A 56,484-nucleotide genomic window follows, 5' to 3' on the forward strand; every position below is an offset into this window, starting at 1 on the left:
GTGGTGGCAGACCAGGCCGTGCTCAGCTCGTGGCGCTCCGTCGTGGGCTCCCTCGAGGACGACGCGCGGGTCAGCGCCCGCCTCATGGGCTTCGTCTACCTGGCCCAGCCGCAGGGCCTCATCGGCAACACGCTCCTGCTGGCCGTGCCGAACGAGACCACCCGCGAGACCCTCCAGGGCACCCAGGTGGCCGACGCCCTCACGGACGCCCTGACCAAGGAGTTCCGCGAGGAGATCCTGCTGGCCATCTCGATCGATGCGAACCTGCAGCCGCCGCGGACCCCCTCCTCCGAGGCCCGCCGCTCCTCCCTCGCCGGCGGGCCGTCCGACGCCGCGGCGCCGGACGTCGAGCTGCCCCCGGCCGCGACCGCCGCCACCTCCCGCCGCGCCGTCGCCGAGGAGCTGCCGGGCTTCCGCATCGAGCCGCCGGCCGACGTCGCGCCCGCCGCGAACGCGGCCTCGAACGGGAACGGCAAGCCGACCCCCGCGCCGCCGTCGACGTCCGCGGAGACCAGCCGCCTCAACGACCGCTACCACTTCGAGACGTTCGTGATCGGCTCGTCCAACCGGTTCGCGCACGCCGCCGCGAACGCGGTGGCCGAGGCGCCGGCGAAGGCGTACAACCCGCTGTTCATCTACGGCGAGTCCGGCCTGGGCAAGACGCACCTGCTGCACGCGATCGGGCACTACGCCCGCCGCCTCTACCCGGGCCTGCGGGTGCGGTACGTGAACTCGGAGGAGTTCACCAACGACTTCATCAACTCCATCCGCCACGACGAGGGCGCCTCGTTCAAGCAGGTCTACCGCAACGTGGACATCCTGCTGATCGACGACATCCAGTTCCTGGCGGACAAGGAGGCGACGGTCGAGGAGTTCTTCCACACCTTCAACACGCTCTACAACAACAACAAGCAGGTGGTCATCACCTCGGACCTGCCGCCCAAGCAGCTCTCCGGGTTCGAGGACCGGCTGCGCTCCCGCTTCGAGTGGGGGCTGATCACGGACATCCAGCCGCCGGACCTCGAGACGCGCATCGCGATCCTCCGGAAGAAGGCGGAGGCCGAGGGGCTCGTGGCCCCGCCGGAGGCGCTGGAGTACATCGCCTCGCGCATCTCCACGAACATCCGCGAGCTCGAGGGCGCGCTGATCCGCGTGACCGCGTTCGCCTCGCTCAACCGGCAGACCGTGGACATCGAGCTGGCCGAGCATGTGCTCAAGGACCTGATCACGGACGAGACGGCGCACGAGATCACGCCGGAGCTGATCCTGCACGCCACGGGGGAGTACTTCAATCTCACCCTCGAGGAGCTGACCAGCAAGTCCCGCACCCGCACGCTGGTGACGGCGCGGCAGATCGCCATGTACCTGCTGCGCGAGCTGACCGAGATGTCCCTGCCCAAGATCGGCCAGGTCCTGGGCGGTCGCGACCACACCACCGTCATCCACGCGGACCGCAAGATCCGCGAGCTGATGGCCGAGCGGCGGACGATCTACAACCAGGTCACCGAGCTCACCAACGAGATCAAGCGGAAACAGCGCGGCGCCTGAGCCACCCGCCGTCCCACCCTCGAGTCCCGGTTCGAACCTTCGACCGGGACTCGAGTCTTCTTCCACATTGTCCACCGGTGTGGACAACTCTGTGGAGAACCCCCGCCGCTGTGGACAACCTCCGCCCCTGTGGATGGCGGAATCAGGCCGCTCACGCCGCGTCCACACCCCTGGGGACGGCGACGGCGCACAGGCTGATGAATCACACGGATGTCATTCGGTGGCCCACACGTATCCACAGGTCTCCACAGCCGAAAACCGCATGATCTCGCGGGTTTCGACGGGTGTGGATATGCCCTGTGGACAGGAATGTGGACAACTGGGGGGTGGATCCGGGGACGAGTCTGGACAACTCCGGTCGAACCTGTGCAGAGCGGGGGGAGGGCCTCCAGGGCTCGTCCACACCGGACGCACACCCCGAACGAGCGGGCGTCCACACGGTTCCCCCAACCGGATCCGCATGGTGACGCGGCAGAACGGCGTTCTCCACAGGATCCACACCCGCTACCACTCCTTCTGATCCCTCTGGAGAGATCCCGCCAAGCAACATCATCTCCACCGCCCCGCACCGAGCTGAGCGCCTCGACGGCCCGGGCTCCGCCCGGGCGCCCGAGATCCGTGGAATCACACCGCTGTCATTCGTCGGCGACCTGACACCCGCCGCGCGGACCGCCTATGCTGAGGCCCGCGTGTCGCCGTTCCCCCCGGGCCCGCAACCCCCGTCATCACCCCAGAGAGGCAGTGCAGCTCGTGAAGTTCACCGTCGAACGCGACATCCTCACCGACGCCGTCTCCTGGGCCGCCCGCTCCCTGTCCCCGCGCCCACCGGTGCCGGTGCTCTCGGGCCTGCTGATCACGGCCGAGGCCGGCGTCGTGTCCATCGCGAGCTTCGACTACGAGACCTCCGCGCGCCTGGAGATCGAGGCGGACGTCGAGACCGCGGGCCAGGTCCTCGTCTCCGGCCGCCTGCTGAACGACATCGTCCGCTCCCTGCCGCAGGCCCAGGTCACGGTGGAGCTCGACGGCGGCAAGGTGCTCGTCACCTGCCGCTCCTCCCGCTTCGCCCTGGCCACGATGCCCGTGGGCGACTACCCGGCCCTGCCCGAGCTGCCGGCCCCCGCGGGCACCGTGGACGGCGCCGCGTTCGCCCACGCCGTCGCCCAGGTCACCGTCGCCGCCTCCAAGGACGACACCCTGCCGATCCTCACCGCCGTGAAGGTGGAGATCGAGGGCGACACCATGACCTTCCTGGCCACGGACCGCTACCGGCTGGCCATGAAGGAGATCCGCTGGACCCCGGCGGACCCGTCCCTCTCGACGTCGCTGCTCATCAAGGCGCGCACGCTCACCGAGGTCGCCAAGTCCCTCGGCTCCGGCGGCGACCTGGAGATCCTGCTCGGTCAGACCGCCGACCTCGTGGGCTTCGCCTCCGGCGGCCGCCGCACCACCTCCGTGCTCGTGGACGGCGAGTACCCCAAGATCCGCTCGCTCTTCCCCGAGTCCAGCCCCATCCAGGCCGTGGTGGACACCGCCGCCCTGGTCGAGGCGTCCCGCCGCGTGGCCCTCGTCGCCGAGCGCAACACCGCCCTGCGCATGGTGTTCACGGACGGCCAGGTCACCCTGGACGCCGGCACCGGCGACGACGCGAGCGCCAACGAGTCCGTGCCGTGCACGCTCGAGGGCGAGGACATCACCGTGGCGTTCAACCCGTCCTACCTCTCCGAGGGCCTGGCCGTGGTGGACCAGCCGCAGGTGCGCTTCGCGTTCACGTCCGCGCCCAAGCCCGCCCTGCTCACCGGCGTGAACCAGGAGGACGGCGTCGTCTCCGACTACCGCTACCTCGTGATGCCGGTGCGCATCGCCTGACGCAGGGGGCTGGACGCTCCCGTGTACCTGTCCCACCTCACCGTCGCGGACTTCCGGTCCTACCGCTGGGCCGACCTGGAGCTGACGCCGGGGTCCACGGTGCTGCTCGGGGCCAACGGGGTGGGCAAGACCAACCTCGTGGAGGCGATCGGCTACCTCGGCGCCCAGCAGTCCCACCGGGTCAGCTCGGACGCTCAGCTCGTGCGCTTCGGCCGGGACCGGGCCCGGATCGCCGGACGCGTGCACCGCGGGTCGCGCGCCGTCGCCCTCGAGCTGGAGATCCTGCCGGGCCGGTCCAACCGGGTGGCCATCAACCGCGGCGCCCCCGTGCGGGCGAAGGAGGGCCTCGGGATCCTGCGCACCGTGGTCTTCGCCCCGGAGGACCTGAGCCTCGTGACGGGGGAGCCCGGTGGCCGCCGTCGTCTCCTCGACCAGCTCATGGTGCAGCTGCGTCCGGCCCTCGGCGAGGCCGCCGCCGACTACGAACGCGTGCTGCGCCAGCGCAACGCCCTGCTCAAGTCGAGCCGCGGCTCTCGCCGCTGGGGCCCCGAGGAGGACGCGACCCTCGCCGTCTGGGACGAGCACCTCTGCGCCGCCGGCGCCCGCCTGCTCCACGGCCGCCTGCACGTGCTGCGCCTGCTGGCCCGCCCCCTCCAGGAGATGTACGCGGCGCTGACCAACGGCTCCAAGGCCGCGGCCTACGCCTACGAGTCCACCGTCCCGCTGGCCCGCGGCACCCACGCGGAGGTCCCGGCCGTGGCGGACCTGGCCGCGGACATGCACCGGACGCTCGAGGCCCAACGGGAGGAGGAGCGGGCGCGGGCGCTCACCCTGGTGGGCCCGCACCGGGACGAGCTCGCCCTCTTCCTGGGCCCGGCGCCCGCGCGCGGCTACGCCTCCCACGGGGAGACGTGGTCGCTGGCGCTCGCCCTGCGCATGGCGGCCTACGACGTGCTCGTGGCCGACGACCCGGACCCCGACGCCCGCCCCGTCCTGATCCTGGACGACGTGTTCGCGGAGCTCGACGCCGCCCGTCGCCGCCGCCTCGCCGCGCTCGTCCACCGGGCCGAGCAGGTGATCGTCACGGCCGCCGCGCTCGAGGACGTCCCCGAGGAGCTCACGGCCCACCGCGTGCTCATCCGCCAGGACGCAGAGGGCTCCGAGGCCGTGGCCGCCGCGGCCCCCGTGGAGGGGGACATCCGTGAGCCCCGGCGCGAGGGCGGCGCCGATGGCTGAGACCCCCGCCCCGTTCGAGCCGGACCGGCCGGACCTGGCGCTCGTGCAGCTGCGCCGGGTCCGCGAGGCCGCCCGGGAGCGGGGCGAGGCGCCGCTGCGGGCGCGGGGGACGGGCGCGGGCCTGGCCGGGGCCATGGCGGGCACGACGTCGGCCGGCCGGGAGCGGCAGGACCGTCGACGCCCGTTCGGGGGTGCGGACCGGGACCCGGCCACGGTGTCCACCGTGTTCGGCCGGCTCATCCGCGACCGCGGCTGGTCCACCCCCGTGGCGGTCGGCTCCGTGCTCACTCGCTGGGCCGAGCTGGTGGGGCCGGAGATCGCGCTGCACTGCCGCCCGGAGAGCTTCGAGGACTCCGTGGTGCGGGTCCGGACGAGCTCCACCGCGTGGGCCACGCAGCTGCGCCTGATGAGCCCCGTGCTCCTGCAGCGCTTCGACGAGGCGCTCGGGCCCGGCGTCGTGACCCGCATCGAGGTGGCGGGGCCGCAGGCCCCGAGCTGGCGCAAGGGGCCGCGCACCGTGCGCGGCGGCCGCGGGCCACGCGACACCTACGGCTGAGTCCGGGGCCGCCCCCCGCGGCGCACGACGGCGTCCCGGACGCGGCGAGGCCATGGGTGCCGCTCTGGCGCGCTCACAGGGTCGGTGACGGCCCGGGAGGCATGGGCGGTCTCCTGCGCACGTCCTGAGCCGTGTCCCTGGCCGCTGAGCGGGTGTTCTCCCGCGGCGGACCCCCGTCGATGCGGGCCCTCGGGGTGTCAGGCGGTACACTGGAACCAGTGAAAGGGGGCCGGCCGTCGTCCGTCCCCCGCCCCCGTGGATCTGCGGGAGCGTGTCGCGTGCCGGTCCTGTCCGGGCGGCGTCGCGCGCCTGCGCGCGGGTCGACCCTGTCGCCGACGTCCGAGGAAGTGAGCCACCCGTGGTTGACGCCATGCCCGAGAACCCCGCGGAGGAGCCGACCGCCGCGTCGGCCGCGCCGAACCCGGAGGCCGTGCCGGACGCCGTCGGGCAGCCCGAGGCCCCGGTGAAGGACCGGAAGGTGCCCGGTGAGTACGGCGCCAGCGCCATCACCGTGCTCGAGGGCCTCGAGGCCGTCCGCAAGCGCCCCGGCATGTACATCGGCTCCACCGGCCCGCGGGGCCTGCATCACCTCGTGTACGAGGTCGTGGACAACTCCGTGGACGAGGCGCTGGCCGGCTACGCCACCGGCATCGACGTCACGCTGCAGGCCGACGGCGGCGTGCGCGTGGCGGACGACGGCCGCGGCATCCCCGTGGACCTGCACCCCACCGAGGGGAGGCCGACCGTCGAGGTCGTCATGACGATCCTGCACGCCGGCGGCAAGTTCGGCGGCGGCGGCTACGCCGTCTCGGGCGGCCTGCACGGCGTGGGCATCTCCGTGGTCAACGCGCTCTCGCGCCGCGTGGACACCGAGGTCCGCCGTCAGGGGCACGTGTGGCGCATGTCCTTCGCGGACGGCGGCGTGCCCCAGGGTGAGCTGGTCAAGGGGGAGGCCACGGACGCCACCGGCACCGTGCAGACGTTCTACCCGGACGCGGAGATCTTCGACTCGATCGAGTTCGACTACGAGACCCTGCGTGCCCGCTTCCAGCAGATGGCCTTCCTCAACAGGGGCCTGCGCATCACCCTCACGGACGAGCGCGTCCAGGAGTCCAACGAGGTCGTCGACGACGAGATCGCGGGCGAGGGCGCCGCCGGTGAGGACGTCGCGGAGAACGGCCTGGCGGAGGAGGCGGAGCAGGAGCCCCAGCGCCGCTCCGTCACCTACCTGTACGAGAACGGCCTGCTCGACTACGTCCAGCACCTCAACTCCGCCAAGAAGGTCGAGTACGTCCACGACGACGTCATCGCCTTCGAGGCCGAGGACGTCTCGGACGGCCGCTCCATGGCCGTCGAGGTGGCCATGCAGTGGACCTCCGCCTACTCGGAGTCCGTGCACACCTACGCGAACACGATCAACACCCACGAGGGCGGCACCCACGAGGAGGGCTTCCGCGCCGCGCTGACCTCCCTGGTCAACCGCTACGCGCGGGAGAAGGAGATCCTCAAGCCCAAGGAGGACAACCTCACGGGCGAGGACATCCGCGAGGGCCTGACCGCCGTGATCTCCGTGAAGCTCTCCGAGCCGCAGTTCGAGGGCCAGACCAAGACCAAGCTCGGCAACTCCGAGGCCCGCGGGTTCGTGTCCAAGGCGGTCACGGACCACCTCGGCGACTGGTTCGAGCGCAATCCGGGCCCGGCCAAGGAGATCATCCGCAAGGCCATCATGGCCTCGCACGCCCGCCTGGCCGCCCGCAAGGCCCGGGACAACGCGCGCCGCAAGTCCCCGCTGGAGTCCTTCGGCATGCCCGGCAAGCTGGCCGACTGCTCCTCGAAGGACCCCGAGCGCTGCGAGGTGTACATCGTGGAGGGCGACTCCGCCGGCGGCTCGGCCAAGCAGGGCCGCAACCCGGAGACGCAGGCCATCCTGCCGCTGCGCGGCAAGATCCTGAACGTGGAGCGCGCCCGCCTGGACAAGGCCCTCGGCAACGCCGAGATCCAGTCGATGATCACGGCGTTCGGCACCAACATCGGCGAGGAGTTCGACATCTCCAAGCTGCGGTACCACAAGATCGTGCTCATGGCGGATGCGGACGTGGACGGCCAGCACATCACCACGCTGCTGCTGACCGTCCTGTTCCGGTACATGCGCCCGCTCATCGAGGCCGGCCACGTGTTCCTCGCGCAGCCGCCGCTGTACCGCATCAAGTGGTCCAACGCCCCGCACGACTACGTGTTCTCGGACGAGGAGCGCGACGCCGCCGTCGAGGCCGGCCTTGCCAAGGGCTGGCGCTACCCCAAGGACAACGGCGTGCAGCGCTACAAGGGTCTGGGCGAGATGAACTACCAGGAGCTCTGGGACACCACCATGGATCCGGAGCACCGCACCCTGCTGCAGGTGACCATGGAGGACGCCGCCGCCGCGGACGCCGTCTTCTCCATGCTCATGGGCGAGGACGTGGAGTCCCGCCGCACCTTCATCCAGCAGAACGCCAAGGACATCCGCTTCCTGGACGTCTGAGCCGGACCCGCAGACCTGCCTGAGCCGACCACCCTCCCCGCCGTCGCGGGGAGCACGAGAGGACCCGCGTGAGCGACGAGACCACCCCCCAGACCCCGGACGAGCCCGTCGAGGGCGCCCCGACCCCGCAGCCCCCGCAGACCGGCCTGGACATCGAGGTCGAGCACTACGTGCTCCCCGAGGGCGCCGCCGACAAGGTCGAGCCCGTCGACCTCGAGTCGGAGATGAAGCGCTCGTACCTGGACTACGCGATGGCCGTGATCGTCGGCCGCGCGCTGCCGGACGTGCGCGACGGCCTCAAGCCCGTGCACCGTCGCGTGCTCTACGCGATGTACGACGGCGGCTACCGTCCGGACCGCGCGTTCAACAAGTCCGCCCGCGTGGTGGGCGACGTGATGGGCAACTACCACCCGCACGGCGACACCGCGATCTACGACGCCCTCGTGCGCCTCATCCAGGACTGGGTCCAGCGCTACCCGCTGGCGCTCGGCCAGGGCAACTTCGGCTCCCCGGGCAACGACGGCGCGGCCGCCCAGCGCTACACCGAGACCAAGATGGCCCCGCTGGCCATGGAGATGGTCCGGGACATCGACGAGGACACCGTCGACATGCAGGACAACTACGACGGCAAGCAGCAGGAGCCCGTCGTCCTGCCCGCCCGGTATCCGAACCTGCTGGTCAACGGCTCCTCGGGCATCGCCGTCGGCATGGCCACGAACATCCCGCCGCACAACATGCGCGAGGTGGCCGCGGGCGTGCAGTGGTACCTCGAGCACCCCGAGGCCACCCGCGAGGAGCTGCTCGAGGCGCTCCTGGCCCGCGTGCACGGCCCCGACTTCCCTACGGGCGCCCAGATCCTGGGCCGCAAGGGCATCGAGGAGGTCTACCGGACCGGCCGCGGCCCCATCACCATGCGCGCCGTGGTCAACGTGGAGGAGATCCAGGGCCGCACGTGCCTCGTGGTCACCGAGCTGCCCTACATGACCAACCCCGACAACCTCGCCGCGAAGATCGCGGAGATGGTGCGGGACGGCAAGATCAGCGGCATCGCGGACATGCGCGACGAGACCTCCGGCCGCACCGGCCAGCGCCTGGTGATCGTGCTCAAGCGCGACGCCGTCGCCAAGGTGGTGCTGAACAACCTCTACAAGCACACCGAGCTGCAGTCGAACTTCTCGGCCAACATGCTCGCGCTCGTGGACGGCGTGCCGCGCACCCTGTCCCTGGACGGCTTCGTGCACCACTGGGTGAAGCACCAGATCGACGTGATCGTGCGCCGCACCGCGTTCCGCAAGCGCAAGGCCGAGGAGCGCGCGCACATCCTGCGCGGCCTGCTCAAGGCCCTGGACATGCTGGACGAGGTCATCGCGACCATCCGCCGCTCGGCCTCGGCGGACGTGGCCCGCGAGGCCCTCAAGGAGCTCCTGGACATCGACGACGTCCAGGCCCAGGCCATCCTGCAGATGCAGCTGCGCCAGCTCGCCGCCCTGGAGTCCCGGAAGATCCAGGACGAGTACGACGACCTCATGGCCAAGATCGCCGAGTACAACCGGATCCTGGAGTCCCCGCAGCGTCAGCGCGAGGTCATCTCCGAGGAGCTCGCCGAGATCGTGGCCAAGCACGGCGACGACCGCCGCACCGAGATCATGGCCGGCTTCGACGGGGACATGTCCATCGAGGACCTGATCCCCGAGGAGGAGATGGTCGTCTCCATCACCCGCGGCGGCTACGTCAAGCGCACCCGGATCGACCAGTACCGGTCCCAGGCGCGCGGCGGCAAGGGCGTGCGCGGGGCCACGCTGCGCGGCGACGACGTCGTCGAGCACTTCCTCACCGTGTCCACGCACCACTGGCTGCTGTTCTTCACGAACTTCGGCCGCGTGTACCGCATCAAGACGTACGAGCTGCTCGAGGCCGGCCGCGACGCGAAGGGCCAGCACGTGGCCAACCTGCTCGCGTTCCAGCCGGACGAGCGGATCGCCCAGATCCAGCCGCTCGTGGACTACGGCCGGGCCCCGTACCTCGTGCTCGCCACGCGCGGCGGCCTCGTGAAGAAGACGCCGCTGCTGGACTACGACACGAACCGCACCGCCGGCCTGATCGCCATCAAGCTGCGCGAGGGGGACGAGCTGGTCTCGGCCCGCGTGGTCTCACCCGACGACGACCTCATCCTGATCTCGCACAAGGGCCAGTCCCTGCGGTTCACCGCCACGGACGAGGCGCTGCGTCCCATGGGCCGTGCGACCTCGGGCGTGACGGGCATGAAGTTCCGCGACGACGACTCCCTGCTGACGATGGACGTGGTGGAGGAGGACGGCTACGTCTTCACCGTCACGGACGGCGGCTTCGCCAAGCGCACCCACGTGGACGAGTACCGCCTGCAGAACCGCGGCGGCCTCGGCATCAAGGTCGCCAAGCTCGTGGACGACCGCGGCGAGCTCGCCGGCGGTCTCGTGGTGCGCGAGGACCAGGAGGTCCTCGTGGTGATGGCCTCGGGCAAGGTGGTGCGCTCCGCCGTCGCCGGCGTGCCGGCCAAGGGCCGCGACACGATGGGCGTGATCTTCGCCAAGCCGGACAAGCGGGACCGGATCGTCGCCGTCACCCTGAACAATGAGCAGGAGATGGAGGCGAAGGCGGACGCCGAGGCCGAGGCGGGGCCGGATGTACCCTTGGACGCAGACATCGACCCGACCGACCCCGTAGCCGCACCGGAGGACGCCCTGACGCAGGACGCCGGTGAGGGTGCAGACGGAGGAGAGCAGTGAGCACGTCCGCGTCGTCGCGTCCCGGCCAGGGGCGGAGCACCGGGAAGGCCGCCGAGCCGCGGTCCGGCCGCCCGGTGCGCAAGGCCAGCGGGTCCTCGCAGGAGGACCTGGTCCGCGCCGTCCCGAAGGCCAAGGTGCGCCGCGCCCGCCTGGTCCTGACCCGGGTGGACCCGTGGTCCGTGCTGAAGCTGGCGTTCCTGCTCTCGGTGGCGCTGGGCATCCTCACGGTGGTGGCGGCGGTGGCGCTGTACTCGCTGTCCGACGTCCTCGGGATCTTCGACAGGGTCAACGACGTGATCGGCACCGTGCTCGGCTCCGAGGCCGGGCGCTACACCGTGGCGTCCCTGGCCCCGCTGAGCACCGTGACCTCGCTGGCCACCGTGCTGGCCGTGGTCAACGTCATCCTGCTGACCGCCCTGGCCACCGTGGCCGCGCTGCTCTACAACCTCTGCGCGAGCCTCGTGGGCGGCCTCGGCGTCACGCTGACGGACGACTGAGGAGACCCTCGACGACGCCCCGCGCGGATTTGCGCGGGGCGTCGGCGTTCCTGTACAGTCATCTCCTGTTGTGAACGGCGTCAGCCGTGAGCGACGGTGAGGGCGTATAGCTCAGGCGGTTAGAGCGCTTCGCTGATAACGAAGAGGTCCCAAGTTCAAGTCTTGGTACGCCCACTCCCACCACACAGAGCCCCGGTCCGCTGGGGCTCCGTTCGTCTCCGGAGGTCTTCCCATGGGTCGACTGGCACGCGTGGCCCTCGTGGTCAGCGCCGCGGCAGCCGCCTATGGGGCGCGTCTCTGGCGGGAGAACAGTGCGGGGAAGGACGTCTGGGCCACGGCCACGGACGACCTGCCGGAGGACGCCGACGGCGTCGAGCCGGCACCGGAGGACTGACCGGTCCTCACGGGGGCATGGCGCAATTGGTAGCGCACCTGCTTTGCAAGCAGGGGGTTAGGGGTTCGAGTCCCCTTGCCTCCACCGAAGAAGGGCCCGGGAGTCGTGAGACTCCCGGGCCCTTTCGTATGCCCAGGGTGGCCGCCGGCGCCGGCACCGTGGGCAGAAACCGGCGACCCGGGGGCTCCTGGGGCACAAACCGCAGGACTTCGGGCCCCGTGGGCAGAAGAGAGGGCGTTTCTGCCCACGGAGGGACGGGGATGGCCTGCCCCGAACCCCCGCCGCCGGACCCGCCCACCGCGCCCACCGCCGTCGTGCGTGGTGTTGGATGGTCCGGTGAACACCACCATCGACACCCCGTCCCCCGACCGACCCGCCTCTGGGCAGGGCACTCCGGCCTACGCCCGGGTGCCCGCGAGCTACTACGACATCTTCGTGGGCGTCTTCATCGCCCTCCTGATCCTCTCCGGCGTCACCGCGGCCAAGCTCTTCTACGGCCCCACCGTCCCGGTCATCTCGGACCTCTTCTACGACGGCGGCCCGCTCATCTTCGACGGCGGCGCCTTCCTGTTCCCGTTCGCGTACATCGTCGGCGACATCCTCGCCGAGGTGTACGGCTGGCGCCGGGCCCGCCGCGCCATCGTCCTCGGCTTCGCGATGCTCGTGCTCGCCGCCCTCACCTACACGGTGGTCTCCTGGACCACGCCCGTCGAGGGCTTCGAGGTGTGGGACCAGGCCCTGGCGCCCATGCTGCGGATCACCGTGGCCGGCTTCGTCGCGTTCCTCGTGGGCTCCCTGCTCAACGCGTCCATCGTGGTCCGCCTCAAGGAGCGCATGAGGGAACGGCACGTGGCGTTCCGGCTCATCCTCTCGACCGTGGTCGGCCAGTTCTTCGACACCCTGATCTTCTGCACCATCGCCTACGCCGGCACCATCTCGCTGCTGGAACTGGCGAACTACACGGTGACCGGCTTCGCGTACAAGACTCTCGTGGAGATCCTCATCGTGCCGGTGACCCTGCTCGTCATCCGCGCCCTCAAGCGCCGGGAGCCCACCTACCGGGCACCCGGCTTCGAGATCCACCGCGACGACGATCCCGCCCTCGCCCCGGCCGCGTCCCGCTGACCCGCACGGGCCCCGGCGCGGCCGCGCCGGGGCCCGTCCGTCGCGCGCACCCCGCCCACCGGCTACCGTCGGTGCCATGGGCAAGGACCTCTTCGAGCACGAGCAGCAGCAGACCCTCAGCCGTGAGCAGGCCGCCGCACGCCTACGCGACCTCGCCGACCAGCTCTCCCGGCAGAACGAGGTGCGGGTCGAGCACGGCGGCCGCGACGTCGTCGTCACCGTCCCGGACCGCGTGGGCCTCGAGGTGGAGCTCGAGGTCGAGGACGGCGGCGACGCCGAGCTGGAGATCACCCTCAGCTGGTGACCGGCCCCGGGCCGGCCGCTGCCTCCCCGTGCCTCAGAACGTCCAGGGCTCCCCGGGGGCCAGGCGCCGGTAGTCGGTCACGCCCTCGGCGAGACCCGAGAGCACCCGATCCACCACGCCCTTGCCGTCCTCGCTGAGGATGCCGTCGTGGATGGGGCGGGTGTGCGTCGCCGCGATGGCCCGCATCTGGTCCACCACGTCCGCGATGCGCAGCCACGGCGCCGCGGCGGGCAGCAGGAGCACCTCGACGTCGGCGTCCGGCACCGTGAACGAGTCGCCGGGGTGCAGCACGGCCCCGTCCACGAGGTAGGACACGTTGACCGGGCGCGGCACCTCGGCGTGGATCACCGCGTGCTCCCCGCCGAGCACCTCCACCCGGAAGCCGGCGGCCTCGAACGTCTCCCCGGGGACGGCCGTGTGCACGCGCCCGGCGGCGAGCCCCGCCTCCGCCAGCGGCCCCGTGAGGTCCCGTGGCGCCCACACGTGCGTCTCCGTGCCGGCCAACGCCCGGGCCAGCTGCTCGGGGACCACGTGGTCCGGGTGGCCGTGCGTCACGAGGACGGCGTCCGCGCCGTCCAGGACCGCCGCGTCGCTGAACGCGCCGGGGTCGAACGCGAGGCACCGGCCGGCCTTCTCGAGGCGGACGGCCGAGTGGCCGAAGAGGGTCAGGGTCGTGCTCATGCAGATCACTCCTCCGCCCGGCGTCGGGATCCCGGGCGCTCCCAGCCTCCCGCGCGCTCCCGGCGGCGGACAAGGCCCGCGCCCCGTTCGACGGCGGCCCACCGGCTCCCGCCCCGACCTGCGCCCGGACGCGCGCCGGCCCGCGCCCCCTCGGTCCTGCCGAGGATGCGCGGGCCGGTCGCCGTCCGCTGCGCGCTCAGGGCGCGGGGGAGCGGGTCAGCGCTGCTGCCCGGGCTGGACGCCCAGCACCTTCGCGTTGGCGGCGGCCACCGGGTCCGGCGTGGCGGTGTCCACCCGCACGCCCTGACCCGCCGCGGCCGAGCCGGCCTCGGCCACGACCTTCTGCTGCTGGGCGTAGGGGTTGTTGGCCTCCACCACCGGGATGTTCGCGGTGATCGGGCCCGGCACCGGGGCGGTCCACGGATCCTGCACCGGCTTGGTCAGGCGCCACAGGGCGAAGCCGGCGCCGGCGGCGGCGGCCGCCATGCCCGCGACGATCCAGGCGCGGCCGCCCGAGCGGGAGGCCCGGCGACCGGCGGCACGGTTCAGGTCCTTCTCGGCGGCGCCGGCGTACTGCTCGGCGCCCTGGCGCAGGCGCTTCACGATCGCCTTGTCCCCGGTGAGCTTGATCAGGGCCTGCTCCAGGGCGTCCGGGACCTCGACGTCGTGGGCGGTCTTGCGGGCGTGCGCGGCACCGTCGGCCAGGCGGGCGGCGGCCACGGGGAGGACCTCCTCCTTGCGGCGCTGGGCGTAGTCGCCGGCGTCGGCCAGGCGGGCCTGCACCTGCGGGCCCACCTTCCCGCCCTGCTCCTGCAGCGCGGACAGACCCGTGGCGAGGAGGCCGGCGAGGGTCAGGCCGCCCGCGGCGGCGGCGTCCTTGGCCTGGCCGGCACGGTCGCTGAACAGGGCGGCGGACCGCTGCGCGTCCTTGCGGGCGCCCTTGGCGGCCTTCTTCGCGTCCTTGCGCAGGCCCTTGGCGGTCTGGCGGCCGTCCCGGCGCAGCTGCTTGGCCTTGCGGCCCCCACGACGGCGGCCCTTCTTCGCGGCCCTCTCGGCGTCCTTGCGCGCCGCGGCGAACTGCTGCTGCACCTCGTGGCCGGCGTCCTGCGCCTGGGCCTGCAGGTGCTCGAGGAAGTCCTGGACGGTGTCCACGCCCTTGGCGACGGCGGGGGCCAGCAGCCCGTACTGGTGCGCGACGGCCTCGCCGGCCTTCCGCGCCCCGCGCTCGACCACGGGGCCGTACTCCTTCTTGGCGTCCTGGGCCTTGCGGCGGCCCTCCTCGGCCGCGGCGGAGCCGCCGATCAGCCCGTAGGCCGCGGCCACCTCGCTCCAGGCGCGGGTGGACTCCACCTTCGGGGCGGCCCAGTGGCGCAGGTTCTCCGCCTGGCGTGCGACGAACGCGTTCGCGCCGCCGTCGTGCTGGATCTCGTCGTGCAGGGTCGTGCGAGCCATGTGATGCCTCCCGTGAGTTCTGGATGGTCGTTGAACGCGGTGGTCCTCGAGGCCCAGCCTAGTGGCCGACCCCCGCCGTGGCACGGGTCCCGGCACGCCGGGAGTGCGTACGCCGATCGCGGAAGATCCCGAGCCCGGACGGCGGGATCCGGACGGCCCGCCGCCGCGGATGGAACAATGGGGCGCATGGCGAACAAGACGCACACCGCGACCATCCACACGAACCACGGCGACATCGTCGTCGAGCTGTTCGGCAACCACGCCCCGAAGACCGTGAAGAACTTCGTGGGTCTCGCCACCGGCGAGCAGGAGTGGACCCACCCGCAGACCGGTGAGAAGAACAACGGCGCCCCGCTGTACTCCGGCACCGTGTTCCACCGCATCATCAAGGACTTCATGATCCAGGGCGGCGACCCGCTCGGCATGGGCATCGGCGGCCCCGGCTACCAGTTCGGCGACGAGATCCACCCCGAGCTGCAGTTCGACCGTCCCTACCTGCTGGCCATGGCCAACGCCGGCCCCGGCACCAACGGCTCGCAGTTCTTCATCACCTCCGTGCCCACCGGCTGGCTCAACGGCAAGCACACCATCTTCGGCGAGGTGAAGGACGAGGCCTCCCAGAAGGTCGTGGACGAGCTCAACGCCGTCGCCACCGATCCCCGTGACCGCCCGCTCGAGGACGTCGTCATCGAGTCCATCGACATCGACGAGGCCTGAGCAGCCCCTCGGTGAGCACCACCCCCTCTGACCCGCACGGCCCGGACTCCGCGGACGGCACACCCCCGGTGTGCCCGCGGCATCCGGGCCGTGCCGCGTATGTGCGCTGCGCCGTCTGCCGGCGCCCCGCGTGCCTCGACTGCCAGCGTCCCGGCTCCGCGGCCGGACCGGTCTGCGTGGACTGTGCGTCCGGCGTCGTGGCCGGCCCTGCTCCGACGGTGGCTCCCGCCGGCGCCGCCGCGTCGGTCCCGGTCCGACGGCGGACGGGCTTCGCCGCCTCGCCCGTCACCTGGATCCTGCTGGCGGTCACGGCGGTGGTCTACGCGGCGCAGTGGATGACCCGGGACCAGGCGTCCGGCGTGACCGAGGCGCTCTGGTACGCCGGGCTCTACACGTCCCCGTACGGCATGGAGCCGTGGCGGATGGCCTCCTACGCGCTCGTGCACGACGTCTCCGGTCCCACGCACCTGCTGCTGAACATGCTCGCGCTGTGGGTGATCGGGCGCGTGCTCGAGCCCGCGCTGGGCTGGTGGCGGTTCCTCGCCCTCTACGTGCTCTCCGCCGTGGGCGGCGCGGTGTTCGCGCTGTGGGTCTCGGACCCGCTGCAGCCCGTCGTCGGGGCGTCCGGCGCCGTGTACGGCATGTTCGCGGCCCTGTTCCTGCTCACCCGGGTGCGGGGCGGCCAGGTGCGCTCGATCGCCGTGCTGATCGGCCTGAACCTCGTGTTCTCGTTCCTGTTGCCCGGGGTGGCCTGGCAGGTGCACGTGGGCGGGCTGCTGACGGGCGCCGTCGTCGCCGTCGTGTTCTCCCTGGCCGGCGGGCTGCGGCCCGGCCGCGCGCGCGTGCCGTCCGTGGGCGCCCAGGCAGCCGGCCTCGTGGTCGTGGCGGCGGCGCTGGCGGCGCTCACGGTGCTCGGCGCCGCACGGGTCACGGTGGCCGGCCTGCTCGGCTAGATGTATGAGGCCAGGAGGTTGTTGACGCGAATTGGCACGAGCGTGGCCGGCGGCTGACCGTCCGCGGCACCGTGCGGGCGGTGGTAGTTGTAGTGCAGGTTCCAGCGCTCGAGGGCGTTGGCGCGTTCGTCTTCTGAGGTCCATGTCCGTGCATAGAGGAACTCTTCGGCAAGGATCCGGTTGTACCGCTCGATCTTTCCGTTGTGGCGGGGCGTGTAGGGCGTGATCCGTTGGTGCCGCGACCCGGCCAGTGCATCGGCGAACGCTGAGGCGCGGTAACAGGATCCGTTGTCGGTCACGATCCGTTCGATGTGCGTGATGCCATGAGCCGCGAACCATGCCCGCGCTCGCGCGAGGAACGCAACGGCCGTCGCGGCCTGCTCGTTCGGCAAAGCCTCGGTGTACGCGAGGCGTGAGTAGCCGTCAATCGCTGAGTGGAGGTAGACGTAGCCGGCTCGCGTGCCGCGGGTTTTCGTCCGCGCGACGGCGCGAGCTTCCGGGCTGTCCTTGCCATGAGCCCGCCATCCGCCGCCATCGGGGATTCGGCCGACCTTCTTGACGTCCAGGTGAACCATGTGGCCGGGGCACCGAGCGACAATCTTCCTCGCTTCGCGGTTACTTTCCCCGGTCGGGTCGATGAAGCGGCGCCGGTTGAGCTGCAGGTCGGTGAGGATGCGACTCACCGTGCGCCGACTGATCTGAATGCCGACCTGTTCGAGCTCGAACGTGATCCGAGCCGCTGACCACTTGTGCTCGCGCCGCATGCGTTCGACTTCGCGAACAACGACGTTGGGGGTGGCTGTCGGGGATTGCTTAGGCGTCGATGAGCGGTCGAGCAGACCGACCTCACCGAACTCACGATGGCGATGGACCCACTTTGACGCGGTAGCGCGGGAGATTCCCATCTCAGCTGCCACGTGAGCGATCGGCCGGGTCTTGCAACGCTCGACCAGCCGCCGACGTCCCTCGACTGACAGTGGCGAGTTGCGGTGAGTCATGCACGTCCTTCGAAGAATGTTCCAGTCGAGTCGCTGAGTCCCGGACCAAGCCCCCCATTCAGCCGTCGGCTACTGACCCTCGTGGTCGCCGCCTGACACGCCGAGGCCGACGTTCGTGGTGTCGCAGCAGGCCTCCGGCGATTCGGAACTGGCTCGACGCCGCCTATGGGCGGCGCCAAGGGCGAGTACTACGAGGAGGGAGATGACCGCGAGCGCCGCGATCGGCGCCGTGTGAGCCTGAACCCAGCCGGACAGGGTCGTTGAGAGCCTGGCGACACCGCCGGCACGGCCGGTCGCGACGAGGTTGTTGTCGGCGGTGGCGGCGGGCCACCAGTACCACGCGAGGTAGACGCCGGTGAGCAGCAAGACGGCGCCGGTGATCCGGGGGCCATAACTCCCGAGGCGTGCGACGTGGCGGGTTAGGCCGGTACCCGCGGCGGTGGTCGCGAGTGCGAGCAGCAGCAGGATGCTGGCTGAGCCGGCGGCGTAGACACCGAAGACCAGCAGCAGCCCCGCGTAGCTGGCGGTGGCCTGTGCCTGGGCGATGACAGCAAGGATCACTCCGAAGGTGCACGACAGGGAGGCGAGGGCGTAGCCGATCCCGAAGACCAGCATCCGGGCGGTTGGCGGGAGGCCTTCGGTTGCTCGGCCGGTGATCCGGGGCAACCGCACGGAGATCGAACGGCCGGCCAGCATCCACAGGCCGAGGAGCACCAGTAGGACGCCTACGGCGAGACCGAGTTTGGGCGCTGCCTGGATCAGGCCCCGAGCCCCGGCGCTCACCAGCAGGCCCGCAGCTGCGAGGGTGCCGGCGAACCCGATCGCCAGTGCGATTCCGGACCGCAGGGCCCTCAGCAGCCGCACCGGGACGGGCGAGGCGTCAGCGTCGCCGAGGGTCTGGCTGATCCAGGCCGGCAGCAGCGCGAACCCGCATGGGTTGACCGGCGCCACCATGCCGGCGGCGAAGGCGAGGCTGAGCAATCCGCCCATGGATCAGGCTCCGGCCTTGACGAGTTCGGCGGTGATCGTCTTCGCGTCGGGCTCGGTGGCACGGAAGGTCACCTTGCCGTCGCCGTCGATGACGATGAGGGTGGACAGGGCGGCAACGTCGAATCGCTGGGACAAGGCGGCACCCTCGTCTATGGCGGCCGGGACGTGTTCGGCGTCGACGTACTCCATGAATCCCTCGATGGTCTCCTTGGACTCGCCGGGGTCCATGTCGACGGCGAGGAAGCTCGCCCCAGCACCCGACTTCTCGGCAGCGGTGGCGGCCTCGCCGAGGGAGCGGACGCCTTCAACGCATTCGCCGCAGCCGACGGAGAAGAAGAACACCGCGGTCGGCTTCCCGCTGGCGGGCAGGCTGACCATCTGGCCGTCGATGCTAGTAACCGCCGCTGGCGTGCCCGCATCTGCGGCTGGTGTGGCGTCGGTGTTTCCGCAGGCGGTCAGAGCCAGGGAGCCTGCAAGCAGGAGGCCGGCGACCGAGAGGGTCGCGCGGCGGGTGCGGGTAAGCGTCATCGGTTCTGGTCGTCCTTCGTGTCGCTGGGGTGGGTGGAGTTCACAGGCGGGCAACAGCCATGCCTGGCGTTGTTGCCGCCGCTGCGGCGCCGCGTGGTCGCGAGGACCGCGAGCACCAGGACGGCGATGCCGGTGCCGATCACCCAGGGGTTGCCGAGGAACCCGCCGACACTGGCCAGCAGACCACCGGCGAGGAGCAAGGGAAGTAGGGCGCAGCAGGCGACCATGAGCAGCGCGGCCCCGGCTCCGAGGAGCAGGCCGCTGCCTCCCGGTTGGTCGTCGTGGTGGACTTCATCGGAGTGGAGTTCCCTTCGGTGTTCTTGGTCAGCAGCGGCAGTGGCCGTCGTCGGCCACTGCCGCGTTGGCCTGGAACTGGTTGAGGAAGCCGGTCGTGAGGTCGGTGCCGATCCGATAGGCAACGGCCACGGGCACGACCTCGGCGCGGGGGTGCTCGGCCAGCCAGCCCGCGGCGTCCTCATCGGAGGTGAAGTAGTGGACCTGGTTGCAGAAGGAGGACCGGATCGAGGTGATCTGGTCGGGGTTGACCAGCGACACCACCGCGGTGGCGGGTTCGACGCTGGTGACGCCGGCGACGGGGTCGATGGTGACCCGGATCGGCTCGCCGCTGGTCGGGGAGACCGACTCCACGCTCGCCGCGCGCTCGAGCAGGGTCGGAAAGATCAGGGTGTCCAGGGCGCACCAGGTGTAGAGCTCCTCACCGGCCACGGTGAACCGGTGAGGGGTGGGGCGCAGGGTGAGGCCCTGGCCGATGATGCGGCCCTGGTCGTCGTACTCGGTGTCCGGCACCGCGGCCAGACCCGTGCGTACGTCGTCGACCGGACGGCCGGCGGCCGCGGCGAACTGCTCGACGGTGACCGGGCCGCCCTCGACGATCAGCCGCAGCAGCGGGATCGATAGGACGGCGTCAAGGCCGGTCTCTTCGGTGTTGTTGAGTCGTTCGGGCAGTTGCGTCGTGAGCTCCGACATGGCGGTACCTTCTTCATGAGTCGGGTGGAGGCTGTCGGCTGCGGGTCACGCGCAGCAGGACAGCTTGGAGATGTCGGTGGTGAAGGCCTTGGCGGCGATCCGGATGCCTTCGGTCATGGTCAGGTAGGGCGCCCATGCGTCGGCGACCTCGGTGACGGTCTTGCCGAGGATGTGGACACCGGCGGCGGCGAGCTCGCCGGCGTCTTTGGCGACGGCGGTGAGGCCGAGGATCTCGCCGGTCTCAGCGTTGGCGACGATCTTGATGAAGCCGCGGGTGTCGCGGTTGACCAGCGCCCGGGGCACGTAGTCCAGCGGCAGGACGCGGCAGTCGCAGCGGATCCCGGCAGCGAGCACCTGGGCCTCGGTCATCCCGACCGCGCCGATCGCCGGACTGGTGAAGGTCACCCGCGGCAGCCGGCTGTGGTCCACCGACCGCTCAGCGCCAGCGAACGTGTTCTCGGCGACCATGTTGCCGTGGTGGGCGGCGACGTAGACGAACTCGGGGTGCCCGGTCACGTCGCCGGCTGCCCAGATCCGGGGGTTGGAGGACTGCAGTTGGTCGGTGACCACGATCTCGCCCGTGTCGCCGGTCTTCACCTCCACCGCATCGAGGTTCAGCCCATCGGTGACCGGTCGGCGGCCGAGGGCGACGAGGACCTGTTCGGCGTGGAATTCCTGCTCGCCGCCGGAGATGTCAGCGGTGACAACAACCTGGCCCCTGACGTCGTCACGGGCAACGTGGGTCGGGACCGCACGGCGGACCACGCGGATGCCCTCGTCGGCGAAGACCTCCTGCAGCGCCTTGGATACCTCCGGCTCCTCCTTCGACGCCAGCCGGGAACGAACCAGCAGGGTGACGTTCGACCCGAGCCGGGCGAACAGTTGGGCCTGCTCCAAGGCGACGTAGCCGCCGCCGAGCACCAGCAGCGAGTCGGGAACCTTGGTCAACTCCATCGCCGTGGTCGAGGTCAGGTAGCCGGCCTCCTCAAGACCGTCGATCGGTGGGGCCCATGCGCTGGCGCCGGTGGCGACCAGGTAGTGATCAGCGTCGATCGTCTCGACCGCACCGTCAGTCGCGGTGACCTCAAGAACGGGCGCTTCTGGCGTGCCGGCGAACGCAGCGTCGCCGTGGCGGATCTGCCAGCCGTAGGCGTCGGCGACGTCGACGTACTTCTCACCCCGAAGTTCCTCGACGAGGTCCTGCTTGCTGCTGATCAGCGCGGGCATGTCCACGTCGTCCGCTGTGGTGGCGATCCCCGGGAAACGGTTGCCCGCCTCGGCAGCGGTCTGGCGGGCCTCAGCGGCGGCGATGAGCGCCTTCGACGGCACGCAGCCGGTGTTCACGCACGTGCCGCCGAAAGTGCCGCGCTCGATCATCACCACCGACTTGCCGAGCGTGGTCGCGCGGATGGCGGCGGCGAACGCGGCGCCACCCGATCCGATGATCGCAAGGTCGTACCTGGACTGCATCCCGATTCCTCCCCTGAGTCTTGAGAATTGCTCTTGATGCAGCCACAATGGACCTTCCAGTACGGGGGAAGGTCAAGTGCGACCTGTGACACATCGGAGACCCAGATGAGGATCGGCGAACTCGCCGAGGCGGCCGGCACCACCGCCAAGACCCTGCGGTTCTACGAGGAGCAGGGCCTGCTTCCCGCGGCCGAGCGCACCGCGTCGGGATACCGCGACTACGATCCGGAAGCAGCGACTCGGATCGACTTCATCCACCGCGGCCAGGCTGCCGGACTTACCCTCGCGCAGATCAAACAGATCCTCGACATCCGCGATGGAGGCGAGATTCCCTGCGGCCACGTCCGGGACCTCCTAGACGTTCGTCTGAAGGACATTGAGCGCCAGATCTCGGATCTCGTCTCCCTCCGCGACAACGTTGCCGCCCTCCGCGACGCAGCCGCAGAACCCGAACCCGAGACCTGCAACGCCGACGAGGTCTGCAGGTACCTGTAGCCAATCCGAGATGACGCGCGCAGAGGCGGAGCCTCCTGCCGCGACCTTCCTACGTAACCACAACGTTATGGCCAGCAACAGCTAGACCGTCATCCCCGACCGTCCCCGGAGTTCTCCACAGGCGGGTGTGCACTTCTTCCCACAGGGGTGTCCACACCTGTGGACAACTCCGGGGACAACTCGTCTCCGGGCGGGATCGTGCGGATCAGCCATCCACAGGGTTGTCCACCGCTGTGGAGAACTACACGCGTGTCATTCGCTCCAGCGGGACATCATCAGGAACCCGACGAGCGCGAGGCCGAAGCCCACGAGGATGTTCCAGCCGCCGATCTGCACGATCGGGAAGAGGCCCTGGGTCAGGTAGTAGACGATGATCCAGAGCAGGCCGAGGATCAGCAGGCCGAACATCACGGCCTTGTACCCGGGGGAGAGGGGCTTCGGACCCGGGTCCACGTCCCCGAGCTCCGTCCGCACGGCGGAGCGGCTGCGGCGCGCGGCCTCGAGCTCCTCGCGCTTCCGACGGGCCGAGTCCTTGCGCTTGCCGGCGGGTGCTGCCACGGATCTTCTCCTCGGGTGGGGGGGGTGGTGGGCGCCCCCACCGGCGGGGACCGGGGCGGGGACGGTATCCTGCTGACCTGCCCAGGACCGGGGTCAGCGACGTGCCCGGCCAGTCTATGCACCCCGCTCCCACGCGGCGGGGAGGAAAGAGCGCCCCCGTGCAGAGTCCCGAGGTCTCCGTCCTCGTCGTCGACAACTACGACAGCTTCGTCTACACCCTGGTGGGCTACCTCGAGCAGCTCGGGGCCCGCACCACCGTGATCCGCAACGACGAGGTCACCCCCGCCCGCGCCCTCGAGCTCGCGGCCGAGCACACGGCCGTGCTCATCTCGCCCGGGCCGGGCGCGCCCGCCGACGCCGGTGTCTCCCTCGACCTCATCCGCTCCGCCGCCGACGGCGGCCGCCCGCTCTTCGGGGTGTGCCTGGGGCACCAGGCCATCGCGGAGGCGTTCGGCGCCACCGTGACGCACGCGGAATCCCTCATGCACGGCAAGACGTCCCTGGTCCGCCACGGCGAGCACCCCATGTTCGAGGGCGTCCCCTCGCCGTTCACCGCCACCCGCTATCACTCGCTGGCCGCCGTGCGGGCCACCGTGGACGAGGCGGTCCTGGAGATCACCGCCGAGACCGAGGACGGCGTCGTGATGGGACTGGCCCACCGCACCGCGCCCCTGTGGGGCGTGCAGTTCCACCCCGAGTCCGTGCTCACCGAGGGCGGCTACCGGATGCTCGGCAACTGGCTCGAGTCCGTGGGGCTCTCCGGGGCCGCCGAGCGCGGTGGCCGGCTCTCGCCCCTCGTCCGCCAGGACTGACCGGTCCCGGGGCCCGGTTCGCGGGTCGGACGGCGCCCCGGCCGCTCAGGTGGACGGCGGCGGGTCGATCGAGGGCTCGGGGTCCGGCGTCAGCGTCGGCAGCGGGTCCACCGGCGTCGCGGTGGGCGACGTGCTCGGCGGCTGCCCGGTCGGCTCCGACGGGGCCGCCGACGTCGGTGACGGGCTCTGCGTCGGCCACGGCGTCTCGGTCGTCGTCGGCTCGGGGCTGGGCGTGGCCGAGGCGGACGGCGAGGGTGACGGCTCCGCGCTCTCGGAGGGCTCGGGGCTCTCCGTCGGCGGGGGGCTCGGTGGCGCGGACGCCGACGGCGTGGGCTCGGGCGCCTCGCTGGATGGCGGGGCCGGCTCGGAGGGCTCGGCCGTGGGCGCGATCCACGAGGAAGCGGTCAGGGTCAGGGAGGAACGGTTGTCCACGCGGACGCCGGCGGGCGGATCCTGGGCCACGACCGTGCCGGTGTCGGTGGTCGCGCCGTCCTCGTCCTGGATCCGCACGCGCAGCTCGGGGGCGCTCAGCGCCAGCTGACGCCGCGCGTCCGGAGCGCTCATCCCCACCACGTCCGGCACGGCGACCATGCCGCTGGACAGGTGCAGCACCACGGAGGAGCCGGGCGGCACGTGGGTGCCCATCGCGGGGTCGGTGCGGGCGAGCAGCCCGCGCTCGAGTCGGCCGTCGTCCTGGTACTGCACGGAGGAGACGCGCAGGCCCAGCCGTTCCAGCTCGCGGCGGGCCGCGTCCTCGGACAGCCCGTGCAGGGAGTCGGACAGCGCGATGCCCTCCTCGCCGCGGGACACCCGGATCCGCACCTCGGCCCCGCGGGGCACCTCCGTGCCCGTCGGCGGGTCGCTCTGGGTGACGGTCCCGTCCGGAGCGTCGGCCATGTACGCGGACGAGACGACGGCCACCAGGCCCGCGTCCTCGAGCGCCGCGACCGCCTCATCCTGCTGCAGCCCCACCACCGTGGGCACCTCCACGGTGGTGCGCAGGGCCGCCGCGAGCCACGGCGCCAGGACCAGGACCAGCGCCACCAGGACCGCGCCGGCCGCCAGGAGCGTGCGCCGGCGGAGGCGCCGGCGCACGCGACGGGGTGTGGCCGTCGCCGACGCCGGCGTGTCCCCGGGCGGTTCGGGCCGGGGCGTCGCGACCGCACCGGGCGTCACCGGCTGGCCGGCCGTCACCGGGCGGGGGCCGTCCATGGCGGCGGCGGCGGCCAGCTGCGCGGCGGAGGCGGCGCCGGGCAGTCCCGCACCCGCGACGGCATGGTTCGCCGCCTGGGGGTGTGCGGCGTCCGGCTCGGCCGGGATGGAGGGCGTCGGCCGGGTCAGCGGGACCGCGGCCGTCGGCACGTCGGCGTCGTCGGCCCCGTGCTCCGCGGCCGCAGAGCCCAGCACCGCGCCGACGAGGGCGGGAGGGACGGCATCGAGCGGCGGGGTGTGACGGCCGGGGCCGGCGTGCGGATCCGCGGCGGCCTCCTCGAGGGCCGCGAGGAACGCGGCGCCCGTGGGGAACCGGTCCTCCGGATCCTTGCGCAGGGCGCGCAGCACCACGGGGTCGAACGCGGGCGGCAGGTCGGGGTCGACGTCGGAGGGCGCCGGCGGCTCCTCGCGCACGTGTTGATAGGCCACGGCCAGCGGCGTGTCACCCGTGAAGGGGGGTCGGCCCGTGAGCAGCTCGAACAGCAGGCAGCCGGCCGCGTAGAGGTCGGCGCGGCCGTCCACGATGCGGCCCGTCGCCTGCTCCGGGGCCAGGTAGAGGGCCGTGCCCACCACGGCCTGGGTCTGCGACGTGGTGGCGGAGGTGTCGGCCAGCGCATGGGCGATCCCGAAGTCCATCACCTTGACGGCGCCCGTCTCCGTGACCATGACGTTCGCGGGCTTCACGTCGCGGTGGACGATGCCCTCCTCATGCGCGTGCTCGAGCGCTTCCAGCACGCCCCGGGTCCAGGCCACGGCACGGTCCGTGCCCACGGCGCCCTCGGCGTGCAGGATCTCCCGCAGCGTCCGGCCGGAGACGAGCTCCATCACCAGGAACGGGCAGTCCACCGGATGGAGGCCGTCCTCGAGAGAGACCTCGCCCGTGTCGTACACGGAGACGATCGAGGGGTGGTTCAGGGAGGCCGCCGAGCGTGCCTCCTTGCGGAAGCGTGCCTGGAAGTGCGGATCGCGCGCCAGGTCCCGGCGCATCAGCTTGACCGCCACCGGGCGGTGTAGCCGCAGGTCCTCGCCGCGGAAGACGTCCGCCATGCCGCCGCGCCCGATCAGCTCACCGATCCGGTACCGCCCGTTCAGGATCCTCTGCTCATCCACAGACACGTCCGCGTGCCCGTCCCGCCCGCCGCTCAAGCGGAGGGCGTGGCGTCGGCGGACGAGGCCTCCGCACCACGCGCGTCAGCGGACGGGTCGGTGGTGGGCTCGCCCGTCGGTGCCGTGGACTCCCCGGAGGACTCCGTCGTCGGATCCCCCGTGGGCGTCGTCGGCTCCTCGGACGGCTCCGGCATGGGCTCCGGGTCGGCGGTGGCCGTCGGGGATTCGGCGGTGGGGGACGGGCGGGGCTCGTCCGAGGCCGACGGGCTCGGCTCGCTGCTCGGCTCGGTGCTCGGCTCCTCCGACGCGCTGGGCTCCGGCTCCGAGGCGGGCTGGGACGCCTCGCGGGTCGGCGCGGCGTCGGACCCGCCGGTGGCCACGATCAGCTGCACGTGCGTGTCGTAGCGGTGACGCTCGCCCTCGCCGGGCACCACGCGCACCACCTCGCCGTCGGCGCCGTCGGCGGACGGGTCGTCCACCCGGTCCACGGTGAAGCCGCGGTCGCGCAGCGTCTGGATCGCGCTCTCCACGGGTTGGCCCACGAGGCCCTCCGGGATGACGCCCTCCCCGGTGGAGACGGCCAGCGTGACGGTCTCACCGCGCCGCAGCGCCCCCACCGGGTTGATCTCCTCGACGGTGCCCTGCGGGCTCTGCGCGTCGCGGTCCTCCTCGCGCACCGCCAGGCCGAGGCCCTCGAGCTCGGTGCGCACCTCGCTCACGGGGCGACCCTTGTACGCCTCCGGGTCCACGTGCACGGACGACTCCTCCTGCGAGGTCGCCGGCGCTGAGCCGCCGACGCCGCGGTCACCCGTGAGCAGCGGCCACAGCAGCGCCCCCAGCAGGGCGAACACCACGAGCCCGAGCAGCGCCCACAGCGGCCAGCGGTTGGCGCGTCGCCGGCGGGCGGGCGCGGATCCTCCCCCGGCGGGCGGGCCCGGGTCCACGACGTCGCCCGGGCGGGTCTGCTGGTCGCGCACGGCGGCGATCTCGTGGTCGCGCGTGCGAGCGCTCGCGGCGGCGCCGAACGCACCGGCCGCGCCCACGGCCGCCGCACCGGCGGCGCCGGTGCCGCGGGCGGCGTCGTCGGTGCGGGGCTGGGCCGTGGTCACCGGCAGCGCCGCGGTGGCGGGGGAGCCGTCCGCCCGGGTGCCCTCGGCGCGCGGATGGGTGGTGCGCATGCCGTCGTAGTCCAGGGGAGCGGTCTCGGCGCCCGAGGGGTCGGTCACGCCCTGCTCCTCGAGGAAGACGGCCAGGGCGGGCACGGCCTCCACGGCGCCGCGGGTGTCCTTGCGCCGCAGCGCGTCGGCGGCGTCCGAGAGCGCGGCCGCGTCCGAGGGCCGCTCCCGGGGGTCCTTCGAGAGCATGCACATGATCAGGGCGCGCACCGGGGCCGGGACGGTGTCCGGCAGGGGCGGCGGCGTGTCGTTGACCTGGGCGAGGGCGATCGCGATCTGGGACTCGCCCGTGAACGGGCGATGCCCGGCGAGGGCCTCGTAGCCGATGATGCCCAGCGAGTAGAGATCGGAGGAGCCGGTGGCCTGCTGCCCCGTGGCCTGCTCGGGCGCGAGGTACTGGGCGGTGCCCATCACCTGGCCGGTGGCCGTGAGGGGGACCTGGTCCGCCAGGCGCGCGATGCCGAAGTCCGTCACCTTCACCCGGCCGGTGGGCGTGATCATGAGGTTGCCGGGCTTGACGTCGCGGTGCACGAGCCCCTGGGCGTGGGCCGCCGAGAGCGCGGCCGCCGTCTGCGCGATGATCCGCAGGGTCCGCTCGGGGGAGAGCACCTTCTCCTTCTCGAGGATGGAGGACAGCGGCTGGCCCGGCACGAGCTCCATGACGAGGTAGGCGGAGCCCTTCTCCTCGCCGTAGTCGTAGACGTTGGCGACGCCGGGGTGGTTCAGCAGCGCGGTGTGCTGGGCCTCCGCCCGGAAGCGGCGCAGGAAGTTGGGGTCACCCGTGTACTCCTCCTTGAGGATCTTCACGGCGGTGATCCGGCCCAGGACCTTGTCCCGCGCCTTCCACACCTCGCCCATGCCGCCGATCGCGATGCGATCGGTCAACTGGTACCTGCCGCCGAGGGTGATGCCCGATGTCGGCCTCATTCCGTGACCACCGCTTCCATGATTGCCTTCATGCCACTGACGACTGTCTGATGTCCAACCCCCGGCGGCTCGTCCTCCACCACGATCGTCACGGCCGCCCGGGGGTTCTCGCTCGCGTCGAAGCCGGTGATCCAGGAGTGCACGTTGCCCGTGTCCCCGACCTCGGCCGTGCCCGACTTCGCCGCGATCCGCACCGTGTCCGACTGCACGGATCCCAGGATGCCGTCCTCCACCGCCGAGACCATCATGTCCGAGACCTGCCCGGCCACCTCGGGGGTCGTGGCCCGGCCGCGCTCACGGGGGCTGAACTCCTGCACCGTGGTGAGGTCCGAACGGCGGACCGCCTTGATCAGCTGCGGCTCCATGACCACGCCGTCGTTCGCGATGCCGGCGGCCACCATGGCCATCTGCAGCGCGGTGGCCTGCACGTCCCGCTGGCCGATCGAGGACTGCGCCAGCGTGGCGTCGTCCAGGTCGGAGGGGAACACGGAGCCGGTCACGGGCAACGGGTAGTCGAAGGAGTCGTTGAAGCCGAACCGCTCGGCGACCTCCCGGATCCGGTCTTGGCCCAGCTCGACGGCGGCCATGGCGAACGGCGTGTTGCAGGACTGCGCCAGCGCCCACGTGAGGGTCTGACGCCCCACGGTGTTGCACGGTGAGCCGTCGTAGTTGGGCAGCTCCGTGGTCGTGCCGGGCAGCGTCCACGCGGCGGGGATGTCCACCGTCCCGCCCGGGGTGTAGTCACCGGACTCGAGCATGGCCACCGCGTCGATCAGCTTGAACGTGGAGCCGGGGGACACGAGCTGCTCCGCGGCGCGGTTGCGGTATGCGCTGGCGCCGGGGATCTGGTCGATCGCGGCCATGGCCGACTGCGCCTCGGCCGGGCTGTGTGAGGAGAGCGCGTTGGAGTCGAAGCCCGGCTTCGACGCCATGGCCAGGATCTCGCCCGTCGTCGGGTCCGTGACCACGGCGGAGGCGCGCACGCCGTCCGGGAGCGCGTCGTACGCCAGACGCTGCAGCTCGGGGTCGATCGTCAGCTCCACCTGGTCGCCCTCGGGCGTGGCACCCGTGATGATCTCCATGGCGCGGTCCACGAACTGGGACGTGGGGGTGCCGGAGAGCTGCTCGTTCATGGCCGCCTCCAGCCCGTCGGTGCCGTAGGTGAGCGAATAGAAGCCCGTGAGCGGGGCGTACAGCTCGGTCTCGTGGTAGACGCGCTGGTAGTGGTACGCGTCGCCGGAGGGGACGGACTCGGCGATCGGCTCGCCGTCCACGAGGATCGGCCCGCGCGGGGCGCCGAACTCCAGGAACATCTGCCGAGAGTTCAGGGCGTGCGTCTTGAGCTGGTCAGCGGCCAGCACCTGGATGACGGACGCAGCCAGCGCGAGCACGAGGAGCATGGCCGCCATGACGGTCCACGTGCGTCGGATCGCCTCGTTCACCGCTCCTCACCTCCTCCCGGGGGCACGGCGGCCGCCGGGAGCGCCGTGCCGGGGTCGAGGTGGCCGGCGCCGGGCCCGGACGCGTTGACCATCCCGTCCACGACCACGGGCCGGCGGGCGGCGTTCGAGATGCGCAGCACGAGCCCCACGATGATCCAGTTGGCCAGCAGCGAGGAGCCGCCGGCGGCGAGGAACGGCGTCGTGAGGCCGGTGAGCGGCAGCACGAGGGTCACGCCGCCCATCACCACGAACACCTGCCACGCCATGGTGAAGGCCAGGCCGGAGGCGAGCACCTTGCCGAACGCGTCGCGCACGCCGAGGGCGGCGCGCATCATGCGGGTGACGAGCAGGAGGTACAGGACGAGCACGGCGGCCAGGCCCACGAAGCCGAGCTCCTCGCCGATGGCCGTGAGGATCATGTCCGAGAAGGACAGCGGCACCTGGGTGGGGTTGCCCGCGCCCAGGCCGGTGCCCATCAGCCCGCCCGAGGCCATCGCGAACAGGCCCTGGACCACCTGGTAGGAGCCGCCGAAGTCGCGATGGTAGATCTCGGGGTCGAAGGCCCTCAGCCAGATCTCGAACCTGGCGGTCACGTGCGGCATGAACAGGAACGCCAGCGCCGCGCCGAAGGCGATCAGGCCCAGGCCGAGGAGGATCCAGGAGGCGCGGGACGTGGCGATGTAGAGCATCGCCATGAACATGCCGAAGAACAGCAGGGCCGAGCCCAGGTCGCGCTGGAACACGAGCACGCCGAGCGCCAGGAGCCAGCCGGCCAGCAACGGGCCGAGGTCCCGGGCTCGGGGGAAGGTCACCGGGCCCACACGGCGGCCGGCCAGCAGGATCAGGTCGCGGTTCGCGGAGAGGTAGCCGGCGAAGAAGATGGCCAGCGTGATCTTGGCGATCTCGCCGGGCTGGAAGGTGCCGAATCCGACGTCGATCCAGATCCGCGCCCCGTACATGCTCAGGCCCAGCCCGGGCACGAGCGGCAGGAGCAGCAGCACGCCGGACGCGGCGAGGAACAGGTAGGGCCAGCGCCGCAGCACCCGGTGGTCGCGCACCAGGAACACCAGGGCGGAGGCCACCAGGACGGCCAGGACGGACCACACGAGCTGCGAGGTGGGGTTGGCCATCGCGGCGTCCTGGCTCAGCCGGTGGATCATGGCCAGGCCCAGCCCGTTGAGCAGGGCGGTGATCGGCAGCATGAACGGGTCCGCGTAGGGGGCCCGCAGCCGCAGGACCACGTGCAGCACGAGGGTGGCGGCGCCGAAGACGCCCAGCGGCACCCAGGCGGTGGAGTCCAGCGGGGCGTCCGTGCCGATCATGCCCAGCAGGTCCGCCCCCAGGGCGATGGCCAGGGCGGCCAGCAGCAGGACCAGTTCGATGTTCCGGCGCGGGCGTGCGGGGGAGATCACCTCGGTCACGGGGCCTCACCTCCCGTCGCGCTCGGGGACGACGCCGGGCTCGTCGGCGCGGTGGAGCCGGACGCGTCCGAGGGGCGGGCGGAGGACGACGACGGCGTCGTGCTCGGCCGGGCCCGCTCGGAGGGCTCACCGGCGGGGGCGGGGGCGTTCGGGTGCAGCGAGTCGCGCAGCTCGGCGACGATCTGCTCCGCGTGGTCCACGTCCCGGGCGGGCATGCCGGCGTTCACGCGGTCGCGTGCGTACGCGGGCAGCGCGTCCACCGGGAGGTCGGTCTGGCGGTCCACGTGGGACAGCTCGAGCGGGCCCAGCCGCTGGGAGACGCCCTTGAACACGGCGATCCGGCCGTCGTTGGCCCCCACGTAGTACTGCGTCTGGGTCCACAGGTAGCCCCACACGGCCACGGCCGCGAGGGTGAGGGCGAGCAGCGTGGTGAACACGGGGATGAACCAGCCGCGGCGGTACTGCACCGGGCGGTCGTCCTTTCCACGCCGCCGACGCGCGGCCCCGTCCTCGGGGCCGCCGGCGGGCCCGGCGGTCGCCGGGGCCGGGGTGGGGGCCGTGGTCATCGGCTCGGCGGCCTCGTCGGACGGGTGGTCGGCAGCGGTGGCGGCCGGTGTGGCGGCGGAGGAGGAGCCGGCGGCGGCAGCGGTGCCGCTCGGCGCGGCGGGCGGGACGGAGGCGTCCGGGCGCGGGGCGGCGGCGGGATCCGGCCCGTCCGTGAGGACGGCCGCGGTGCGCCGGGGACGGTTCTCCGGCACGGGCGTCTCGCCGAGCAGGGCGGCGGCACGGCGGCGCGTGGAGCTGCGGGTGACCACGGGGATGCGATCGGTCTTCACGGCGTTGGAGGCCGCGCCGACGAGCAGGTGAGGCCGTGCGTCCAGGTCCTCGCGCAGCAGCAGGCCGGAGACCGGGCCGACCTCGGGCGGGTGGGCGGCGGCGAGGGCCTGCTCGGACAGGTGGACGTCCGGGACGGGGGCCAGCTCCTCCGCCGTGCCCTCCGCGATCTCGAACGCCACCACGGTGACGTTGTCCGGGGCGCCGCCCTTGAGGGTGAGGTCCACGAGGGTGTCGACGGCCTGGTTGAGAGCCTCCGAGTCCCGCAGCACCTCGTGGATCTTCTCGGGGGGGACCACGTCCGTGAGGCCGTCCGAGCAGAACAGCCACCGTTCTCCGGGGGCGACGGGCACCTCGAACACGTCCAGCTCGGGGGAGGCGTCCACGTCGCCGAGCACGCGCATGAGCACGTTCTTGTTCGGGTGGAACGGGGCCTCCCCGGCCTCGAGGCGCCCCTCGTCGACGAGCTTCTGCACGAACGTGTGGTCCGTGGTGACCTGGGAGAACTCGCCGTCCGCGAGCCGGTAGGCACGGGAGTCGCCGATGTGCGCGATGTGCAGCGTGGTCCCCGCGAGCAGGCCGGCGGTGCACGTGGTGCCCATGCCGGCGAGCTTGGGGTTGGCGTGCACCAGCTCGTTGAGGATCAGGTTGGCGTTCTGGATCTCGTCCGGCAGCACCGTGGCCGGGTCCTCGTAGCCCACCGCATCCAGCGGGGCCAGGTCCAGCACCGTGGACGCGCTTGCCACGTCGCCGCCCACGTGCCCGCCCATGCCGTCCGCGAGCACGGCCAGATGACGGCCCACGTAGGCGGAGTCGTCGTTCTTGGCACGGACGCGGCCGACGTCGGAGCGGGCGGCGTAGCGGAGGACGAGGGTCATGGGTCAGGCCTCGAGCTCCATGACGGTCTTGCCGATGCGGATGGCCGTGCCGGGGCCCACGGGCAGCGCGCGGGTGACGGGGGCGCCGTTCACGTAGGTGCCGTTCGTGGAGCCGAGGTCCTCGAGGAACCAGCGGGTGCCCTGCGGGAACAGCCGGGCGTGGCGGCCGGAGGCGTAGTCGTCCACGAGCACCAGGTCGGCGTCCTGGGCGCGGCCCATCAGCAGGGGACGGCCCTCCAGGGCGATGGTCTGCCCGGCCTTCGGGCCCTCGACCACCCGCAGGGTCCGGGACAGCCGCGGGGCCGGCGTCGTCGGCGCGGACGCGGCGGGGGCCGGCGTCGACGCGGGCGCGGGGCGGTCGACCGCGGACGAGCCCGCCCCGGCGGCCCCGGCCGCGGGCACCGCGGTGACCAGGCCGGCGTCGCGCTGGGCCTGCTGGAGGCGTGTCTTGTTGCGTCGGCCGACCACGAGGTCGCGGCCCTGCGCCATGACGATGGAGATGATCAGCACCCACAGGGCCAGCAGCAGGCCCATGCGGAGCACGGCGACGGCGAGCTCGCTCATGCGCGGCCCCCCGTCCCGCCGAAGAACAGCAGCTCGGTCTGGCCGACGGTCACCACGTCCCCGTCGCGCAGGGTGACGGAGCCGTCCACGCGGCGGCCGTTGACGAGCACGCCGTTGCGACTGCCCAGGTCCAGGAGCGTGACCGTGGAGCCGACGGTGAGCAGGCGCAGGTGTTCGCGGGACACCGAGGAGTCCGGGATCACGAGGTCGGCACGCTCGGCCGAGCGGCCGAGGATGAGGTCGTCCCCGTCCAGGGGGAGCATGCGGCCGTCCAGCTCGAGGGCCGGGCCGGCGGGCCCGGTCACGGGGCGGCCCATCACCACGGTCGGCTGGTCGGCGTGGGCGGGGGCGGCGGGCGCGGTCGAGGCGGCGGCCCGGCGGGGCGCCGGACGGGGCCCGACGCGCGGGGCGGGGGAGGGCTTGCGGGGCGCGGCCGCCGGCAGGTCCTCGACCAGTCGGTCCGGCGCCGCGGCCGAGGCTCCCGGGCCGTGGGCGGTGGCGGGCGAGGCGCCGTCGTCGTGGGGGGCCGGGGCGGTGAGCGAGCCGTCGTCCAGGCGGGTGACGACGCGCAGGTCCCCGGCGCGCACGTCCGCGTCCGGGTGGAAGGCGACCCGGACCGTGCCGGGCAGCGCATAGCCCTGGGAGTCGGCGTGGCGGATGACCTCGTCGCACAGCTCGCTGGCGAGGGTGGACCCCCACGAGCGGGCGCGCTCGAAGTCGGCGGGGGAGAAGTGGACCACGTAGCTGTTGGGCGCGACCGTGTGGCCCTCGGACAGCGCGAACGACTCGTCGTCCATCGCCTGTCGCAGGGCCGAGGCGATCTCCACCGGCTTGACCGCCCGCGGACCGCCGGCCGAGAAGGCCGAGCGCACGGCCCGCTCCAGGCCGCGTTCGAGGTTGTCCAGAAGTCCCACGACGGGGCCCCTTTCCACAGTTGTCCGTCCCGATACTACGGGCCGGGCTGGGAGACCGCCGAGAACAGCGGGATTCTGCGGGGTGGAGCGCGGGTGGGAGAGGTGCCGGAGGGGCGAGCTGCCGGCGTGGCGGGGACGCGGGGGTGGGCGTCGGGGCCGATTTGCACGCCCGGGCGGGCGGGGGTTAGAGTATTCCTCGCTGCCTGTGACGGTCGCCGGATGCCCGGAGCCGAGAGCAGGAAGCCGCTCGCGCGAGTGGCGGAATTGGTAGACGCGCTGGCTTCAGGTGCCAGTGTTCGCAAGGACGTGGGGGTTCAAGTCCCCCCTCGCGCACCGAGGACGAAGGCCCCGGAACCGTGTGGTTCCGGGGCCTTCGGCGTTCCCGGGCTGGTCCCCACTCACCGGTTGGGGGCGGTTTCAGGCGGTATCCACGCCGAATACCGCCCGAAACCGCCCCCAAACGCCGCAGGGTGGTCCGGGCGCGGGGCCGCCCGCCCGACGCCGGCCCTCACGGCTTGACGCACACCACCGGGACGCGCGCCTCGAGGATGATCTGCTGCGCGGCCGATCCCAGCAGCAGCTTGCCCACGGGGGAGCGGTGCTTCACGCCCACCACGATCCGGCTCGCGCCCACGCGCTCGGCGTGCTCGAGCAGGTCGCCGACGGCGTCCCGGCCGCGCTCCTGGGCGTGCGCCACGGACGCGACGACGCCGGCCTCGCGCGCCTCCGCCTCGTCCGGCTCGGTCCCGTCGAGGGAGAACCAGACCACGTCCTCTCCGCGCAGGGCTGCCTCGGCCAGAGCGGCCCGCCAGGCCGCGGCGCTCTCGGGGGTGCTGGTTCCGGTGCTGATGATCGTCATGGGGACCACTGTGCGTCATGGACGCGGCCCCCGTCACCACCCGGACCGGTTGTCGTCGGTCACTCTGCGGACGCAGAGCGCGCGCGGCCCCGGCACACTGTTACCGTGACCTCCACCACTCGCACCTGTCCCCGGCGCCACTCCCTGGCGGCGGGGTGTCTCTGTTAGGAACCGCCATGCCCTCCACCTCCCCCGACGGCCCCCCGCGCCGACGCACGGGGATCGGCCGGATCGTCTTCAGCGTGATCGCGGTGCTCACCGTGCTCGCGGCCTCCGCCTTCTCCATCCGCTCGGCTTCGGGAGGCAACGACATCCGCACCAACCTGACCCTCATCGCCCCCGCGGCCGCCGGCGGCGGCTGGGACTCGTTCCAGCGCGAGCTGCAGCAGACCATGCGCGTCAACGGGCTCGTGAACAACGTCCAGGTGGTCAACATCCCCGGCGCCGGCGGCAACATCGCCCTCGGTCAGCTGACCACGCTCGAGGACGCGAACAACCTCATGGTGGGCGGCACCGGCCAGATCGCCGCCCACGCGGCCCGTGGCACCGGCCCCGAGCTCTCCCAGGTCACCGCGGTCAGCCGCGTCGTCGAGGAGTACAGCCTCGTGGTGGTCCCGACGGACTCGCCGTACCAGAGCATGGACGACCTGGTGACCGCCTGGCGCGCCGATCCCGCCCACGTGGCGTGGACCGGCGGCGGCTCCTTCGACCAGCTCGTCATGGCGGACATCGCCCGCACGGCCGACGTGCCGGTCGCGGACACCACCTACATCCCGTCCGACGGCGGCGGTGAGGCCATCCAGGCCCTGCTCAACGGCACCGCCCAGGCCTCCGCCGGCGGCTTCGCGGACATCTACCCGCAGGTCGAGGCCGGCCGACTGCGCGCCCTCGGCGTGGTGGCGGCCGAGCCGCTGGCCGGCGTCGAGGAGATCCCGACCCTGCGCTCCCAGGGCTACGACGTCACGCTCACCAACTGGCGCGCCCTGTTCGTGCCCCCGGGCGTCTCCGCGGAGGAGCGCACCGAGCTCGAGGCCCTCATCGCCGAGGCGGTCGACACCCCCGAGTGGAAGGAAGCGGTGCAGCGCAACTACTGGAACCCCGTGCCCCTCTCCGGCGCCGAACTCGAGGAGTTCATCGCCGCCGAGAAGGAGCGCATCGGCACGCTGACGGGAGAGATCAAGTGAGCCACGCGTCCACCGTCCCCCCCCCGCCGCCGACGCCCCCTCCCGCTGGGGGCGCGCCGCCGGGCTCTCCGCGCTCGTCATGCCGGCCGTGCTGGCCGCGTTCAGCCTCTACCTGCTGCTGGGATCCCTGGCCATGGACACCGAGGGCGCCGACTTCCCCGGCCCGGACTTCTTCCCGCTGATCCTCGCGGTCGCGGGCCTCGTGATCGCCGCCGCGCTCGCGGTGGAGGTCGTGCGCGTGCGCCAGTCCCCCGAGGGTCAGGCCGACGCGGACGGCGAGGTCGGCCAGGCGGCCGGTCCGCTGACCCTGTTCCACTCGGACTTCGGCGCGCTGGCCTGGTGCTTCCTCGGCTTCCTCGCGTTCGCCGTCCTGCTGCCCTGGCTGGGGTGGATCCTCGCCGGGGCGCTGCTGTTCTGGTGCGTCACCCGCGCGTTCGGCGCCCCGCACCCCGTGTTCGACATCCTCGTCGCCCTGTTCGTCTCCTCGCTGGCCTACCTCGGCTTCGCGGTGGCCCTGGGCCTGACCCTGCCCTCGGGCATCCTGGGAGGTGGCTTCTGACATGGAGACCCTCGGACTCCTCATGGAGGGCTTCGCCGGAGCCCTCACCCCCATGAACCTGCTCTGGGTGGTGCTGGGCTGTCTGCTCGGCACCGCGGTCGGCGTGATGCCTGGACTGGGCTCCTCGATGGCCGTGGCCCTGCTGCTGCCCATGACCTTCGCCCTCGAGCCCACCGCCGCGTTCATCATGTTCTCCGGCGTGTACTTCGGCGGCCTCTTCGGCGACTCCACCATGGCCATCCTCATGAACACCCCCGGCCAGGCCTCGGCCATCGCCTCCACGTTCGAGGGCCACCGCATGGCCCAGGACGGCCGGGCGGCCCAGGCCCTGGCGACGGCGGCGCTCGGCGCCTTCATCGGCGGCATGGTGGCCTCGGTGTGCGTCGTGTTCCTCGCCCCCGTCCTGGCGGAGTTCTCCACGAGCTTCGGGCCCGCGGAGTACTTCGCGCTCGCGCTCTTCGCGTTCGTGGCCACCTCCTCGGTGGTCGCGGACTCGGTGCTGCGCGGCCTGGCCTCCCTGGTGCTGGGACTGGGCATCGCCGTCGTCGGGATCGATGCGGTGACCGGCGCCGAGCGCTTCACGATGGGCTCCCCGCAGCTGTTCGACGGCATCCCGCTCGTGACCGTCACGGTGGCGATCCTCGCGCTCGGCGAGGTGTTCCACGTGGCCTCCCGGGTGCGCCGCGAGCACGAGGACCTGCGCATCCGCCGCACCGGCCGGCCGTGGCTGTCGGGCGCCGAGTTCCGCGAGGCCGCCCCAGCGTGGCTGCGCGGCACGGCGATCGGCCTGCCGTTCGGCATCGTGCCGGTGGGCGGCTCCGAGGTGCCGACGTTCCTGGCGTACTCGGCCGAGCGGCGCCTGGACCGGCGCCGGGCGCATCCGCAGTTCGGCCGCGGCGCGATCCGCGGGCTGGCGGCCCCGGAGGCCGCGGGCAACTCGACCACCGGCATGGCGATGGGTGCCCTGCTCACGCTCGGCCTGCCCGTCTCCGCGACGGCGGCCATCATGCTGGCGGCGTTCCGCCAGTACGGGCTGCAGCCCGGCCCCCTGCTGTTCGACCGCAGCCCGGACCTCGTGTGGGCGCTGCTGGCGAGCTTCTTCATCGCGATGATCGTGCTGCTGGCGATCAACCTGCCGTTCGCGCAGCTGTGGGCCAAGCTCCTGCTCATCCCGAAGCACTACCTCTATGCGGGGATCACGCTGTTCTGCGGGCTGGGCATCTACGCCACCACGGGCGCGGTGTTCGACCTGCTGATGCTCCTGGGGATCGGCGTGCTGGGCTTCCTGATGCGGCGGTACGGCTACCCGCTGGCGCCGCTGATGATCGGCATGGTGCTCGGCCCGCTCGCGGAGACCAGCCTGCGCGACGCCCTGCTCAGCTCGGTGGGCGACCCGGCCGTGCTCGTCTCCACCCCCATCACGTGGGTGATCTACGGGATCCTCGTGCTCGTGGTGGCGTTCTCCGTGCGGGCCGCCGTCGTGCGCCGGACGCGCCAGGACGTGTGAGCGGAGGAGGGATCCACGTCCCCCGAGGCAACGCGGGTTGAGTTGTCACCGGTGTGCGGCCTCCGCACCCGTGACAACTCAACCCGCGTTTCTGGTGGGCGGCGGCCCGCTCAGTAGTGGTACGTGTCCGACGGCGCCGTGATCGCGTTGTCCTGGTCCGGGTACCGCGTGGAGTGCACCCCGAACGCGGTGGCCAGCCCGAGGATCTTCTCCGCGCGCGCCTTGCGGGGCAGGTCGGAGCCGTTGCGGATCTCGCCGCCGTCGGCCTCGAAGTCCGCGAGGAACTCGTGGGCCCACGCCAGCTCCTCCTGGGACGGGCTGAGCCCCTCGTTCACGGCCGCGCACTGCTCCGGCGCGAGGCACAGCTTGCCGGTCATGCCGAACTCCGCGGTCACCGCCGTCGCCTCGGCGAGCTTCACGCCGGTGGAGCCCACGGTCGGCCCGTCGATCGCGCCCGGCAGCCCCGTGGCCCGCGCCGCGATCGTGAACTGGGACCGCGTGTACGCCAGCGCCATCGGCGACTCGCCCAGGCCGGTGTCGCGGCGGAAGTCGCCGATCCCGAACGCCAGCCGGAACGTGCCCTTCGCGGCGGCGATCGAGTCGATCCGCTGCAGCCCGCGCGCCGTCTCCACGAGCGCCACGACGGGCACGCCGGGCAGCCGCCGGGCGGTCTCGTTCACGTGGTCCGTGGACTCCACCATCGCCAGCACGACGCCGGCCAGGCCGCCCTCGGCGACCGGCCCGCCCAGGTGCGCGGGCAGGGCCGCGGCGAGCGCCTCGACGTCCTGCTCCCACCACCGCGAGCCGTAGCCGTTGAGCCGCACCCAGCCGGTGTGCCCGGAGGTCAGCCAGGCGACGGCGTCCCCGCGGGCCTGGTCCTTGTCCTTGGGGGCCACGGCGTCCTCGATGTCGAGGATGACGATGTCCGCGGCCGAGTCCTCGGCGGGCTGGAACCGTTCGGGCTGGGCGGCGTTGACCAGCAGCCAGGAGCGGGCGAGCTCCGGGTCGATGCGCTGGCCGGGCACGGGCTGGAACGCGGGGGAGGGGGTGATCGCGGCGGGCAGGGTCACGGTCATGAGGGGCTCCTTCACGGGGCTGGGGCGTCGGGCCGACGTCGCGGGCGGGGTGCCTCGCGCGGCGGACGGCCGGGGGCCGGACCAGGTGGGCCCTGAGCGAGCGGCGTCGGTTCGACGCCGAAGGGCGCCGCGGGTGTGCGGCGCGTCCACAGCACAGTACACGCCACCGTGTCCGACGTCACCCGGGTGGGCGTGGATCTCGGCTCAGAAGGGGTGACGGGTGCGGGGGGAGCGCGTAGCGTTCATCGGGGTCCGGACGACGTCGGCCGCGCAATGGGGCGCGGCCCTCCGCGCGTCGGTCGGGCCGCGACACATCCCTGCCCACCGGACCACGAGGACGCTCAATGACGAGGATCCCCGCCGAGGACGAGGCCGTGACGGCCCCGTCCTCCCCGCTCGACAACGCCCTGGCCCAGCTCTCCGCCGCCGTGAAGACGCTCGGCTACGACGAGGGCCTGCACCAGATGCTCGCCGCCCCCCGCCGCGAGATGGCCGTCTCCATCCCCCTGCGCCGCGACGACGGCTCCACCGAGGTGCTCCGCGGCTACCGCGTGCAGCACAACTTCTCCCGCGGCCCGGCCAAGGGCGGCGTGCGCTTCAGTCAGGACGTGGACCTGGACGAGGTCCGCGCGCTGGCCATGTGGATGACCTGGAAGTGCGCCCTGTTGGACGTGCCCTATGGCGGCGCCAAGGGCGGGGTGGCCATCGACCCCCGCCAGTACTCGAAGGCCGAGCTCGAGCGCGTCACCCGCCGCTACACCTCCGAGATCCAGCCGATCATCGGCCCCGAGGTGGACATCCCCGCCCCGGACGTGGGCACGGACGAGCAGACCATGGCCTGGATGATGGACACCTACTCGGTGAACGTCGGCCACACCACGCTCGGCGTGGTCACCGGCAAGCCCGTCTCGCTCGGCGGCTCGCTGGGCCGCGCCTCCGCCACCTCGGCGGGCGTGGTCCACGTGGCGCTCGCCGCGCTCGAGCACCTCGGCATCGAGCCGTCGCAGGCGACGGCGGCGGTCCAGGGCTTCGGCAAGGTCGGCGCCGGCACGGTCGAGCTGCTCGAGGCGGCCGGCGTGAAGGTCGTGGCCGTGTCCGACCAGTACGGCGCCGTGCGCGACGACGAGGGCCTGCACTACGACGCCCTGCAGAGGCAGCTCTGGGACACCGGCTCCGTGAAGGACACCCCCGGCACCGCGCCCATGGACGCGGACGAGCTGCTCGAGATGGACGTGGACCTCGTGGTCCCGGCCGCCGTGCAGTCCGTGCTGACCGAGGACAACGCCCCGCGCGTGCGCGCCCGGCTGGTCGTGGAGGGCGCCAACGGCCCCACCACGGGCGAGGCCGACCGCATCCTCTCCGAGAAGGGCGTCCTGGTCGTCCCGGACATCCTGGCCAACGCCGGCGGCGTGATCGTCTCCTACTTCGAGTGGGTCCAGGCGAACCAGGCCTACTGGTGGAGCCGCGAGGAGGTGGACGAGCGCCTGAAGCGGCGCATGGTCGCCGCGTGGCAGGCCGTGCTGGCCACCTCCGAGAGCCGCCGCGTGAGCCTGCGCGAGGCCGCCACCCTGACCGCCGTCCAGCGCGTGGCCGAGGCCCACCGCACCCGCGGCCTCTACCCGTGACGGGGGGCGGCCCCGCCGCCTGACCCCGTCCGGCCGCCCGAGCGCGGCCCCGCTGCCCGCCCGCGGGCCGACGGCCCGGAACCCCCGGAGGTTCCGGGCCATCGTCGTGGGCGGACTCGTCCCTGATGTGCCCCCGGACCGTGACGTCCGTCTCTATTTCGAATTTTGACGATCAGGCGTGGACGGCCTGCCCGGATGATGTTTGAATTTGAAACAAGTTCGGAGGCCCAGGAGCCATCGCCCCCGCGACGGCCCACCCCGGACACACCAGACAGACCCGCTTCAGAAGGAGCACCCCATGCACGCCATCACCCCCGGAACCTGGAACCTGGACCCCGCGCACTCGGACGTCGACTTCGTCGTCCGCCACGCCGGCATCTCCAAGGTCCGCGGCACCTTCCACGCCGTGGAGGGCCAGCTCGTCATCGCCGAGCAGTTCACCCAGTCCTCCGTCGAGGTGACCGTCGACGTCGCCTCCATCAGCACCAAGAACGAGGGCCGCGACGCCCACCTGCGCTCCGCCGATTTCTTCGACGTGGAGCAGTTCCCCACCATGACCTTCCGCTCCACCGAGGTCCGCGGCGAGCCCGAGGAGTTCACCCTGGTCGGCGAGCTGACGCTGCACGGCGTCACCCAGACCGTGGAGCTCGAGGCTGAGTTCGGCGGCCAGGACAAGGATCCCTTCGGCGTGACCCGCGTGGGCTTCGAGGCCACGGGCGAGATCTCCCGCAAGGACTTCGGCCTGACCTGGAACGCGGCCACCGAGGCCGGCGGCCTCCTGGTCTCGGACAAGGTGAAGCTCGAGATCGGCGCCGCCTTCGTGCTGCCCGAGGCCGACGCCCAGGCCTGAGCCTGAGTCGACCTCGCGCGTCGAGACCGGGTCCCTCGATGAGGGGCCCGGTCTGCTCGTAGGGTGGGGCCCATGATGGCTTCGAAGACCCCGCACCAGAACGTCACGTTCGACCTGCCCACCAAGGACGCCGGCCAGGACGGCGACCGGACGGGCCACGGCTACCTCGCGCTGCCCGCCTCCGGGAAGGGCCCCGGCGTGATCGTGATCCAGGAGTGGTGGGGCCTGGTGGACCACATCAAGGATGTGTGCGACCGCCTCGCCGACCTCGGCTTCGTCGCGCTCGCCCCCGACCTCTACGGCGGCTGGATCGCCCACGACGGCGACGAGGCCGGCGAGATGATGCAGAACCTGCCCGCCGAGGAGGGCGCCCGCCAGCTGGCCGGCGCCGTCGACTGGCTGCTCGCCCGGGACGAGGTGACCTCGCAGACCGTGGGGGCGATCGGCTTCTGCATGGGCGGCGGCTTCGTGCTCGCCCTCGCGGCCCAGCAGGGCGACAGGGTCTCCGCCGCCGTGCCCTTCTACGGCGTGGGCCAGGGCGTGCCCGGCGACTTCTCCGGCGTCACCGCCGCCGTCCAGGGCCACTACGCCGAGCAGGACGATTCCTTCCCCGTCGAGGACGCGCGGCGGCAGGAGCAGCAGATCCGTGAGGAGTCCGGGGCCGACGTCACGTACTTCTACTACGACGCCCCGCACGCCTTCCACAACGACGAGAACCCCCAGGGCAACTACCGGCCCGAGGCCGCGGCCCTCGCCTGGGATCGCGCGGTCTCCTTCCTGAAGGAGAAGGTCCGCTGAGCGGCTCCCGTGGCGGCCGGGGTGGGAAGTCCCGCGCGAGCAGGGGCGGCCCCGCCCGGTCCACCCGCTTCGGCGGCGGGCGCGGCGTGGCCAAGGGCGTGAAGCCCGCGGGCCGTGCCGGGGGTGAGGGCCGGCGTCGTCCCGCGCCCGCGCCGCCGGCCAACCTGCCCGTCCCGCCCGAGACCCTCTTCCTGGCCACCATCCCCGGGGCCACGCCGTCCACGTGGGTGGAGCGGTTCACCACGCGCCAGCGCACGGTGCAGCTCGTCAACCACGACGACGCCGCCCAGCTGGCCCACCTCGCCCACGACGACGCCGGTCAGCCCCGCCACTTCCTGCCGCAGCTGGGCTACGTGCGGCGCCGACGCGACGTGTCCGCCGAGGAGTTCCTCCGCGCCGGCGGCGTCGAGCCGCGGCACGTGCACCTCGTGGGCGTGTACTCCGAGCTGCCGGTGATGTGCGTGGGCAGGGACCACCTGCTCGCCGCGTGGGACGTGGACGCGGACGGCCCCGTGCCGCCCGCCGAGCTCGACCCGGACGAGGAGCTGGATCCCGCCCGCTTCGCCCCGGCCCCCAGCGCAGAGCCGATGGACGCCGCCGAGCCGCCCGGCGCGGGCGAGCGGATGGCCCTGGAGATCGCCGCGTCCGGCGCCGGCCACGTCGTGCTGCCGATGTCCGTGGCCCGCATGTTCGGCCGCAAGGACGTGATCGTGCTGCCGCTGGCCTCCACCCTCGACGACACCGTGGGCCTGTCCCGCGCCGACCGCGAGGCCGCTGCCACGCGGTCCGCGCTCGTGGACGAGCAGGCGCGGGCCGAGGCGGAGGCGGGCGCCGCCGTCGTCGTCGACGGGCCGGATCCCGCGCGCCACGGCGACGACGACGCCCGCCACCCCGGCTGGGACGTCGCCCTGGCCTGGCTCAAGGCGGCCGACTCGGAGCTCGTGCAGGCGTTCGTGGGGGTGGCGCGCGGGCGGCGGGGCGCCAGCTCGCGCTGAGGGCGGGCGCGCCTATGCTCGGAATGAGCCGCATCACACTCAAGGAGGGCGCATGTCCGAGCATCAGCAGCACGTCGGCCGACGGGACCCCCGGATCAGCGACGAGGCCATCGAGCGCGGCCGCCGCGCCCACGAGCTCGACCGCGCGCACGTGTTCCACTCGTGGAGCGCGCAGCGCGACCTGACACCCATGACCATCCTCGACGCCGAGGGGTCGTGGGTGTGGGACGGCGAGGGTCGGCCCATGGTCGACTTCAGCGGGCAGCTCGTCTTCACGAACGTCGGCCACCGCCACCCGAAGGTCGTGGCCGCGATCCGGGAGCAGGCCGAGACGCTCGCCACCGTGGCCCCGCAGCACGTCAACGACGCCCGGTCCGAGGCGGCCCGGCTGATCACGGAGCGGCTGCCGGAGTCCATCAACCACGTGTTCTTCACGAACGCGGGCGCGGAGGCCAACGAGCACGCGGTGCGGATGGCACGCCTGCACACGGGCCGGCACAAGGTGCTCTCCGCGTACCTCTCGTACCACGGCGCCACGCGCCTGACGGCGAACCTGACCGGCTCCCTGCGACGCGTGGGATCGGACTCGGCCTCCGACGGCGTCGTGCACTTCCAGCCGGCGTACACGTACCGCTCCGCGTTCGGCTCGGAGAGCGACGAGCAGGAGGCCGAGCGCGCGCTGGCCCACCTGCGCGACGTGATCGAGCTCGAGGGCCCCTCCACCGTGGCCGCCGTGATCCTCGAGGCCGTCCCCGGCACTGCGGGCATCTTCCTGCCGCCACCGGGCTACATGGCCGGCGTCGGGGAGCTGTGCCGCGAGCACGGGATCCTGCTGATCATCGACGAGGTCATGGTCGGCTTCGGCCGCGTGGGCGAGTGGTTCGGCCACCAGCTCACGGGCGTCACCCCGGACATCGTCACGTTCGCCAAGGGGGTCAACTCCGGGTACGTGCCGTTGGGCGGCGTCGCCATGAGCGACGACGTCTACGAGAGCTTCGCGACCACGCCCTACCCCGGCGGCCTGACCTACTCGGGCCACCCCCTCGCGTGCGCGGCCGCCGTCGCCGCGATCACCGCGATGGAGGAGGAGGGCATGGTCGCCCATGCGAAGCGCATCGGCGAGGAGGTCATCGGGCCGCGCCTGGCCGAGATCGCCGCGGCCCATCCGAGCGTGGGCGACGTGCGCGGCGCCGGCGCGTTCTGGGCCGTCGAGCTGGTGAAGGACCGGCAGACCCGAGAGCGGCTGGCCCCGCTCGGTCAGGTCGCGCCCGTGATGGGGCGGATGATGGCCGAGGCGAAGGACCGCGGGCTGCTGCTGTTCATGGCCGAGAACCGGTTCCACCTGTGCCCGCCGCTGAACATCTCGGACGAGGACCTGCGCTTCGGCCTCGACGTGCTCGACCAGGTCCTCGCCCTCGCCGACGAGGAGGTCGCGGCCGGCTGACGGGACCCGCCCCCCAGCCCCGCCCGGCCCCGCCCCAGTCCGCCCACCCCGCGTTTTCGAACGTGAAAGGGGGGTTCTCAGCGCTTTCGGTCGTGAGATTGGCCCTATCTCACGACCGAAAGTGTGCGGGGCGCGGGGATGCGCGAGGCGGGGCGCCCGGGGCCGGGGTCAGCCGAGCCGGCCGGCCTCCGAGGCCTCGAACTGCTCCTCGTCCTCGGGCACCGGCTCGGTGCCGCGGGCGCGGGCGATCGCCGTCATGAGGTGGTACACCACCAGGGCGGCGACCGTGCCGAGCGTGATGCCGCCGAACACGAGCCCGCCGACCACGAGCTGGGGGTCGGCGATCGCGATGATCAGGCCCGCACCCGCCGTCATGAGGTTCACGGTGTTGGAGAAGTCCACGCGGTTCTGCACCCAGATGCGCACGCCCATCATGCCGATCATCCCGTAGAGGATGATGCCCGCGCCGCCGGCCACCCCGGCCGGGATGGTGGCGACGGCGGCCCCGAACTTCGGCAGGAACGCGAGGGCGATCGCGGTGAGGCCGGCCACCCAGTACGCCGCCGTCGAGTAGACGCGCGAGCTGGCCATCACGCCGATGTTCTCCGCATACGTGGTGGTGCCGACGCCGCCGCCCGCGCCGGAGAGCACGGTGGACAGGCCGTCCGCGATCAGGGCACGGCCGGTGAGCGGGTCCAGGTCGCGCTTGGTCATCAGCCCGACGGTCCTGACATGGCCGATGTTCTCCGCGACCAGCACGAGCACGACGGGCAGGAACAGGGGCAGCAGGTCCCAGCGCAGCTCCGGGCCATGGAAGGGCGGCAGCCCGATCCAGGCGGCCTCCCGGACGGCGGCGAAGTCCACCTGGCCCTGCGCGAGGGCCAGCACGTAGCCCACCACGATGCCCACGAGGATGGACAGGCGGCCCAGGAGCCCCCGGAACGTCACGGCCGTGAGCACCACCGCCAGGGCCGTGCCGAACGTGGTGACGGGCACCTCCTGCATGGCCGTCGTCGTGGCGCCGGCGAGGTTGAGGCCGATCAGGGCCACGATCGTGCCCATCACCGCCGGCGGCATGAGCGCGTGGATCCACCCGGTGCCGGCGCGGTGCACGATCGCGCCGATCACCGTGAGCAGCAGGCCCGTCACGAGGATGCCGCCGAGCGCGGCCCCCGTGCCGCCGATCGTGGCGGCGGCCGTCAGGGGTGCGATGAACGCGAACGAGCTGCCCAGGTACGAGGGCAGGCGGTTGCCCGTGATGACCAGGAAGAGCAGGGTGCCCAGGCCGGAGAAGAGCAGCGCCGTCGTCGCGGGCATGCCGGTCAGGGCGGGCACGAGCACGGTGGCGCCGAACATGGCCATCACGTGCTGCACGCCGATGCCCACGGTCCGGGGCCAGCTCAGCCGCTCGTCCGGGGCGACGACGGTGCCCGGGGTGATGGTGCGGCCGTCGCCGTGGAGGCGCCAGCCGGGGCCGCGTGAGGGCCGGGTGGGGGTGGGGGACATGGCCGCCTGCCGAGGGGTCGGGGATGGGGGTGTCGGGCGTTTCTCGGGGGCCTGGAAGCCTGAGCACAGCCCCGGTTCCGCGCCGGTGATTAGGGTACCGTGGGGCGCGTGGCTCAGTACTGTGGTGTGATCGGAGAGGCGCTCGTCGACGTCGTGGTCTCGGACACCGCGACCCCCCGCGTGCACGTCGGGGGCAGCCCCCTGAACGTGGCCGTGGGCCTGAGTCGGCTGGAGCGGCCCGTCCTGTTCGCCGGCCGCCTCGGCCGCGATGCGCACGGGGACATGATCGCCTCGCATCTGCGGGAGAACGGCGTGCGCTGCCTGCTCGAGCCGGATGCCGCCGCCACCTCCGTGGCCACCGCCCGCCTGGACCCCACGGGCGCCGCCAGCTATGAGTTCGAGCTGGACTGGACGCTGCCGCCCGCCGCCGCGCTCGCCCGGGACTTCGACGACGCCGCCGGCGGCCCGCTGCACCACATGCATGCCGGCTCCATCGCCACCATGCTCGCCCCCGGCGACGCCGAGGTGATGGCCCTGCTCGAGCGGATCTCCGCGGTCACGACCATCAGCTACGACCCCAACGTGCGGCCCACGATCGTGCCGGACCGGGCGTTCGCCCGCGCCCGCGCGGAGGAGTCCGTGCGGCTGGCGGACGTGGTGCACGCCTCGGACGAGGACATCGCGTGGCTGTACCCGGACCGCCCGCTGCGCGAGTCGCTGCAGGCGTGGCAGCAGATGGGCCCGGCGTTCGTGGTGATGACCCGCGGCGCCGAGGACATCGTGGCCGTCACCGCGCACGGCGTGGTGGAGCGCCCGATCGTGCCCGTGGACGTCGCGGACACCGTGGGCGCCGGCGACTCGTTCACCGCCGCCCTGCTCGCCGCCCTCGACGACCGCTCCCTGCTCGGCGCCGCGAACCGCGGCCGCCTGCACGCGATGGACCCGGCCGACGTCGAGTCGGTGCTGATCTACGCCTCCCGCGCGTCGGCGATCACGGCCTCCCGCCCGGGGGCGGACCCGCCCACGCGGGCCGAGCTGGCGGACTGACCCCACGCCCTCCCGTCCCCGCACGAATCTGTTGCGCATCCGACCCTTCCGGCGGGCGGGGACGCCCCCAGAAGGGTCAGAGACGCAGACGATCCCGGCCGCCTCAGAGCAGGCCCAGCCCTCGCACGGCGTCGCGCTCGGCCTCCAGCTCGGCGACGGTCGCGGCCAGCCGCCCGCCCTCACCCGGCAGCACGGACTCGTCCGGCTCCAGCCCCGGCACGATCCGCCACGCGGTGCCGCCGTCGGAGGTCACGGGGAACGAGCTGATCAGCCCCTCCGGCACCCCGTAGGAGCCGTCCGAGACCACCGCGGCCGACGTCCGGCGCGGCGCACCGTCCGCGTCCACACCGGTGCCGAGGGTCCAGTCGCGCATGTGATCGATCGCCGCGGACGCCGCCGACGCCGCCGAGCTCGCCCCGCGCACCTCGATGATCTCCGCGCCCCGCCTCGCCACGCGCGGCACGAACTCCTCGCTCGCCCACACCGGGTCCACCACCTCGAGCGCCGGCCGCCACGTCCCGTCCACCCGCACGCGGGCGTGGGTGAGGTCCGGGAACTGGGTGGCGGAGTGGTTGCCCCAGATCGTCACGCCGGACACGTCCGTCACCGCGACGCCGGCCCGCGCCGCCAGCTGCGCCACGGCCCGGTTGTGGTCCAGCCGGGTCAGCGCCGTGAAGCGCTCGGCCGGCACGTCCGGGGCGTGCGCGGCGGCGATCAGCGCGTTGGTGTTGGCCGGGTTCCCGACGACGACGACCCGCACGTCCTGCGCCGCGTGGTCGTTGATCGCCCGGCCCTGCGGCCCGAAGATCCCGCCGTTCGCCTCGAGCAGGTCGCCGCGCTCCATGCCCTTCGTGCGCGGCCGTGCGCCGACGAGCAGCGCGTGCTGCACCCCGTCGAAGGCGCGGGCCGGGTCCTCCGTGACCTCCACGTCGGCCAGCAGCGGGAAGGCCGCGTCGGCGAGCTCCATGGCGGTGCCCTCCGCGGCGCCCAGGGCGGCCGGGATCTCGAGCAGGCGCAGCCGGACCGGGGTGTCCGGGCCGAGCATCCCGCCGGCGGCGATGCGGAAGAGCAGCGCGTAGCCGATGTTGCCGGCGGCGCCGGTGACGGTGACCGTGCGGGGCGTCGTCGACGCGGGGTCCGGGGCGGTGTCCTGTGCGGTGGTCTGCTGTGCGGTGTCCACGCCCCCATCGTGCCCCCGCTCGCCCGCGGAGGACACCCCGGCCCGCCGCACGGCCCCGGCCTAGACTGGGCGCATGCCCGCCCTGCCCCTGCCCTCGCGCCGTCCGCGGATGATCGCGACGGACCTGGACGGCACCATCATCGGGTACCGGCACACGCGGTCGGGGCGCCTGAGCCCGCGCACCATCGCGGCGCTGCGCGAGGCCCACGACGCCGGCGTCGAGGTGGTGTTCGTGACCGGCCGTCCCCTCCGCTGGCTCGGCCCGCTGAGCGCGCAGCTGGGTCCCGTCGGCCCGGTGATCTGCTCCAACGGCGCCGTCGTCGTGGACACCGCCACGGACGACGTCCTGATCGCCCACCCCATGCCCGTCGAGGCCGTGTGGACCGCCACGGACCGGCTGCGCGCGCTGGACCGCACCGTGTCCTTCGGTGCCGAGACCCTCGAGGGCTTCTTCTGGGAGCACGCGTTCTCCGAGCGCGCGGAGTTCCGGGCCGAGGTCCACGCGGCGGCCACGCTCGAGGCCGCGCTGCCGGGTCGGCTGGGCGTGGTGAAGCTGCTGGCCCGCTCGGACACCCTGTCCCCGGACGCCTTCCTCGCCGCGGCCCGCGCCGAGCTGGACGAGCTCGTGAGCGCCACGCACTCCGCGCCCGGCATCGCGCTCGTGGAGATGTCCGCGCCCGGCGTGCACAAGGCGGCGACCCTCGCCGAGTTCGCCGCGAGCCGGGGGGTCGCGCCGGCCGACGTCGTCGCGTTCGGGGACATGCCCAACGACCTGGAGATGCTCCAGTGGGCCGGTCTCGGCCTGGCCGTGGCCTCGGGCCACCCGTCGCTGCTGGCCGCGGCGGACGGCGTGGTCGGGGCGTGCGACGACGACGGGGTGGCCGCCACCGTCGAACGCCTGCTGGAGCTGCCCACGGACTGAGCCGCGGGCCGCCCCCGGCGGGTCAGAGGAACTCGTTCGGGTCGAACGCCTCGACGTCGATCACGCGCAGGCGCGGCAGGGACGAGTCGAACGCGCCCACCGCGTGCTCCAGGTCGAAGAACTCGACCCCGGGGATGCGGCGCAGCTCGTGGGAGAGGAACTCCTCGAAGCCCATGATCCCGGTGCGTCGGCCCGGCGTGGCCGCGAGGTCGGTGAGCTGGGGGGCGAAGTCGGCGTCGTGGCTGACGAGGACGACGTCGTCCTCCCGGCCCAGCAGCGCCTCCGCGGTGCGCTGGATGCCGATGTCCACGACCTTGCCCTCGCCCCGCAGCATGATCGGCTGGAAGCCGAGGGCGGTGAGCGCCTGGACGAACGGGATGGGGATCTCACCGTCGATGGCGAGGAAGAACAGGCCCTTGACCGGCTGGTCCCAGCGGTCCTCGAGGTAGCCGAGCAGGCGCTTCCAGCGTGGCCGCTCGTCGGGCTGGGGGCGCCGCTGCAGGATGGACGTGCCGAGGGTGGCGTCGATGTTCTCGCCGTCGATCAGCAGGTAGGTGGTTCGCTCGCTCACGCTCTCGAGGCTACCCGCTGGGGTGGACGTCGGTCAGCGCGCGCGGTCGAACGGGGCCGTCAGCAGGCGGACGACGCCCTCCAGCGGCCCCGCGCGGAACGGGCCGATACGCACGACGGCCCGCCACAGCAGCGGCAGCAGCAGCGCGCCGGCCACCAGCACGGCCAGGTTGAACCACGTGTCGTCCGTGCCCGTGGCGCTGCGCCACGGCCCGGGTCCGAGCCCCCGCACCCAGCCGAGGTACCACAGGTGCGCCACGTACACGGACAGCGTCATCGCGCCGGGCACGGCCAGCAGCCCGGCCCGCGGCGGCGCGAGGGCCGCGCACCCGCCGAGCACGGTCAGCACGAGGCCCGTGTCCAGCAGGGCCTCCGCGGGGGTCGCCGTGGAGGGCACGGGGGCGGCGCCGGTCTGCGTCCGGGACAGGGCGAGCACGACGCCGGCCAGCGCGATCCCCCCGGCCGCCCAGGCGAGCCCCGTGAGCCGTGCGCGCCGGGCCGGGGCCGCCGTCGTCGTGCCGTGGACGGTGGCGACCAGCACCGCCCCCAGCAGCGCCCACGCGAGGAACAGGGGGAGACGGTACGGGCCGTCCGTGAGGAACGCGGAGACCCACGGGGTCAGCGTCGCGCGGCTCAGCCCGAGCGCCTGCGCGGCGGGGAGGAGCCGGTCGACGACGTCGGCCGTCGGTGTGGCGGCGAGCAGGAGGCCGCCTCCGCCGGCCAGGACGGCGAGCACGAGGTGCGCGGCGAGGGGGAGGGCGGCCAGCAGTGCCATGAGCACCGTGAGCACAGCCAGGTGCGCCAGCACGTTCACGACGGCCGCCCCGAAGAGCCCGGTCAGCCACGCCGCCCCGAACAGGGCGGCCGCCCGCACAAGCGCGCGGGGCACGGCCCGGCCACGGCCCAGCCACTCCACCTCGAGGCGCGCGCCCACGCCCACGAGCGCCGCGAACAGGGGCGCGGTGAGGTGCTCGGAGAGGTGGAGCACCCCACCCGGGCCGCCGGCGGGCGCCGTGTGGGCGACCATCATCGCGACCAGGGCCAGGCCGCGCGCGACGTCCACCCAGACCAGGCGGCCCCGGGCGGTGTGGGTGGCGGCGGGAGCGTGGGAGGAGGGGGCGGGCACGGCGACCTCCGAGGTGGGGGACTCAGTCCAGGACGCGGGTGAGGTCGGCGTCCTCGTAGCGGACCGGCTTCGAGCCGGTGACGAGCTTGTGGCCGAGCCACAGCGCGAGGAACAGGGGCAGGCCGATGTACGCGCTGGCCACGGCCACGAGGTCCACGTCGCCCATGAACGCCTGGTAGTTCTGGCCGAGGATCACGACGGCGCACATGACCAGCGCGACGATCGGGCCCAGGGGGAACAGGAAGGCGCGGTAGGGCAGGTCCTTCGGGTCGTGGCCCTGCGCGACGTAGGCCCGCCGGAACCGGTAGTGGCTCCAGGCGATGCCCATCCACACGATGAACCCGGCCAGGCCCGAGGCGGAGACGAGCCACACGTAGGCGGCGCCGTCCCCGATGAACGTGGTCAGGAAGCACGCCGCGCCCACCGCGGTGGTGGCGTAGAGGGCGTTCATGGGCACGCCGCGCCGGTTCACCTTCGCCAGGAAGCGCGGGGCCTTGCCGGAGTCGGCCAGGGCCCAGAGCATGCGGGTGGAGGCGTACAGGCCCGAGTTGCCCGCGGAGAGGATGGCCGTGAGGATCACGGCGTTCATCACGGAGGCGGCGGCGAGCACGCCCGCGTTCTCGAAGACGAGCGTGAACGGGGAGATCGAGATGTCCTCGACGTCGCTGCCCAGCAGGTGGGGGCTGGTGTAGGGGATGAGGAAGCCGACGACGGTGATTGCGCCGACGTAGAAGAGCAGGATGCGCACGAACACGGTGCGGATCGCCTTGGGCACGTTCTTCTCCGGGTCCTCGGCCTCGCCCGCGGCCACGCCGACCAGCTCGGTGCCCTGGAAGGAGAAGCCGGCCACCATGAAGATCGCCAGGATGCCGGCGCCGCCGCCCACGAAGGGGGCCTCGCCGTCCGTCCAGTTGTGGAAGCCGGGGGAGGAGCCGCCGAGGATGCCGACGATCATCAGGACGCCGAGCACCAGGAAGATCACCACCGTGGCGACCTTGATGAGCGAGAACCAGAACTCGCTCTCGCCGTAGGCGCGCGTGGAGAGGGCGTTGAGGCCGAAGAGCAGCGCGAGGAAGATCGCGGACCAGATCCACGAGGGCACGTCCGGGAGCCAGTACCGCATGATCAGGGCCGCCGCGACGAGCTCGGCGGCCACCGTGATCGCCCAGTTGTACCAGTAGTTCCAGCCGATGGCGAAGCCGAACGAGGGGCTCACGAAGCGGGTCGAGTACTCCTCGAACGCGCCGGAGACCGGCAGGTACGTGGACATCTCGCCGAGCGACTGCATCAGCAGGAACACCATGAAGCCGATGGCCACATAGGCCACGAGGGCGCCACCGGGGCCGGCGGTCGCGATGGTGTTGCCCGAGGCCACGAACAGGCCCGTGCCGATGGCGCCGCCCATCGCGATCATCGTCAGGTGCCGGGACTTGAGGGTGCGTTGCAGGGAGCCGCCCTCATGGGTGGCGTGGGCGGCGGAGGCGGCCGGCGTCGACGGGGACGTCCGGGGTGCGCTGGTGTCCACGGTGGCCTTTCGGTGGAGGAGCGGTCGGACGCGCGTCGAAGGCCGCGGCGTCCCACCCTGCTGCACGGTGGTAGAAGGGTATCCCGGCCGGGCGCGTCCGTCAGACGGCGGGGACGAGTTCGGCGCGCAGCGCCGCCGTGAACGCGTCCACGTCCTCCTCGGTCGTGTCGAAGCCGCACACCCAGCGCACCTCGCGGCGCGCCGCGTCCCAGTCGTAGAACCGGAAGCGGGCGCGCAGCCGGTCGGCCACGCCCTCGGGCAGGACGGCGAACACGGCGTTGGCGTCCGTGGCCTGCGTGAACTCGACGCCGGCCAGCGAGCCGTCGGCGACCCCCGCCTCGATGACGGCGCGCAGCCGGGCGGCCATGGCGTTGGCGTGGCGGGCGGAGCGCAGGTACAGGTCGCCGTCGAACAGGGCGAGCAGCTGCGCCGAGACGAAGCGCATCTTCGAGGCCAGCTGCATCTGGTTCTTGCGCAGGTACACGAGGCCGTCCGCGGCGTCCGGGTCGAGCACGACGACGGCCTCGGCCAGCAGCGCCCCGTTCTTGGTGCCGCCGAGGGAGAGCACGTCCACGCCGACGTCGGTGGTGAAGGCGCGCAGCGGCAGGCCCAGGGAGGCCGCGGCATTGGCGATGCGGGCGCCGTCCATGTAGACGCGCATCCCGTGCTCGTGGGCGTAGTCCGTGATGGCCTTGACCTCGTCCGGGGTGTAGACCGTGCCGAGCTCGGTGGACTGGGTGAGGTAGACGACCAGGGGCTGGGCGCGGTGCTCGTCACCCCAGCCCCAGGCCTCGGCGGCGATCAGCTCGGGGGTGAGCTTGCCGTCGTCGGTGGCCACGGGCAGCAGCTTGATGCCGGCGGACTTCTCGGGCGCGCCGCCCTCGTCCACGTGGATGTGCGCGGTGTCCGCGCAGATCACCGCGCCCCAGCGGGGCAGCATGGCCTGGAGCCCGACGACGTTCGCCCCGGTCCCGTTGAACATCGGCCACGCGGTGGCGTCCTTGCCGAAGTGCTGGGCCACGACCTCCTGGAGGCGGGCCGTGTACACGTCCTCGCCGTAGGCGACCTGGTGGCCCCCGTTGGCCTCGGCGATCGCCGCGAGCACCTCCGGGTGGACGCCGGAGTAGTTGTCCGAGGCGAAGCCCCGCTCCTGCGGATCGTGGATCCTCTGCATGTCAGTCCGTTCCCTTCTCCTGGAGCGTGAGGACGGCGTCGTTCAGCGCGCCCGCCTCAGCCTTCCACAGTCGCGCGTACTCCTCGGCCAGCCGTTCCTCGAGCCCGGCGAGGGACTTCACGCGGAACACGACGGCCGCCGAGCGCAGCGGCGCCTCCGCGTCCCGGGCGGCCTTGGCCCAGCCCTGCGCGACCGCGCGGGTCCATGCCTCGCTCGCCGCCTTCACCGCGGCGTAGTTCGCGCCGCCGGCGAGCGGCCGGGTCACCGCCGTGGACGAGACGATCGCGAGGCGACCGGCGGACGAGGCCCGCAGGTCGTCGTCGAGGGCCCGGCTCACGTGCCGCAGCGCCGTGAACGAGGCCTCGAGGGCGCGGTAGTCCTCCTCGGTCTGGCCGGCGAGGCCCCCGCCGCCGCGCCAGCCGCCCACCAGGTGGAGCAGGCCGTCGATCCGGGTGCCGCGGGCGTGCAGGTCCTCGACGAGGCCGCGGACGGCGGTCTCGTCCGTGAGGTCCAGGGCCGCGGTCTCGGCGCCGAGTTCGGCGAGGGGGGCGAGCTTCGCGGCGTCGCGCCCGGTCGCGACGACGTGCGCGCCGGCGTCGAGGAGGGTGCGGGCGGCGGCCCGGCCCGAGGCGCTCGTGGCGCCCGCGATCAGGACGGCGCGGTCGGTCAGGGCGGCCACGGGTCAGGCGTCCGTGCCGCGGATCCCGGCGGTGGACTCGATGACGCCGCACATCTTCTTCTCGAGGGCCTCGAAGAACATGGACAGCGGGAACTCGTCGTCGAGCACGAGGTCGGTGTAGCCCTTGGGCGGGCCGGCGAGCACCTCGCGCGGCAGGCCCTGCGCCCACACGGAGGCCGGGTGCGGGGTGACCACGGAGGCGACGAGCTCGTAGGCCTGGAGCCAGTGCACGGTCTTGGGGCGGTCGATGGACTCCCAGTAGAGCGTGTCGATGGCGTCGCCCAGCTCGACGACGGCGTTGGCGAGCCGGTCCCAGTCCACGCTGAGCTCGACGTCGCGCCACTGGATCACGTCCTTGCGGTGCAGCCAGGCGAAGAGCAGCTGGCCGCCGAGGCCGTCGTAGTTGCGGACGCGGGAGCCGGTGAGGGCGAAGCGGAAGACGCGGTCGAAGAGGACGGCGTGCTGCACGAGCCCGGCGTGGCGGCGGGTCTGCTCCTCGAGCGCGGTGAGCTGCTCACCGGCGGCGGCGCGCGCCGTGAGGCGGCGCTCGATCGCCACGCACTCGCGGAAGGCGGTCATGTCGCAGCGCATCTCCTCGAGCGTGTAGAGGAAGAAGGGCATGCGCTGCTTGATCATGAACGGGTCGAAGGGCAGATCGCCGCGCATGTGCGTGCGGTCGTGGATGAGGTCCCACATCACGAAGGTGCCCTCGGCGAGCTCCTGGCAGGAGAGCAGTTCGGCGAGCTCGGCCGGGAGCTCGAGCTGGGTGATCTCGGCGGCGGCGGTGACGACCCGGCGGAAGCGGGCGGCCTCGCGGTCCTGGAAGATGGCGCCCCACGTGAAGGTGGGGATCTCGCGCATGGCCACGGTCTCGGGGAAGAGCACGGCGGAGTTCGTGTCGTAGCCGGGGGTGAAGTCGATCAGGCGCAGGGAGAGGAAGAGGCGGTTGCCGTAGTCGCCGGCCTCCAGTGCGGCGATGAACTCGGGCCAGATGGTCTCGACGACGAGGGCCTCCACGTGCCGGTCGGGGGAGCCGTTCTGCGTGTACATCGGGAAGACCACGAGGTGCCGGACGCCGTCGACGCGGTGCTCCTGCGGCTGGAAGGCGATGAGGGAGTCCAGGAAGTCGGGCTCGGCGAAGCCGCCGTCGGCCCAGCGGGCGAAGTCGCGGGGCAGGGCGGCGAGGTAGGCGGCGTCGTGCGGGAAGAGCGGGGCGAGCTCCTCGACGGCGGCGACGATGGTCTCCACGTGCTCACGCGCGGCGGCGTGGTCCGCCGGGTCCGGGATGGAGCCGTCCTTGACCTGCAGGGGCTGCAGGGCGGTGGCGGCGGCCTTGAGGCGGAGCCAGGCCGGGTGGGTCTCGATGGTGCGCGCGTCGGCCGGGGTCTCCGGGACGACGACGTCGGTCCGGGCGGGCTGCAGAATGGTGGACATGGAACCCTCCTGAGGTCGAAGCGCCGGAAAATATCCGGTGACGCGAATCACTTGCCGGAAGGGTTCCATGAGGGCATGGGGCTGTCAACCCGGCGGCTGGGGCCGGCTGATAGCGTGCGGCGCATGGACGACCCTGTCGACGCGCGGCTCGCGGCCGCCGTCTCCCATGACCCGCGCGCCACGCTCGCCCAGCTCTCCGAGCGGGTCGGCCTCTCGACCTCCGCGGTGCAGGCGCGCCTGCGCCGGCTCGAGAGCACGGGCGTGATCACGGGCTACCGTGCGCTGCTCGACCCCGAGGCCGTGGGCAGGCCGCTCTCCGCGTTCATCGAGATCAGCCCGCTGGACCCGCGCCAGCCCGACGACGCCCCCGAGCTCCTCGAGTCCATCGCGGCGATCGAGGCGTGCCACTCCGTGGCCGGCGACGCCGCGTACATGCTCTTCGTGCGCGTGGGCTCACCGCGCGAGCTCGAGGCCCTCGTGACGGAGATCCGACAGAC

At 72.7% G+C, this 56,484-nt stretch carries 51 protein-coding genes and 3 tRNA genes (1 of these 54 only partly in view); 28 read left to right on the top strand and 26 right to left on the bottom strand.

Annotated elements, in window-relative coordinates; all coding sequences use genetic code 11:
* The 12 genes from dnaA to AC0VX0_RS00060 all read left to right on the top strand — a co-directional run bounded on the left by dnaA (position 1) and on the right by AC0VX0_RS00060 (position 12,812).
* On the top strand, positions 1-1,548 hold the full coding sequence (dnaA, locus tag AC0VX0_RS00005) for a chromosomal replication initiator protein DnaA (protein WP_357012965.1): 1,548 nt from the start codon (positions 1-3) through the stop codon (positions 1,546-1,548).
* A gap of 750 nt (positions 1,549-2,298) precedes the next feature.
* Positions 2,299-3,414, top strand: coding sequence for a DNA polymerase III subunit beta (dnaN, locus tag AC0VX0_RS00010; protein WP_002856446.1), 1,116 nt, complete (start codon positions 2,299-2,301; stop codon positions 3,412-3,414).
* 21 nt (positions 3,415-3,435) lie between these two features.
* Positions 3,436-4,650, top strand: a complete 1,215-nt coding sequence (gene recF, locus AC0VX0_RS00015) for a DNA replication/repair protein RecF (RefSeq protein ID WP_095353491.1) — start codon at positions 3,436-3,438, stop codon at positions 4,648-4,650.
* On the top strand, positions 4,643-5,206 hold the full coding sequence (locus AC0VX0_RS00020) for a DciA family protein (protein WP_010079771.1): 564 nt from the start codon (positions 4,643-4,645) through the stop codon (positions 5,204-5,206). Before recF ends, AC0VX0_RS00020 begins: the two co-directional genes overlap by 8 nt.
* Positions 5,207-5,576: 370 nt before the next feature.
* A complete protein-coding gene (gene gyrB, locus AC0VX0_RS00025; protein WP_179288527.1) occupies positions 5,577-7,727 on the top strand; it encodes a DNA topoisomerase (ATP-hydrolyzing) subunit B in 2,151 nt (716 codons plus the stop codon).
* A 68-nt stretch (positions 7,728-7,795) separates the two neighbouring features.
* Complete coding sequence (gene gyrA, locus AC0VX0_RS00030) at positions 7,796-10,492, top strand: DNA gyrase subunit A (protein ID WP_095353489.1); 2,697 nt, start codon at positions 7,796-7,798, stop codon at positions 10,490-10,492.
* On the top strand, positions 10,489-10,989 hold the full coding sequence (locus AC0VX0_RS00035) for a DUF3566 domain-containing protein (protein ID WP_010079768.1): 501 nt from the start codon (positions 10,489-10,491) through the stop codon (positions 10,987-10,989). The genes gyrA and AC0VX0_RS00035 overlap by 4 nt, the downstream gene beginning before the upstream one ends.
* A 100-nt stretch (positions 10,990-11,089) precedes the next feature.
* A tRNA-Ile gene (locus AC0VX0_RS00040) sits at positions 11,090-11,163 on the top strand.
* A gap of 58 nt (positions 11,164-11,221) precedes the next feature.
* Positions 11,222-11,383: a hypothetical protein gene (locus AC0VX0_RS00045; protein ID WP_020624432.1), complete on the top strand. Its 162-nt coding sequence runs from the start codon at positions 11,222-11,224 to the stop codon at positions 11,381-11,383.
* An 11-nt stretch (positions 11,384-11,394) separates the two neighbouring features.
* A tRNA-Ala gene (locus AC0VX0_RS00050) sits at positions 11,395-11,467 on the top strand.
* 252 nt (positions 11,468-11,719) lie between these two features.
* Positions 11,720-12,508, top strand: a complete 789-nt coding sequence (locus tag AC0VX0_RS00055) for a queuosine precursor transporter (RefSeq protein WP_049145006.1) — start codon at positions 11,720-11,722, stop codon at positions 12,506-12,508.
* Positions 12,509-12,584: 76 nt separating this feature from the next.
* Positions 12,585-12,812 (top strand): amphi-Trp domain-containing protein, encoded by a 228-nt coding sequence (locus AC0VX0_RS00060; protein ID WP_020624434.1) that lies wholly within the window; start codon positions 12,585-12,587, stop codon positions 12,810-12,812.
* A 33-nt stretch (positions 12,813-12,845) separates the two neighbouring features.
* Here AC0VX0_RS00060 and AC0VX0_RS00065 read toward each other — a convergent pair whose 3' ends face one another.
* Positions 12,846-13,493 carry an MBL fold metallo-hydrolase gene (locus tag AC0VX0_RS00065; RefSeq protein ID WP_163721613.1) on the bottom strand — a complete coding sequence of 216 codons (648 nt, stop codon included), beginning with the start codon at positions 13,491-13,493 and terminating at the stop codon, positions 12,846-12,848.
* Positions 13,494-13,709: 216 nt separating this feature from the next.
* Positions 13,710-14,945 carry a hypothetical protein gene (locus AC0VX0_RS00070; RefSeq protein ID WP_163721615.1) on the bottom strand — a complete coding sequence of 412 codons (1,236 nt, stop codon included), beginning with the start codon at positions 14,943-14,945 and terminating at the stop codon, positions 13,710-13,712.
* Positions 14,946-15,131: 186 nt separating this feature from the next.
* Here AC0VX0_RS00070 and AC0VX0_RS00075 point away from each other — a divergent pair, with 186 nt between their 5' ends.
* Together AC0VX0_RS00075 and AC0VX0_RS00080 are read left to right on the top strand one after the other, a co-directional pair.
* On the top strand, positions 15,132-15,662 hold the full coding sequence (locus AC0VX0_RS00075) for a peptidylprolyl isomerase (RefSeq protein ID WP_010079725.1): 531 nt from the start codon (positions 15,132-15,134) through the stop codon (positions 15,660-15,662).
* A gap of 11 nt (positions 15,663-15,673) precedes the next feature.
* On the top strand, positions 15,674-16,615 hold the full coding sequence (locus tag AC0VX0_RS00080; protein ID WP_012750684.1) for a rhomboid family intramembrane serine protease: 942 nt from the start codon (positions 15,674-15,676) through the stop codon (positions 16,613-16,615).
* Here the strand turns inward: AC0VX0_RS00080 and AC0VX0_RS00085 are convergent.
* The 6 genes from AC0VX0_RS00085 to merA form a co-directional block, all read right to left on the bottom strand.
* A complete protein-coding gene (locus AC0VX0_RS00085) occupies positions 16,612-17,613 on the bottom strand; it encodes an IS481 family transposase (RefSeq protein WP_145950735.1) in 1,002 nt (333 codons plus the stop codon). The two genes, AC0VX0_RS00080 and AC0VX0_RS00085, sit on opposite strands and share 4 nt — an antisense overlap.
* 69 nt (positions 17,614-17,682) lie before the next feature.
* Complete coding sequence (locus AC0VX0_RS00090; protein WP_058623030.1) at positions 17,683-18,603, bottom strand: cytochrome c biogenesis CcdA family protein; 921 nt, start codon at positions 18,601-18,603, stop codon at positions 17,683-17,685.
* Positions 18,604-18,606: 3 nt separating this feature from the next.
* Positions 18,607-19,131, bottom strand: a complete 525-nt coding sequence (locus tag AC0VX0_RS00095) for a TlpA family protein disulfide reductase (protein WP_005882713.1) — start codon at positions 19,129-19,131, stop codon at positions 18,607-18,609.
* Complete coding sequence (locus tag AC0VX0_RS00100; RefSeq protein ID WP_365126645.1) at positions 19,128-19,331, bottom strand: hypothetical protein; 204 nt, start codon at positions 19,329-19,331, stop codon at positions 19,128-19,130. Before AC0VX0_RS00100 ends, AC0VX0_RS00095 begins: the two co-directional genes overlap by 4 nt.
* A gap of 124 nt (positions 19,332-19,455) precedes the next feature.
* Positions 19,456-20,118 (bottom strand): organomercurial lyase MerB, encoded by a 663-nt coding sequence (gene merB / locus AC0VX0_RS00105; protein ID WP_145950734.1) that lies wholly within the window; start codon positions 20,116-20,118, stop codon positions 19,456-19,458.
* Positions 20,119-20,163: 45 nt separating this feature from the next.
* Entirely contained in the window at positions 20,164-21,588 is a 1,425-nt protein-coding gene (gene merA / locus AC0VX0_RS00110) for a mercury(II) reductase (protein ID WP_145950733.1), read from the bottom strand.
* Between the two features lie 105 nt (positions 21,589-21,693).
* Between merA and AC0VX0_RS00115 the strand changes: the two genes are divergently transcribed.
* Positions 21,694-22,083: a heavy metal-responsive transcriptional regulator gene (locus AC0VX0_RS00115; protein ID WP_040347802.1), complete on the top strand. Its 390-nt coding sequence runs from the start codon at positions 21,694-21,696 to the stop codon at positions 22,081-22,083.
* A 252-nt stretch (positions 22,084-22,335) separates the two neighbouring features.
* Here the strand turns inward: AC0VX0_RS00115 and AC0VX0_RS00120 are convergent, their stop codons facing one another.
* Positions 22,336-22,641 (bottom strand): cell division protein CrgA, encoded by a 306-nt coding sequence (locus AC0VX0_RS00120; RefSeq protein ID WP_036314444.1) that lies wholly within the window; start codon positions 22,639-22,641, stop codon positions 22,336-22,338.
* Positions 22,642-22,799: 158 nt separating this feature from the next.
* Here AC0VX0_RS00120 and AC0VX0_RS00125 point away from each other — a divergent pair, with 158 nt between their 5' ends.
* Positions 22,800-23,453 (top strand): anthranilate synthase component II, encoded by a 654-nt coding sequence (locus tag AC0VX0_RS00125; protein WP_036314446.1) that lies wholly within the window; start codon positions 22,800-22,802, stop codon positions 23,451-23,453.
* A gap of 45 nt (positions 23,454-23,498) precedes the next feature.
* On the opposite strand, the gene pknB is transcribed toward AC0VX0_RS00125, so the two are convergent.
* Genes pknB through AC0VX0_RS00160 form a run of 7 tightly spaced genes read right to left on the bottom strand, consistent with a single transcriptional unit; the run spans position 23,499 to position 33,927 of the window.
* The gene (gene pknB, locus AC0VX0_RS00130; protein WP_377651564.1) at positions 23,499-25,775 is read right to left on the bottom strand and encodes a Stk1 family PASTA domain-containing Ser/Thr kinase; all 2,277 of its coding nucleotides are present in this window, start codon (positions 25,773-25,775) and stop codon (positions 23,499-23,501) included.
* A gap of 32 nt (positions 25,776-25,807) precedes the next feature.
* A complete protein-coding gene (locus tag AC0VX0_RS00135; protein ID WP_036314450.1) occupies positions 25,808-27,874 on the bottom strand; it encodes a protein kinase domain-containing protein in 2,067 nt (688 codons plus the stop codon).
* On the bottom strand, positions 27,871-29,316 hold the full coding sequence (locus AC0VX0_RS00140) for a peptidoglycan D,D-transpeptidase FtsI family protein (RefSeq protein ID WP_036314452.1): 1,446 nt from the start codon (positions 29,314-29,316) through the stop codon (positions 27,871-27,873). Before AC0VX0_RS00140 ends, AC0VX0_RS00135 begins: the two co-directional genes overlap by 4 nt.
* The gene (locus AC0VX0_RS00145) at positions 29,313-30,737 is read right to left on the bottom strand and encodes an FtsW/RodA/SpoVE family cell cycle protein (RefSeq protein ID WP_036314455.1); all 1,425 of its coding nucleotides are present in this window, start codon (positions 30,735-30,737) and stop codon (positions 29,313-29,315) included. The genes AC0VX0_RS00140 and AC0VX0_RS00145 overlap by 4 nt, the downstream gene beginning before the upstream one ends.
* Positions 30,734-32,449: a PP2C family protein-serine/threonine phosphatase gene (locus AC0VX0_RS00150; RefSeq protein WP_136939875.1), complete on the bottom strand. Its 1,716-nt coding sequence runs from the start codon at positions 32,447-32,449 to the stop codon at positions 30,734-30,736. Before AC0VX0_RS00150 ends, AC0VX0_RS00145 begins: the two co-directional genes overlap by 4 nt.
* Before the next feature lie 3 nt (positions 32,450-32,452).
* Entirely contained in the window at positions 32,453-33,013 is a 561-nt protein-coding gene (locus AC0VX0_RS00155; protein ID WP_044659734.1) for an FHA domain-containing protein FhaB/FipA, read from the bottom strand.
* On the bottom strand, positions 33,010-33,927 hold the full coding sequence (locus AC0VX0_RS00160; RefSeq protein ID WP_061873127.1) for an FhaA domain-containing protein: 918 nt from the start codon (positions 33,925-33,927) through the stop codon (positions 33,010-33,012). The genes AC0VX0_RS00155 and AC0VX0_RS00160 overlap by 4 nt, the downstream gene beginning before the upstream one ends.
* Before the next feature lie 249 nt (positions 33,928-34,176).
* On the opposite strand from AC0VX0_RS00160, the gene AC0VX0_RS00165 reads away from it, so the two are divergent.
* A tRNA-Leu gene (locus tag AC0VX0_RS00165) sits at positions 34,177-34,260 on the top strand.
* A 175-nt stretch (positions 34,261-34,435) separates the two neighbouring features.
* Here AC0VX0_RS00165 and AC0VX0_RS00170 read toward each other — a convergent pair.
* Positions 34,436-34,786: a universal stress protein gene (locus tag AC0VX0_RS00170; RefSeq protein ID WP_041103511.1), complete on the bottom strand. Its 351-nt coding sequence runs from the start codon at positions 34,784-34,786 to the stop codon at positions 34,436-34,438.
* Positions 34,787-34,962: 176 nt separating this feature from the next.
* Here AC0VX0_RS00170 and AC0VX0_RS00175 point away from each other — a divergent pair, with 176 nt between their 5' ends.
* The 3 genes from AC0VX0_RS00175 (at position 34,963) to tctA (ending at position 38,036) form a co-directional block, all read left to right on the top strand.
* Complete coding sequence (locus tag AC0VX0_RS00175; RefSeq protein WP_396829677.1) at positions 34,963-35,970, top strand: tripartite tricarboxylate transporter substrate binding protein; 1,008 nt, start codon at positions 34,963-34,965, stop codon at positions 35,968-35,970.
* A 79-nt stretch (positions 35,971-36,049) separates the two neighbouring features.
* The gene (locus AC0VX0_RS00180; RefSeq protein ID WP_205810708.1) at positions 36,050-36,529 is read left to right on the top strand and encodes a tripartite tricarboxylate transporter TctB family protein; all 480 of its coding nucleotides are present in this window, start codon (positions 36,050-36,052) and stop codon (positions 36,527-36,529) included.
* A 1-nt stretch (position 36,530) separates the two neighbouring features.
* A complete protein-coding gene (gene tctA / locus AC0VX0_RS00185) occupies positions 36,531-38,036 on the top strand; it encodes a tripartite tricarboxylate transporter permease TctA (RefSeq protein ID WP_069941161.1) in 1,506 nt (501 codons plus the stop codon).
* A gap of 110 nt (positions 38,037-38,146) precedes the next feature.
* On the opposite strand, the gene AC0VX0_RS00190 is transcribed toward tctA, so the two are convergent.
* Entirely contained in the window at positions 38,147-39,112 is a 966-nt protein-coding gene (locus tag AC0VX0_RS00190; RefSeq protein ID WP_396829680.1) for an HpcH/HpaI aldolase/citrate lyase family protein, read from the bottom strand.
* A 344-nt stretch (positions 39,113-39,456) separates the two neighbouring features.
* Between AC0VX0_RS00190 and AC0VX0_RS00195 the strand changes: the two genes are divergently transcribed.
* The 5 genes from AC0VX0_RS00195 (at position 39,457) to AC0VX0_RS00215 (ending at position 44,824) form a co-directional block, all read left to right on the top strand.
* Positions 39,457-40,737, top strand: coding sequence for a Glu/Leu/Phe/Val family dehydrogenase (locus AC0VX0_RS00195; protein WP_073116392.1), 1,281 nt, complete (start codon positions 39,457-39,459; stop codon positions 40,735-40,737).
* 298 nt (positions 40,738-41,035) lie between these two features.
* Complete coding sequence (locus tag AC0VX0_RS00200) at positions 41,036-41,587, top strand: YceI family protein (RefSeq protein ID WP_073116390.1); 552 nt, start codon at positions 41,036-41,038, stop codon at positions 41,585-41,587.
* Positions 41,588-41,659: 72 nt separating this feature from the next.
* Positions 41,660-42,385 carry a dienelactone hydrolase family protein gene (locus tag AC0VX0_RS00205; RefSeq protein ID WP_073116387.1) on the top strand — a complete coding sequence of 242 codons (726 nt, stop codon included), beginning with the start codon at positions 41,660-41,662 and terminating at the stop codon, positions 42,383-42,385.
* Between the two features lie 86 nt (positions 42,386-42,471).
* On the top strand, positions 42,472-43,380 hold the full coding sequence (locus AC0VX0_RS00210; RefSeq protein ID WP_475451726.1) for a hypothetical protein: 909 nt from the start codon (positions 42,472-42,474) through the stop codon (positions 43,378-43,380).
* 52 nt (positions 43,381-43,432) lie between these two features.
* Positions 43,433-44,824, top strand: a complete 1,392-nt coding sequence (locus AC0VX0_RS00215) for an aspartate aminotransferase family protein (RefSeq protein WP_073116382.1) — start codon at positions 43,433-43,435, stop codon at positions 44,822-44,824.
* A 168-nt stretch (positions 44,825-44,992) separates the two neighbouring features.
* Here AC0VX0_RS00215 and AC0VX0_RS00220 read toward each other — a convergent pair whose 3' ends face one another.
* Complete coding sequence (locus AC0VX0_RS00220) at positions 44,993-46,330, bottom strand: uracil-xanthine permease family protein (RefSeq protein ID WP_163721350.1); 1,338 nt, start codon at positions 46,328-46,330, stop codon at positions 44,993-44,995.
* Between the two features lie 126 nt (positions 46,331-46,456).
* Between AC0VX0_RS00220 and AC0VX0_RS00225 the strand changes: the two genes are divergently transcribed.
* Positions 46,457-47,377: a carbohydrate kinase family protein gene (locus AC0VX0_RS00225; protein ID WP_010079702.1), complete on the top strand. Its 921-nt coding sequence runs from the start codon at positions 46,457-46,459 to the stop codon at positions 47,375-47,377.
* A 103-nt stretch (positions 47,378-47,480) separates the two neighbouring features.
* On the opposite strand, the gene AC0VX0_RS00230 is transcribed toward AC0VX0_RS00225, so the two are convergent.
* A complete protein-coding gene (locus AC0VX0_RS00230; RefSeq protein WP_041103497.1) occupies positions 47,481-48,557 on the bottom strand; it encodes a malate dehydrogenase in 1,077 nt (358 codons plus the stop codon).
* A gap of 73 nt (positions 48,558-48,630) precedes the next feature.
* Here AC0VX0_RS00230 and AC0VX0_RS00235 point away from each other — a divergent pair, with 73 nt between their 5' ends.
* Positions 48,631-49,479, top strand: a complete 849-nt coding sequence (locus AC0VX0_RS00235; RefSeq protein WP_041103498.1) for an HAD family hydrolase — start codon at positions 48,631-48,633, stop codon at positions 49,477-49,479.
* Between the two features lie 22 nt (positions 49,480-49,501).
* Here AC0VX0_RS00235 and AC0VX0_RS00240 read toward each other — a convergent pair whose 3' ends face one another.
* The 6 genes from AC0VX0_RS00240 to AC0VX0_RS00265 all read right to left on the bottom strand — a co-directional run bounded on the left by AC0VX0_RS00240 (position 49,502) and on the right by AC0VX0_RS00265 (position 55,987).
* Positions 49,502-50,050: an NYN domain-containing protein gene (locus AC0VX0_RS00240; RefSeq protein WP_036316538.1), complete on the bottom strand. Its 549-nt coding sequence runs from the start codon at positions 50,048-50,050 to the stop codon at positions 49,502-49,504.
* Positions 50,051-50,083: 33 nt separating this feature from the next.
* Positions 50,084-51,175: a hypothetical protein gene (locus AC0VX0_RS00245; RefSeq protein WP_396829684.1), complete on the bottom strand. Its 1,092-nt coding sequence runs from the start codon at positions 51,173-51,175 to the stop codon at positions 50,084-50,086.
* A 22-nt stretch (positions 51,176-51,197) separates the two neighbouring features.
* Positions 51,198-52,700 carry an amino acid permease gene (locus AC0VX0_RS00250; RefSeq protein ID WP_036316542.1) on the bottom strand — a complete coding sequence of 501 codons (1,503 nt, stop codon included), beginning with the start codon at positions 52,698-52,700 and terminating at the stop codon, positions 51,198-51,200.
* A gap of 100 nt (positions 52,701-52,800) precedes the next feature.
* The gene (locus tag AC0VX0_RS00255) at positions 52,801-53,874 is read right to left on the bottom strand and encodes a threonine aldolase family protein (protein ID WP_041103500.1); all 1,074 of its coding nucleotides are present in this window, start codon (positions 53,872-53,874) and stop codon (positions 52,801-52,803) included.
* Between the two features lies 1 nt (position 53,875).
* Entirely contained in the window at positions 53,876-54,553 is a 678-nt protein-coding gene (locus AC0VX0_RS00260) for an SDR family NAD(P)-dependent oxidoreductase (protein WP_036316546.1), read from the bottom strand.
* A 3-nt stretch (positions 54,554-54,556) separates the two neighbouring features.
* Positions 54,557-55,987 carry a DUF6421 family protein gene (locus AC0VX0_RS00265; protein WP_357013023.1) on the bottom strand — a complete coding sequence of 477 codons (1,431 nt, stop codon included), beginning with the start codon at positions 55,985-55,987 and terminating at the stop codon, positions 54,557-54,559.
* Positions 55,988-56,110: 123 nt separating this feature from the next.
* On the opposite strand from AC0VX0_RS00265, the gene AC0VX0_RS00270 reads away from it, so the two are divergent.
* Positions 56,111-56,484: the 5' portion of an Lrp/AsnC family transcriptional regulator gene (locus tag AC0VX0_RS00270; RefSeq protein ID WP_206481390.1), read on the top strand. Its footprint extends 85 nt past the window's final position; the window shows 374 of its 459 coding nt (coding positions 1-374); its start codon is at positions 56,111-56,113; its stop codon lies off the right edge, out of view.

It is taken from the genome of Micrococcus sp. iso_26 (genome assembly GCF_056172975.1).

Excerpts from the sequence above, each read along its gene's own strand:
- AC0VX0_RS00265 (WP_357013023.1), bottom strand. The coding sequence starts at position 55,987 with ATGTCCACCATTCTGCAGCCCGCCCGGACCGACGTCGTCGTCCCGGAG.
- AC0VX0_RS00170 (WP_041103511.1), bottom strand. The coding sequence starts at position 34,786 with ATGACGATCATCAGCACCGGAACCAGCACCCCCGAGAGCGCCGCGGCC.
- AC0VX0_RS00070 (WP_163721615.1), bottom strand. The coding sequence starts at position 14,945 with ATGGCTCGCACGACCCTGCACGACGAGATCCAGCACGACGGCGGCGCG.
- gyrB (WP_179288527.1), top strand. The coding sequence starts at position 5,577 with ATGCCCGAGAACCCCGCGGAGGAGCCGACCGCCGCGTCGGCCGCGCCG.
- AC0VX0_RS00220 (WP_163721350.1), bottom strand. The coding sequence starts at position 46,330 with ATGTCCCCCACCCCCACCCGGCCCTCACGCGGCCCCGGCTGGCGCCTC.
- AC0VX0_RS00090 (WP_058623030.1), bottom strand. The coding sequence starts at position 18,603 with ATGGGCGGATTGCTCAGCCTCGCCTTCGCCGCCGGCATGGTGGCGCCG.
- AC0VX0_RS00195 (WP_073116392.1), top strand. The coding sequence starts at position 39,457 with ATGACGAGGATCCCCGCCGAGGACGAGGCCGTGACGGCCCCGTCCTCC.
- AC0VX0_RS00215 (WP_073116382.1), top strand. The coding sequence starts at position 43,433 with ATGTCCGAGCATCAGCAGCACGTCGGCCGACGGGACCCCCGGATCAGC.
- AC0VX0_RS00155 (WP_044659734.1), bottom strand. The coding sequence starts at position 33,013 with ATGAGCGAGCTCGCCGTCGCCGTGCTCCGCATGGGCCTGCTGCTGGCC.
- AC0VX0_RS00180 (WP_205810708.1), top strand. The coding sequence starts at position 36,050 with ATGCCGGCCGTGCTGGCCGCGTTCAGCCTCTACCTGCTGCTGGGATCC.
- AC0VX0_RS00115 (WP_040347802.1), top strand. The coding sequence starts at position 21,694 with ATGAGGATCGGCGAACTCGCCGAGGCGGCCGGCACCACCGCCAAGACC.
- AC0VX0_RS00150 (WP_136939875.1), bottom strand. The coding sequence starts at position 32,449 with ATGACCCTCGTCCTCCGCTACGCCGCCCGCTCCGACGTCGGCCGCGTC.
- merA (WP_145950733.1), bottom strand. The coding sequence starts at position 21,588 with ATGCAGTCCAGGTACGACCTTGCGATCATCGGATCGGGTGGCGCCGCG.
- AC0VX0_RS00085 (WP_145950735.1), bottom strand. The coding sequence starts at position 17,613 with ATGACTCACCGCAACTCGCCACTGTCAGTCGAGGGACGTCGGCGGCTG.
- AC0VX0_RS00205 (WP_073116387.1), top strand. The coding sequence starts at position 41,660 with ATGATGGCTTCGAAGACCCCGCACCAGAACGTCACGTTCGACCTGCCC.
- AC0VX0_RS00175 (WP_396829677.1), top strand. The coding sequence starts at position 34,963 with ATGCCCTCCACCTCCCCCGACGGCCCCCCGCGCCGACGCACGGGGATC.
- AC0VX0_RS00045 (WP_020624432.1), top strand. The coding sequence starts at position 11,222 with ATGGGTCGACTGGCACGCGTGGCCCTCGTGGTCAGCGCCGCGGCAGCC.
- AC0VX0_RS00200 (WP_073116390.1), top strand. The coding sequence starts at position 41,036 with ATGCACGCCATCACCCCCGGAACCTGGAACCTGGACCCCGCGCACTCG.
- AC0VX0_RS00135 (WP_036314450.1), bottom strand. The coding sequence starts at position 27,874 with ATGAGGCCGACATCGGGCATCACCCTCGGCGGCAGGTACCAGTTGACC.
- AC0VX0_RS00095 (WP_005882713.1), bottom strand. The coding sequence starts at position 19,131 with ATGACGCTTACCCGCACCCGCCGCGCGACCCTCTCGGTCGCCGGCCTC.
- merB (WP_145950734.1), bottom strand. The coding sequence starts at position 20,118 with ATGTCGGAGCTCACGACGCAACTGCCCGAACGACTCAACAACACCGAA.
- AC0VX0_RS00235 (WP_041103498.1), top strand. The coding sequence starts at position 48,631 with ATGCCCGCCCTGCCCCTGCCCTCGCGCCGTCCGCGGATGATCGCGACG.
- AC0VX0_RS00020 (WP_010079771.1), top strand. The coding sequence starts at position 4,643 with ATGGCTGAGACCCCCGCCCCGTTCGAGCCGGACCGGCCGGACCTGGCG.
- AC0VX0_RS00075 (WP_010079725.1), top strand. The coding sequence starts at position 15,132 with ATGGCGAACAAGACGCACACCGCGACCATCCACACGAACCACGGCGAC.
- AC0VX0_RS00065 (WP_163721613.1), bottom strand. The coding sequence starts at position 13,493 with ATGAGCACGACCCTGACCCTCTTCGGCCACTCGGCCGTCCGCCTCGAG.
- tctA (WP_069941161.1), top strand. The coding sequence starts at position 36,531 with ATGGAGACCCTCGGACTCCTCATGGAGGGCTTCGCCGGAGCCCTCACC.
- AC0VX0_RS00060 (WP_020624434.1), top strand. The coding sequence starts at position 12,585 with ATGGGCAAGGACCTCTTCGAGCACGAGCAGCAGCAGACCCTCAGCCGT.
- AC0VX0_RS00190 (WP_396829680.1), bottom strand. The coding sequence starts at position 39,112 with ATGACCGTGACCCTGCCCGCCGCGATCACCCCCTCCCCCGCGTTCCAG.
- AC0VX0_RS00255 (WP_041103500.1), bottom strand. The coding sequence starts at position 53,874 with ATGCAGAGGATCCACGATCCGCAGGAGCGGGGCTTCGCCTCGGACAAC.